The 56,331-nt window shown below is 73.6% G+C and carries 53 protein-coding genes and 1 riboswitch (2 of these 54 running past the window's edge); of the genes, 21 read left to right on the forward strand and 32 right to left on the reverse strand.

Going from position 1 to position 56,331, the window contains the following annotated elements:
- On the forward strand, positions 1-264 hold the end of the coding sequence (locus C3492_RS19495) for an aminotransferase class V-fold PLP-dependent enzyme (RefSeq protein WP_103813013.1). 798 nt of this gene lie to the left of the window's left edge; only the last 264 of its 1,062 coding nucleotides appear in the window; its start codon lies beyond the left edge, outside the window; its stop codon occupies positions 262-264.
- Positions 265-326: 62 nt separating this feature from the next.
- Here the strand turns inward: C3492_RS19495 and thpD are convergent, their stop codons facing one another.
- From thpD to C3492_RS19520, 5 genes are all read right to left on the reverse strand, one after another.
- Complete coding sequence (gene thpD, locus C3492_RS19500) at positions 327-1,220, reverse strand: ectoine hydroxylase (protein WP_103813014.1); 894 nt, start codon at positions 1,218-1,220, stop codon at positions 327-329.
- A 6-nt stretch (positions 1,221-1,226) separates the two neighbouring features.
- The gene (locus tag C3492_RS19505; protein WP_103813015.1) at positions 1,227-1,631 is read right to left on the reverse strand and encodes an ectoine synthase; all 405 of its coding nucleotides are present in this window, start codon (positions 1,629-1,631) and stop codon (positions 1,227-1,229) included.
- Between the two features lie 29 nt (positions 1,632-1,660).
- Positions 1,661-2,932: a diaminobutyrate--2-oxoglutarate transaminase gene (ectB, locus tag C3492_RS19510; protein WP_103813016.1), complete on the reverse strand. Its 1,272-nt coding sequence runs from the start codon at positions 2,930-2,932 to the stop codon at positions 1,661-1,663.
- 13 nt (positions 2,933-2,945) lie between these two features.
- The gene (gene ectA / locus C3492_RS19515) at positions 2,946-3,464 is read right to left on the reverse strand and encodes a diaminobutyrate acetyltransferase (protein ID WP_103813017.1); all 519 of its coding nucleotides are present in this window, start codon (positions 3,462-3,464) and stop codon (positions 2,946-2,948) included.
- A gap of 327 nt (positions 3,465-3,791) precedes the next feature.
- On the reverse strand, positions 3,792-4,895 hold the full coding sequence (locus tag C3492_RS19520) for an alanine--glyoxylate aminotransferase family protein (RefSeq protein WP_103813018.1): 1,104 nt from the start codon (positions 4,893-4,895) through the stop codon (positions 3,792-3,794).
- Between the two features lie 139 nt (positions 4,896-5,034).
- Between C3492_RS19520 and C3492_RS19525 the strand changes: the two genes are divergently transcribed.
- The 5 genes from C3492_RS19525 (at position 5,035) to C3492_RS19545 (ending at position 9,680) form a co-directional block, all read left to right on the forward strand.
- Entirely contained in the window at positions 5,035-5,883 is an 849-nt protein-coding gene (locus C3492_RS19525; protein ID WP_103813019.1) for a transporter substrate-binding domain-containing protein, read from the forward strand.
- On the forward strand, positions 5,880-6,713 hold the full coding sequence (locus C3492_RS19530; RefSeq protein WP_103813020.1) for an amino acid ABC transporter permease: 834 nt from the start codon (positions 5,880-5,882) through the stop codon (positions 6,711-6,713). Before C3492_RS19525 ends, C3492_RS19530 begins: the two co-directional genes overlap by 4 nt.
- On the forward strand, positions 6,710-7,504 hold the full coding sequence (locus C3492_RS19535) for an amino acid ABC transporter ATP-binding protein (RefSeq protein WP_103813021.1): 795 nt from the start codon (positions 6,710-6,712) through the stop codon (positions 7,502-7,504). The genes C3492_RS19530 and C3492_RS19535 overlap by 4 nt, the downstream gene beginning before the upstream one ends.
- A 17-nt stretch (positions 7,505-7,521) precedes the next feature.
- On the forward strand, positions 7,522-8,613 hold the full coding sequence (locus tag C3492_RS19540) for an amidohydrolase family protein (RefSeq protein ID WP_103813022.1): 1,092 nt from the start codon (positions 7,522-7,524) through the stop codon (positions 8,611-8,613).
- 155 nt (positions 8,614-8,768) lie between these two features.
- Positions 8,769-9,680: an SCO1860 family LAETG-anchored protein gene (locus tag C3492_RS19545; RefSeq protein ID WP_103813023.1), complete on the forward strand. Its 912-nt coding sequence runs from the start codon at positions 8,769-8,771 to the stop codon at positions 9,678-9,680.
- 250 nt (positions 9,681-9,930) lie between these two features.
- Here the strand turns inward: C3492_RS19545 and cobC are convergent, their stop codons facing one another.
- From cobC to cobM, 6 genes are read right to left on the reverse strand one after another with little or no spacing between them, the layout of a single operon-like run.
- On the reverse strand, positions 9,931-11,025 hold the full coding sequence (cobC, locus tag C3492_RS19550; RefSeq protein ID WP_103813024.1) for an Rv2231c family pyridoxal phosphate-dependent protein CobC: 1,095 nt from the start codon (positions 11,023-11,025) through the stop codon (positions 9,931-9,933).
- Entirely contained in the window at positions 11,015-11,926 is a 912-nt protein-coding gene (locus tag C3492_RS19555; RefSeq protein ID WP_103813025.1) for a sirohydrochlorin chelatase, read from the reverse strand. Before C3492_RS19555 ends, cobC begins: the two co-directional genes overlap by 11 nt.
- On the reverse strand, positions 11,923-12,513 hold the full coding sequence (locus C3492_RS19560; RefSeq protein WP_103813026.1) for a precorrin-8X methylmutase: 591 nt from the start codon (positions 12,511-12,513) through the stop codon (positions 11,923-11,925). Before C3492_RS19560 ends, C3492_RS19555 begins: the two co-directional genes overlap by 4 nt.
- A complete protein-coding gene (gene cobJ, locus C3492_RS19565) occupies positions 12,510-14,201 on the reverse strand; it encodes a precorrin-3B C(17)-methyltransferase (protein ID WP_103813027.1) in 1,692 nt (563 codons plus the stop codon). The genes C3492_RS19560 and cobJ overlap by 4 nt, the downstream gene beginning before the upstream one ends.
- Positions 14,198-15,433, reverse strand: coding sequence for a precorrin-6y C5,15-methyltransferase (decarboxylating) subunit CbiE (cbiE, locus tag C3492_RS19570; RefSeq protein WP_103813028.1), 1,236 nt, complete (start codon positions 15,431-15,433; stop codon positions 14,198-14,200). The genes cobJ and cbiE overlap by 4 nt, the downstream gene beginning before the upstream one ends.
- Positions 15,430-16,248 carry a precorrin-4 C(11)-methyltransferase gene (gene cobM / locus C3492_RS19575; RefSeq protein ID WP_103813029.1) on the reverse strand — a complete coding sequence of 273 codons (819 nt, stop codon included), beginning with the start codon at positions 16,246-16,248 and terminating at the stop codon, positions 15,430-15,432. Before cobM ends, cbiE begins: the two co-directional genes overlap by 4 nt.
- 82 nt (positions 16,249-16,330) lie before the next feature.
- On the opposite strand from cobM, the gene C3492_RS19580 reads away from it, so the two are divergent.
- Positions 16,331-17,059 carry a ZIP family metal transporter gene (locus tag C3492_RS19580; protein WP_103813030.1) on the forward strand — a complete coding sequence of 243 codons (729 nt, stop codon included), beginning with the start codon at positions 16,331-16,333 and terminating at the stop codon, positions 17,057-17,059.
- An 11-nt stretch (positions 17,060-17,070) separates the two neighbouring features.
- On the opposite strand, the gene cobI is transcribed toward C3492_RS19580, so the two are convergent.
- From cobI to C3492_RS19630, 10 genes are all read right to left on the reverse strand, one after another.
- Positions 17,071-17,820: a precorrin-2 C(20)-methyltransferase gene (cobI, locus tag C3492_RS19585; RefSeq protein WP_103813095.1), complete on the reverse strand. Its 750-nt coding sequence runs from the start codon at positions 17,818-17,820 to the stop codon at positions 17,071-17,073.
- Entirely contained in the window at positions 17,817-19,190 is a 1,374-nt protein-coding gene (locus tag C3492_RS19590) for a cobyrinate a,c-diamide synthase (RefSeq protein ID WP_181140449.1), read from the reverse strand. The genes cobI and C3492_RS19590 overlap by 4 nt, the downstream gene beginning before the upstream one ends.
- Entirely contained in the window at positions 19,190-19,789 is a 600-nt protein-coding gene (cobO, locus tag C3492_RS19595; protein ID WP_103813032.1) for a cob(I)yrinic acid a,c-diamide adenosyltransferase, read from the reverse strand. The genes C3492_RS19590 and cobO overlap by 1 nt, the downstream gene beginning before the upstream one ends.
- A complete protein-coding gene (locus tag C3492_RS19600; RefSeq protein ID WP_103813033.1) occupies positions 19,789-21,795 on the reverse strand; it encodes a putative cobaltochelatase in 2,007 nt (668 codons plus the stop codon). Before C3492_RS19600 ends, cobO begins: the two co-directional genes overlap by 1 nt.
- Positions 21,792-25,442, reverse strand: a complete 3,651-nt coding sequence (gene cobN / locus C3492_RS19605) for a cobaltochelatase subunit CobN (RefSeq protein ID WP_103813034.1) — start codon at positions 25,440-25,442, stop codon at positions 21,792-21,794. Before cobN ends, C3492_RS19600 begins: the two co-directional genes overlap by 4 nt.
- Positions 25,439-26,947, reverse strand: coding sequence for a cobyric acid synthase (locus C3492_RS19610; RefSeq protein ID WP_103813035.1), 1,509 nt, complete (start codon positions 26,945-26,947; stop codon positions 25,439-25,441). The genes cobN and C3492_RS19610 overlap by 4 nt, the downstream gene beginning before the upstream one ends.
- Positions 26,944-27,888, reverse strand: coding sequence for a cobalamin biosynthesis protein (locus C3492_RS19615; protein ID WP_103813036.1), 945 nt, complete (start codon positions 27,886-27,888; stop codon positions 26,944-26,946). The genes C3492_RS19610 and C3492_RS19615 overlap by 4 nt, the downstream gene beginning before the upstream one ends.
- A 103-nt stretch (positions 27,889-27,991) precedes the next feature.
- A riboswitch (cobalamin riboswitch) is annotated at positions 27,992-28,132 on the reverse strand.
- Between the two features lie 157 nt (positions 28,133-28,289).
- Positions 28,290-28,517 carry a hypothetical protein gene (locus C3492_RS19620; protein WP_014671911.1) on the reverse strand — a complete coding sequence of 76 codons (228 nt, stop codon included), beginning with the start codon at positions 28,515-28,517 and terminating at the stop codon, positions 28,290-28,292.
- Positions 28,518-28,551: 34 nt separating this feature from the next.
- The gene (locus C3492_RS19625; protein WP_103813037.1) at positions 28,552-29,805 is read right to left on the reverse strand and encodes an inorganic phosphate transporter; all 1,254 of its coding nucleotides are present in this window, start codon (positions 29,803-29,805) and stop codon (positions 28,552-28,554) included.
- A 143-nt stretch (positions 29,806-29,948) separates the two neighbouring features.
- Positions 29,949-30,785 carry a lysozyme gene (locus C3492_RS19630; protein WP_103813038.1) on the reverse strand — a complete coding sequence of 279 codons (837 nt, stop codon included), beginning with the start codon at positions 30,783-30,785 and terminating at the stop codon, positions 29,949-29,951.
- Between the two features lie 179 nt (positions 30,786-30,964).
- Between C3492_RS19630 and C3492_RS19635 the strand changes: the two genes are divergently transcribed.
- The 3 genes from C3492_RS19635 to C3492_RS19645 all read left to right on the forward strand — a co-directional run bounded on the left by C3492_RS19635 (position 30,965) and on the right by C3492_RS19645 (position 34,589).
- Positions 30,965-31,693, forward strand: a complete 729-nt coding sequence (locus tag C3492_RS19635; protein ID WP_103813039.1) for a class II aldolase/adducin family protein — start codon at positions 30,965-30,967, stop codon at positions 31,691-31,693.
- A gap of 133 nt (positions 31,694-31,826) precedes the next feature.
- Complete coding sequence (locus C3492_RS19640; protein ID WP_103813040.1) at positions 31,827-32,954, forward strand: alpha/beta hydrolase; 1,128 nt, start codon at positions 31,827-31,829, stop codon at positions 32,952-32,954.
- Between the two features lie 366 nt (positions 32,955-33,320).
- Complete coding sequence (locus C3492_RS19645) at positions 33,321-34,589, forward strand: hypothetical protein (RefSeq protein WP_181140461.1); 1,269 nt, start codon at positions 33,321-33,323, stop codon at positions 34,587-34,589.
- A 37-nt stretch (positions 34,590-34,626) separates the two neighbouring features.
- Here the strand turns inward: C3492_RS19645 and C3492_RS19650 are convergent, their stop codons facing one another.
- Positions 34,627-35,043 (reverse strand): VOC family protein, encoded by a 417-nt coding sequence (locus C3492_RS19650; protein WP_181140450.1) that lies wholly within the window; start codon positions 35,041-35,043, stop codon positions 34,627-34,629.
- 253 nt (positions 35,044-35,296) lie between these two features.
- Here C3492_RS19650 and C3492_RS19655 point away from each other — a divergent pair, with 253 nt between their 5' ends.
- The 4 genes from C3492_RS19655 (at position 35,297) to C3492_RS19670 (ending at position 39,159) form a co-directional block, all read left to right on the forward strand.
- Positions 35,297-35,989 carry a hypothetical protein gene (locus C3492_RS19655; RefSeq protein ID WP_258055767.1) on the forward strand — a complete coding sequence of 231 codons (693 nt, stop codon included), beginning with the start codon at positions 35,297-35,299 and terminating at the stop codon, positions 35,987-35,989.
- Positions 35,990-36,082: 93 nt separating this feature from the next.
- On the forward strand, positions 36,083-37,681 hold the full coding sequence (locus C3492_RS19660) for an ABC-F family ATP-binding cassette domain-containing protein (RefSeq protein ID WP_103813044.1): 1,599 nt from the start codon (positions 36,083-36,085) through the stop codon (positions 37,679-37,681).
- A 335-nt stretch (positions 37,682-38,016) separates the two neighbouring features.
- A complete protein-coding gene (locus tag C3492_RS19665; RefSeq protein WP_004002281.1) occupies positions 38,017-38,238 on the forward strand; it encodes a helix-turn-helix domain-containing protein in 222 nt (73 codons plus the stop codon).
- 117 nt (positions 38,239-38,355) lie between these two features.
- Positions 38,356-39,159, forward strand: a complete 804-nt coding sequence (locus C3492_RS19670) for an enoyl-CoA hydratase/isomerase family protein (RefSeq protein WP_103813045.1) — start codon at positions 38,356-38,358, stop codon at positions 39,157-39,159.
- Positions 39,160-39,189: 30 nt separating this feature from the next.
- Here C3492_RS19670 and C3492_RS19675 read toward each other — a convergent pair whose 3' ends face one another.
- A complete protein-coding gene (locus C3492_RS19675; RefSeq protein WP_181140451.1) occupies positions 39,190-39,915 on the reverse strand; it encodes a nucleopolyhedrovirus P10 family protein in 726 nt (241 codons plus the stop codon).
- Positions 39,916-40,017: 102 nt separating this feature from the next.
- Here C3492_RS19675 and C3492_RS19680 point away from each other — a divergent pair, with 102 nt between their 5' ends.
- The 5 genes from C3492_RS19680 to amaP are packed head-to-tail and all read left to right on the forward strand — an operon-like array spanning position 40,018 to position 42,349.
- Positions 40,018-40,488 (forward strand): Asp23/Gls24 family envelope stress response protein, encoded by a 471-nt coding sequence (locus tag C3492_RS19680; protein ID WP_103813046.1) that lies wholly within the window; start codon positions 40,018-40,020, stop codon positions 40,486-40,488.
- A 46-nt stretch (positions 40,489-40,534) separates the two neighbouring features.
- The gene (locus C3492_RS19685; RefSeq protein WP_103813047.1) at positions 40,535-40,723 is read left to right on the forward strand and encodes a hypothetical protein; all 189 of its coding nucleotides are present in this window, start codon (positions 40,535-40,537) and stop codon (positions 40,721-40,723) included.
- Positions 40,720-41,103 carry a hypothetical protein gene (locus tag C3492_RS19690; RefSeq protein ID WP_103813048.1) on the forward strand — a complete coding sequence of 128 codons (384 nt, stop codon included), beginning with the start codon at positions 40,720-40,722 and terminating at the stop codon, positions 41,101-41,103. The genes C3492_RS19685 and C3492_RS19690 overlap by 4 nt, the downstream gene beginning before the upstream one ends.
- Positions 41,100-41,765 (forward strand): DUF6286 domain-containing protein, encoded by a 666-nt coding sequence (locus C3492_RS19695; RefSeq protein ID WP_103813049.1) that lies wholly within the window; start codon positions 41,100-41,102, stop codon positions 41,763-41,765. The genes C3492_RS19690 and C3492_RS19695 overlap by 4 nt, the downstream gene beginning before the upstream one ends.
- A gap of 5 nt (positions 41,766-41,770) precedes the next feature.
- Complete coding sequence (gene amaP / locus C3492_RS19700; RefSeq protein ID WP_103813050.1) at positions 41,771-42,349, forward strand: alkaline shock response membrane anchor protein AmaP; 579 nt, start codon at positions 41,771-41,773, stop codon at positions 42,347-42,349.
- Positions 42,350-42,426: 77 nt separating this feature from the next.
- On the opposite strand, the gene C3492_RS19705 is transcribed toward amaP, so the two are convergent.
- The 6 genes from C3492_RS19705 to C3492_RS19730 form a co-directional block, all read right to left on the reverse strand.
- Positions 42,427-43,182, reverse strand: coding sequence for an SDR family oxidoreductase (locus C3492_RS19705; RefSeq protein ID WP_103813051.1), 756 nt, complete (start codon positions 43,180-43,182; stop codon positions 42,427-42,429).
- A gap of 5 nt (positions 43,183-43,187) precedes the next feature.
- Positions 43,188-44,972: a glycoside hydrolase family 15 protein gene (locus C3492_RS19710; protein ID WP_103813052.1), complete on the reverse strand. Its 1,785-nt coding sequence runs from the start codon at positions 44,970-44,972 to the stop codon at positions 43,188-43,190.
- Positions 44,973-45,364: 392 nt separating this feature from the next.
- The gene (locus C3492_RS19715; RefSeq protein WP_181140453.1) at positions 45,365-46,195 is read right to left on the reverse strand and encodes an SURF1 family protein; all 831 of its coding nucleotides are present in this window, start codon (positions 46,193-46,195) and stop codon (positions 45,365-45,367) included.
- A 16-nt stretch (positions 46,196-46,211) separates the two neighbouring features.
- The gene (locus C3492_RS19720; RefSeq protein WP_059248576.1) at positions 46,212-46,445 is read right to left on the reverse strand and encodes a hypothetical protein; all 234 of its coding nucleotides are present in this window, start codon (positions 46,443-46,445) and stop codon (positions 46,212-46,214) included.
- 99 nt (positions 46,446-46,544) lie between these two features.
- Complete coding sequence (locus C3492_RS19725; RefSeq protein ID WP_103813097.1) at positions 46,545-47,528, reverse strand: DEDDh family exonuclease; 984 nt, start codon at positions 47,526-47,528, stop codon at positions 46,545-46,547.
- 134 nt (positions 47,529-47,662) lie between these two features.
- Entirely contained in the window at positions 47,663-50,269 is a 2,607-nt protein-coding gene (locus C3492_RS19730; protein WP_103813054.1) for an MXAN_6230/SCO0854 family RING domain-containing protein, read from the reverse strand.
- Between the two features lie 256 nt (positions 50,270-50,525).
- On the opposite strand from C3492_RS19730, the gene C3492_RS19735 reads away from it, so the two are divergent.
- Positions 50,526-51,236, forward strand: coding sequence for a VIT family protein (locus tag C3492_RS19735; RefSeq protein WP_103813055.1), 711 nt, complete (start codon positions 50,526-50,528; stop codon positions 51,234-51,236).
- A 230-nt stretch (positions 51,237-51,466) separates the two neighbouring features.
- The gene (locus C3492_RS19740) at positions 51,467-52,513 is read left to right on the forward strand and encodes a zinc-dependent alcohol dehydrogenase family protein (protein ID WP_103813056.1); all 1,047 of its coding nucleotides are present in this window, start codon (positions 51,467-51,469) and stop codon (positions 52,511-52,513) included.
- Between the two features lie 92 nt (positions 52,514-52,605).
- Here C3492_RS19740 and C3492_RS19745 read toward each other — a convergent pair whose 3' ends face one another.
- The 3 genes from C3492_RS19745 to C3492_RS19755 all read right to left on the reverse strand — a co-directional run.
- Entirely contained in the window at positions 52,606-53,982 is a 1,377-nt protein-coding gene (locus C3492_RS19745; protein ID WP_103813057.1) for a CoA transferase, read from the reverse strand.
- 68 nt (positions 53,983-54,050) lie between these two features.
- Positions 54,051-55,568, reverse strand: a complete 1,518-nt coding sequence (locus tag C3492_RS19750) for a S8 family serine peptidase (RefSeq protein WP_103813058.1) — start codon at positions 55,566-55,568, stop codon at positions 54,051-54,053.
- 96 nt (positions 55,569-55,664) lie between these two features.
- Positions 55,665-56,331: the end of a S8 family serine peptidase gene (locus C3492_RS19755; protein WP_103813059.1), read on the reverse strand. It continues 860 nt past the right edge of the window; the window shows 667 of its 1,527 coding nt (coding positions 861-1,527); its start codon lies beyond the right edge, outside the window; the stop codon is at positions 55,665-55,667.

The following is a 56,331-nucleotide window of genomic DNA, read 5'->3' on the forward strand; positions in this document are numbered from 1 at the left end:
GAGGAACTCGGTGTGGACGCCGTGCACGCCCATGACACCGCCCTCGCCGACCGGTTCCGCGCGGGTCTCGCCGGCCTCGGCCACGAGCCGGTGCCCGCCCCGGGCTCGGCGATCGTCTCGGTTCCCGGACTCGGCGCCCGCCAGCCCGGGTTGAGCGAGGCGGGCATCGAAGTCTCCGACCGCGCGGGCAACCTGCGCGCGGCCTTCCACCTCTACAACACGGCCGCCGACGTGGACCGGCTGCTGGAGGCGCTGTCCGGCTGACACGACCGGGCCGGGGCCTCCCGTCCCACACGAGGAGGCCCCGGCCCGGTGATCGAGGGCGGCTACCGCACCGGAGTGAAATCCCTCGCTCCGATGAACTCCGGCCGCCGCACCGGCGCCGCGAAGGGCTCCACCGCCGTGTTCTCCACGCTGTTGAACACGATGAAGACGTTGCTGCGCGGGAACGGCGTGATGTTGTCGCCGGAGCCGTGCATGCAGTTGCAGTCGAACCAGGTCGCCGAGCCGGCCTTGCCGGTGAACAGCCGGATGCCGTACTCGCTCGCCAGCGCGGTCAGCGCCTCGTCCGACGGCGTGCCCGCGTCCTGCATCTGCAGGGACTTCTTGTAGTTGTCCTTCGGCGTGGCGCCGGCGCAGCCGAGGAACGTCCGGTGCGAGCCCGGCATGATCATCAGGCCGCCGTTGGTGTCGTGGTTCTCGGTCAGGGCGATCGAGACGGACACCGTGCGCATGTTCGGCAGGCCGTCCTCGGCGTGCCAGGTCTCGAAGTCCGAGTGCCAGTAGAAGCCGCTCGCGCCGAAGCCCGGCTTGACGTTGATCCGGGACTGGTGGACGTACACGTCCGAGCCGAGGATCTGCCGGGCGCGGCCGACCACGCGCGGATCGCGCACGAGGTTCGCGAACACCTCGCTGATCCGGTGCACCTCGAAGACCGAGCGGATCTCCTTGGACTTCGGCTCCACGATCGAGCGCTCGTCGGCGCGGACCGCCGGGTCGGTGACCAGCCGGTCCAGCTCACGCTTGTAGACCTCGACCTCGTCCGGGCCGATGAGCTGGTCGACGGCGAGGAAGCCGTCCCGCTCGTACGCCTGGAGGTCGGCCGTCGCGATCGGGCCCGGGGTGTCCGGGGCGCCCCACACGACGGGGTCCTGGCGGGGGACGGTCACCTCGGTGGTGCCGCGGGTCGGGTAGAGGTCCTTCACGGTGGCGGTGGTCATGGGCTCTCACACCTCCTCGGGCTCGGTGAGCAGCGGGTAGACGCCGTTCTCGTCGTGGTCCTCCCGGCCGGTGACCGGCGGGTTGAACACGCAGATGCAGTGGAAGTCCTCCTTGACGCGCAGCGTGTGCCGCTCGTGCCCGTCGAGGAGGTACATGGTGCCGGGGGTGATGGTGTACGTCTTCCCGGTCTCCTGGTCGGTGAGTTCGGCCTCGCCCTTGGTGCAGACGACGGCCTCGATGTGGTTGGCGTACCACATCGACGTCTCGGTCCCGGCGTACAGGATGGTCTCGTGCAGGGAGAAGCCGACGCGCTCCTTGGCGAGGACGATCCGCTTGCTCTCCCAGGTGCCGGACTTCGCCCTGATGTGCCGGTCGGTGCCTTCGATCTCCTTGAACGAACGGACGATCATGGGGTGCACTTCCTCCTTGCTGGGTATGGCTAGGCGGTTTCGCGGACGGCGCGGGCCAGGACGCTGAGCCCTTCGTCCAGTTCCTCGCGCGTGATGGTCAGGGCGGGCAGCAGCTTGACGACCTCGCCCTGCGGGCCGGACGTCTCGATCAGCAGCCCGAGTTCGAAGGCGCGGCGGGCGACCCGCGAGGCCCGGGACGTGTCGTGGAACTCCAGGCCCCACACGAGTCCGCGGCCGCGGTACTCCTTCACATCGGCCAGGTTCTCCTCGGTGACGGAGATGAGGGCCCGCTCGACCTGCTCGCCACGGGCACGGGTCTGCTTCTCCATGGCCGAGCCGTCGGTCCAGTACGTCTCCAGCGCGGCGGTGGCGGTCACGAAGGCGGGGTTGTTGCCGCGGAAGGTGCCGTTGTGCTCGCCCGGCTCCCACACGTCCAGCTCGGGCTTGAACAGGCACAGCGACATGGGCAGTCCGTAGCCGCTGATGGACTTCGACACGGTGACGATGTCCGGCGTGATCCCGGCCTCCTCGAAGGAGAAGAACGCGCCGGTACGGCCGCAGCCCATCTGGATGTCGTCGACGATCAGCAGCATGTCCTGCCGCTCGCACAGCTCCTTCAGCGCGCGCAGCCATTCGGGCCGGGCCACGTTGATGCCGCCCTCGCCCTGCACGGTCTCCACGATCACGGCGGCGGGCTTGTTCAGCCCGGAGCCCTGGTCCTCCAGCAGCCGCTCGAACCACAGGAAGTCCGGGACCGTGCCGTCGAAGTAGTTGTCGAACGGCATCGGCGTGCCGTGCACCAGCGGGATGCCCGCGCCGGCCCGCTTGAAGGCGTTGCCGGTCACGGCGAGGGAGCCCAGCGACATGCCGTGGAAGGCGTTGGTGAACGACACGATCGCCTCGCGGCCCTTCACCTTCCGCGCCAGCTTCAGCGCCGACTCCACCGCGTTGGTGCCCGTCGGCCCCGGGAACATGACCTTGTACGGCAGGTCGCGCGGGCGCAGGACGAGGTCCTGGAAGGCCTGGAGGAAGGTGCGTTTGGCCGTGGTCGACATGTCCAGGCCGTGGGTGACGCCGTCCCGTTCCAGATAGTCGATCAACGCGCGTTTGAGGACGGGGTTGTTGTGGCCGTAGTTGAGCGAGCCGGCGCCGGCGAAGAAGTCGAGGTACGCATGACCGTCCTCGTCGTACATCCGGCTGCCCTGCGCGCGGTCGAAGACGGTGGGCCAGCCGCGGCAGTAGCTGCGCACCTCGGACTCCAGGGTCTCGAAGACGCTGAGATCGGGCTGGGTGATGGTCACGGTGGATCGCTCCTCAGTGGGCGGTGGAGTCGGTCAACGGGCCGATGCGGTAGAGGACTTCGGGGTCGTGCGGGCCGTCGGTGAACAGTTCGGCGGGGAACAGCACCTCGCGGGTCACCTGTGCGCCGTGCCGCTCGGCGAAGGAGGTGAACAGCCGCTCGGAGGCGGTGTTGCCGGGCGTGATGGTGGTCTCCAGTCCGGTGATCCCGCGCTCGGCGACGAGCCGGGCGGTCAGCCCGTCCAGCAGCCTGGCGGCGATGCCGTGGCCCCGGTGGGCGGGGTCGACGGCCACCTGCCAGACGAGCAGCGTGCGGGGGTGGTCCGGCCGCAGGTATCCGGTGACGAAGCCGACCGGCTCCCCACCCGCGCCGCGCGCCACCGCAGAGGTGCCGGCGAAGTCCCGGCACCACAGCAGATAGCTGTAGGAGGAGTTCAGGTCGAGGGTTTTCGATTCCTTGGCGAGACGCCAGAGCGCGGCTCCGTCGGTCGTCGCCGGCCGTTCGATGAGCAGGTCTGCGGGTGCGGCAGTCATGCGGCACGAATTTAGCGAGGCGAATTCGAAAATGCACGGGAGTGCACGCGAAGGCTTCTTGCCGGATTGGTGAAATGTCCGAGATGTCCCGCATCAAATCGGGACAAATCTCAATCGTTGTGGAGTGTGTCACAGCCCGGAAACGTCGGGAAACCTGTCAGCAAACTCTCCTGTTTAGCCCTGCAAAAAGCGGGCAGAAGAAGACGGGAAGCTACCGTCAGGAGAATTGGCGGAGTTTGTGAAAGTAATTGGAATTCAAGATGAGAAAACGGCCCGCGCGGTGTGCGCGAGCCGTTTTCGTTGCGTTCCGGGGTGATGACCGATTGCTTATCGCCGCCAGGCGTTCTCCACGGCCCGGCGGGCCGCGGCCGGGTCCACCGGCAGTCCCTGCTCGGCGAGCGCCGCGCCCAGTGCCGCCAGGGAGTTCTGGACCGCGTCCCGCGTCGCGTCGGGGCCGTAGTGGTTGACGCGGATCATCTCCCGGGCCAGGGCGCCGCCGCCGGCCGCCAGCGGCAGCGCGGGGTCGGTCGCCAGAGCGCGGGCCACCAGGTCGGAGGCCACCGCACCGGACGGCACCCGGAGGGTCGTGGCGACCGGTGCCGCGTCCCTCTCCTCGTACACATACGGTTCCAGGCCCCCGCCGAGTGCCACCGCGCCGGCCCGTGCGGCCAGCGCCGCGCGCCGGTGCCGGGCCATCACCGACTCCAGGCCCGCCGACTCGATCCGCTCCAGGCACGCCTCCAGCGCCAGCATCTCCAGCTGCGCCGGAGCGTGCGGCAGCGCCTTGCGGCCGGCGTCGATCCAGCGCTCCTTCCAGTCCAGCAGGGACAGGTAGGAGCGGCGCGGGGCGTTCGGGTTGGCGGCCATCCGGTCCCACGCCCGCTCGCTCACCGAGATCGCCGACACGCCCGCCGGGCCGCCCATCGCCTTCTGCGCCCCGATCACGCACAGGTCCACGCCCCACGCGTCCGGCAGCACCGGCTCCGCGCCCACGGAGGCCACCGCGTCCAGGTAGAAGAGGGCGCCCCGCTCGCGCACCACCTCGCCGATCTCCGCGACCGGGTTGGTGTTGCCGGTCGCCGCCTCGGCGTGCACCAGCGACACGAAGTCGATCTCCGGGTGTTCGGCGAACGCCTCCCGGATCTGCCCGGCGGTCACCGCCGTGTGGAAGGGGACCGAGAGGTCGTGCACGGTGGCGCCGGCGTCACGCAGCCAGTTGCCGAAGGTCTGCCCGTAGGGGCCCGTGATCACGTTCAGGGCCACCGTGCCCGGACCGGCGGCCGCGCGGATCGCGCCCTCCAGCGGCAGCAGTGCCTCGCCCTGGGTGATCAGGACGTCCTGGCGGGTGTCCAGCAGCCGGGCCACCCCGTCCTCGATGGCGGCGAAGCGCTCGGCAGTCAGCGGGGGCAGGTCGAGGAAGGGGTGGGTCACGGCGGTGCTCTCTTCGTCTCTCGGGGGCCGACTCCCTCGATCTTAGGTCGGGGGGCCGCTTGGCCATGGGTTTGATTTGAGAGACTCAAACACTTCCTTATAATCGGAACCCTTAGTTCCCCGACAGGAGATCTCCCCCATGAAAACGCTCGTCGGGCGCCGGACCCGCCTTCTGGCCGCCACCACCGCGACCGCCGCACTCGTGCTCGTCGCGGCCGGCTGCTCCTCCAGCGACTCGGGGAGCGGCAAGACCACGGTCAAGGGCGTCCACCTGGTCAAGGGCGGTCAGCTGACCACCTGCACCCACCTGCCGTACCCGCCGTTCCAGTCGGAGGTGAACGGCAAGGTGCAGGGCTTCGACGTCTCCCTCATCGACCTCGTCGCCAAGGATCTCGGCGTCAAGCAGCAGATCCTCGACACGCCCTTCGAGAACTTCAAGACGGGCGCCTTCCTGAACTCGGGCGAGTGCGACCTGGCCGCCGCCGGCATGACCATCACCGCCGAGCGCAAGAAGAACGTCGACTTCTCCGACCCGTACTTCGAGGCCACCCAGGCCGTCCTCGTCGACAAGAACAGCGGGATCAACTCGCTCGCCGACGTCAAGGCCAAGGGCAAGAAGCTCGGCGCCCAGGCGCAGACCACCGGCGAGGACTACGTCAAGAGCAAGGGCTACGACCCGATCTCCTTCGAGTCCTCCGACGCCGTCCTCAACGGCCTGCGCACCGGCCAGGTCCAGGCCGTCGTCATCGACTACCCGGTCGTCCAGGGCTGGCTGAAGGACAAGGCCAACGCGGACAAGTTCAAGGTCGTGGACAACCTCAAGACCGGTGAGCAGTACGGCTTCACCGTCAAGAAGGGCAACAAGGCGCTGCTCGACGCCATCAACAAGGCGATCAGGACCGCCAAGGCCGACGGCACCTACAAGAAGATCTACGAGCAGTGGATCGGCCCGTACGAGGCCTCCGTCGCCTCTCCCGCCGCCTCATGACCGACACGGACACAGCCCTCCAGCCGAAGAAGAAGGGACTGACCCGGCGTCAGAAGCGCGGCCTGTCGCGCGGCGTCCAGTACGCCGTCTTCGCCGCCGCCGTGATCGCCTTCGCGGTCACGGCCGACTGGGGCCGGCTCCAGAACCAGTTCGCCCAGGCGGACATCGCGAAGCAGATGTTCCCGGACGTCATCACGCTGGCGCTGAAGAACACCGTGCTCTACACGCTGTCCGGCTTCGTCGTCGGACTCGTCCTGGGCATGGTCATCGCGCTGATGCGGCTGTCCTCCGTGGGCCCCTACCGCTGGCTGGCGAGCGTCTACATCGAGATCTTCCGCGGGCTGCCCGCCCTGCTGATCTTCATCTTCGTCGGTGTCGCCGTGCCCCTCGCCTTCCCCGGCACGGAGATCCCGGGCGGCACCTACGGCAAGGTCGCCCTCGCGCTCGGCCTGGTCTCGGCCGCGTACATGGCGGAGACCATCCGGGCCGGCATCCAGGCCGTGCCCAAGGGGCAGATGGAGGCGGCCCGTTCGCTCGGCTTCTCGCCCGCGAAGGCCATGGTGTCCATCATCATCCCGCAGGCCTTCCGGATCATCCTGCCGCCGCTCACCAACGAACTCGTCCTGCTGTTCAAGGACTCCTCGCTGGTGCTGTTCCTCGGTGTCACCCTGGAGGAGCGGGAACTGTCCAAGTTCGGCCGCGACCTCGCCAGCACGACCGCCAACTCCACGCCGATCCTGGTCGCGGGCCTGTGCTACCTGCTGGTCACCATCCCGCTCAGCTTCGTCGTCCGCCGTATGGAATCCAAGGCCCAGGAGGCGATCCGGTGAGCCGCCCGGAGATCGAGGTCCGCGGACTGCACAAGTCCTTCGGCGACAACGAGGTGCTGCGCGGCATCGACCTGGAGATCGGCCAGGGCGAGGTCGTCTGCGTCATCGGCCCCTCAGGATCCGGCAAGTCCACGCTGCTGCGCTGCGTGAACCTGCTGGAGGAGCCCACCAAGGGGCAGGTCTTCGTCGGCGGCACCGAGGTGACCGACCCCGACGTCGACATCGACGCCGTACGCCGCCGCATCGGCATGGTCTTCCAGCAGTTCAACCTCTTCCCGCACCTGAACGTCACCGAGAACCTCACGCTGCCGCAGCGCCGCGTCCTCGGGCGGGACAAGGAGACCGCCGCGCGCGTCGCCGCCGAGAACCTCGCCCGCGTCGGCCTCTCGGAGAAGGCGGACGCCTACCCGTCCTCCCTCTCCGGCGGCCAGCAGCAGCGCGTCGCCATCGCCCGCGCGCTCGCCATGGGCCCCGAGGTGATGCTCTTCGACGAGCCGACCTCCGCGCTCGACCCCGAGCTGGTCGGGGACGTCCTGGCCGTCATGCGCCGGCTCGCGCGGGAGGGCATGACGATGATGGTCGTCACCCACGAGATGACCTTCGCCCGCGAGGTCGCCGACCGGGTCGTCTTCATGGACGGCGGTGTGATCGTCGAGGACGGCAGCCCGGACCGGGTCATCGGCGACCCGCAGCACGAGCGCACCCGGCACTTCCTCTCCCGGCTGCTCGACCCGGCGATGGCCGAGGTCGAGGAGGAGACCTCCGACCAGGTGGGGAAGTCCGAGCCGTAGGTCGTTAAGGTGCGAGCATGAGCGATGGTGCGGTGCTGCACGTGAAGGGCCGGGTCCTGGTGGGGCCGGACGACGTCCGTGACGAGCTGTGGGTGGTCGGGGGCCGCGTCTCCTACGACCGCCCCGCCGGGGCCCGCGACATCACCACCGTCGAGGGCTGGGCGCTGCCCGGCCTGGTCGACGCCCACTGCCATGTGGGCCTGGGCGCCGAGGGTCCGGTAGACGCGGACACCGCCGAGAAGCAGGCGCTCACCGACCGCGAGACGGGCACCCTGCTGCTCCGCGACGCGGGCTCGCCCTCCGACACCCGCTGGATCGACGACCGCGAGGACCTCCCGAAGATCATCCGGGCGGGCCGGCACATCGCCCGCACCCGCCGCTACATCCGCAACTACGCCTGGGAGATCGAGCCGGACGACCTCGTCGCCCACGTCGCCCGGGAGGCCCGGCGCGGCGACGGCTGGGTCAAGCTGGTCGGCGACTGGATCGACCGCGACCTCGGCGACCTGGCCCCCTGCTGGCCCCGCGAGGCGGTGGAGGCGGCCATCGCCGAGGCGCACCGGCTCGGCGCCCGGGTCACCGCCCACTGCTTCGCCGAGAACTCCCTGCGCGACCTGGTCGAGGCGGGCATCGACTGCATCGAGCACGCCACCGGCCTCACCGAGGACCTGATCCCGCTGTTCGCCGAGCGGGGCGTCGCGATCGTCCCGACCCTCGTCAACATCGCCACCTTCCCCCGGCTCGCGGACGGCGGTGAGAAGAAGTTCCCGCGCTGGTCCGCCCATATGCGCCGGCTGCACGAGCGGCGTTACGACACCGTGCGCGGCGCCTACGACGCCGGCATCCCGGTCTTCGTCGGCACGGACGCCGGCGGCACCCTGCCGCACGGGCTGGTCGCGGAGGAGGTCGCCGAACTGGTCGCCGCCGGCATCCCGCCGGTCGACGCGCTCGCCGCCACGAGCTGGGCCGCCCGCGCCTGGCTCGGCCGGCCCGGACTGGAGGAGGGCGCCCCGGCCGACCTCGTGGTGTACGAGGCCGATCCCCGGGCGGACGTGCGGGTGCTGGCGGCACCCCGGCGGGTGCTGCTGAACGGACGGGTGGTCGAGTAGACGTTCCCGTGATCCCGCCGATTTCGCCCTGGAATCGAATCGGCGTGCGGAAAATCCACGTTTGAGTGAAGTCACCCCGGAACGCTGACCGTTCACCCACACCGGGGACAAGGTTGACGGGTCCCAAGCATGTTCCGTCTGGGGGTCCCACCGCCTTGAACAGCAACAACTTCCGCATGCCCGCACGCCGTCTCACCGTCCTCGCGACGGCCACGGCCCTCGCCTCGGCGCCCGTGGTCCTGGGGGGCGCGGGCGCCGCGCACGCGACCGGTGACCACGGCCGCGCCTCCGCCGTCGTCCTGCGCACCGGGCTCGACGTGTCCCTGCTCAACAAGACCGTGAACGTCCCGCTCGCGGTCTCCCTCAACGAGGTCCAGGCACCGCAGAGCGCCGACCGGACCGCGCTGTCCGCCCGGCTCGACGGCGTGAACGGCGGCAAGCCGTTCACCGTCCTCGGCGCGGACGTCGCCCAGGCCAGGGCCACGGTGACCGCACGGCGCGCCGAGGGCTCGGTCCGGGTCGCCCACGCCAAGCTGCACGTGCCCGGCCTGCCCCTGCTGTCCCTGATCGAGGCCGACACGATCACCGCCAAGGCGACCTGCGAGGTCGGCAAGGCACCGGTCGCCTCGGCGAACGTCCTCGGCGCCGTCACCGTCCTCGGCAAGCGCGTCACCCTCACCGCCGGCGGCCCGTCCGAGGTGAAGGTGCCCGGCGTCGGAGAGGTCCGCCTCGACCTCTCCCAGCGGAGCACCACGACCCGTACGGCCGCCGCGACCGCCCTGGAACTCAAGGTCTCGGTCAACCCCCTGAAGCTCAACGTGGCCGACGTCGAGGGCACGGTCACCCTGGCCAAGGCCACCTGCGAGTCCCCGATGGCCCCGCCCACCAAGACCCCGGTACCGAGCCACGACCCGGCCGGCGGACCCCGCCCCCAGGGCGCCCCCGCCCAAGCGGACCTCGCGGAGACCGGCGGCAGCTCGGCGACCCCGTACATCGCGGGCGGCGCACTGGCCCTGCTGCTGGCGGGCGGGGGAGCGGTGGCCCTGACCCGACGCCGCAAGAGCTGACGGGGGCGGCGGCTCGACCGGTGCCGGGAGGGGGGGGCTGCCGGGCGGCTGGTCGTGGCTGGGGGAGCACGCCGGCGGTGGCCCGGCTGGTGCCGGGGGGCGCGGTCGGTCGGTGACTGGTCGCGGGTGGCGCCGGTCACCGCCCGGCTTCGTGGCCCGGGCCGGGTGCCCCGGCCGCCCGGCGTGGCCCGGCGCACCTCCCTCGCCGCTCAACGAGGCGAGCCGGGGCGCCGGTCGGTGCCTCGGCCTGTCAGCCGGGCGGGTCGGACGGATGGGTGGGCGAATCCAGTGCCGCCGACAGCGCCCGCAGGAACCCGTTCACCGTCGCCCGGTCCCGCACGGCGACCCGCACCCACTCCTCCCCGAGCCCGGGAAACGTGTCCCCCCTCCGGACCGCATGACCGAGCTCCCGCAACCGCCGCCGTACCCCGGCGGCCCCCGGCATACGCACCAGCACGAAAGGCCCCTCCGCCGGCTCCACCACCCGCACTCCGCGAGCGGCGAACGCGGCCAGCCCGGCCACCAGGTGCGCCCGGTCCCCGGCGATGCGATGCGCCGCGTGCCCGGCCTCCGCCAGCGCCCTCGGCGCCACACACGCCTCCGCGGCCGCCAGCGCCGGGGTCGACACCGGCCACAAGGGCTGGGCCCGCTCCAGCTCGGCGATCACCTCGGGCGCGGCCAGGACGTACCCGATGCGCAGCCCGGCCAGCCCCCAGGTCTTGGTGAGGCTGCGCAGCACGACGAGCCCCGGCACACCGGTCCGCCCGGCCAGCGCCTCCCGCTCACCCGGCACCGCGTCCATGAACGCCTCGTCCACCACCAACGTCCGCCCCGGACGGGCCAGTCGGACGATCGTCTGCGCCGGATGCAGCACCGACGTCGGATTCGTGGGGTTGCCGATCACCACCAGGTCGGCGTCCTCCGGCACGGCCGCCGGGTCCAGCCGGAACCCGTCCTCCTCCCGCAGCAGCACCCGGTCCACGGTGTGCCCGGCGTCCCGCAGCGCGGCCTCCGGCTCGGTGAACTGCGGGTGCACGACGACAGGCCGGCGGACCTTCAGCGCGCGGGCGAGCAGCACGAACGCCTCCGCAGCCCCCGCCGTCAGCAGCACCCGCTCCACCGGCAGCCCGTGCCGCGCCGCCACCGCCGCCCGCGCGGCCCGCCCGTCCGGGTAGGCCGCGAGGGACGACAGCGAACCGGCGATCTCCTCCCGCAGCCACGCCGGAGGCGTGTCCGCGCGGACGTTGACGGCGAGGTCGACCAGCGCGGCCCCGTCGTCCCGCACTTCGGCGTCCCCGTGGTGCCGCAGATCGTGCCCGGACCCGCCGGTCGCCTCAGTGCGCATGGCTGTGCGAGTGCCCCCCGTGATGGTGGTGCCCGTGGTGGTGGTCGTCGTCGTCCGGGTGGAAGTGCGGCTGCTGCGGCAGCCCGACCTTGTCCTCGAAGCCCGGCAGCGCGATCCGGTACACGCACGAGTCGCAGTTCATCCGCAGATCGCCCTTGACGGCCTCCTCGTACCGCTCCATCACCAGGTCCAGCAGCTCCGGCTCGGGTCCGATGACGTCGGCCGAGCGCACCTCGGCCTCCGGGTGCGCGGCGGCCCACTCCTCGGTCTGCTGCCGCACCCGGTCCGGCAGGATGCCGGTGAAGAGGAAGTAGGGGAGTACGACGATCCGCCGCGCCCCCAGCGCCGCGCACCGGTCCAGCCCGCCCGGCACGTCCGGCGCCGCGAGCGACACGAACGCCGTCTCCACCCCGGCGTATCCCCGGCCCTCCCACAGCAGCCGCGCCGCCTTGAACACCTCGGCGTTGGCGTCGGGGTCGGTGGAGCCGCGCCCGACCAGCAGCACGGTCGTCTCCGAGCGGTCCGTGCCGTCCAGCGCCTCGTCCAGCCGCCGCTCCAGCACGTTCAGCAGCGCCGGGTGGGGGCCCAGCGGACGGCCGTAGGTGTACGAGATGCCCGGGTGGCGCTCCTTCTCACGGGCCAGCGCCGCCGGGATGTCCCCCTTGGCGTGCCCGGCGGACACCAGCATCAGCGGCACGGCGGCGAACCGGCGTACGCCCTGTTCGACCAGCTCGGTGACGGCCTCGCCCAGCGGCGGCGGGGACAGTTCGATGAAGCCGCCGGCGACGGGCAGTCCGGGGTGGCGGCGCCCCAGCTCCCGGACGAAGTCGCGGAACGCCTCGGCTCCGGCGTCGTCACGGGTGCCGTGGCCGGCGATGAGCAGGGCGGGCGGGGTGGTCACGAGGTCTCCTCGGAGTGTGGAACGGGGTGGTACAGCAGGGCGTTGAGCGCGGCGGACGCGACCGCCGACCCGCCCTTCTCGGACACGTTGCTCACGGCGGGCAGCCCGCTCATCCGCAACGCGGCCTTGGACTCGACCGCGCCGACGAAGCCGACGGGCAGTCCGATGACGAGCGCAGGGGCGGCGTCGAGGGTCAGCAGTTCCTCCAGCGCGGTCGGCGCGTTGCCGATCACCCAGAGGGCACCGGGACCGACCTGCTCGTACGCGAGCCGGATCGCGTGCGCCGACCGGGTCAGCCCCGGCCCGGCCACCGCGTCCCTCAGCCGGCAGACGGTCTCGCGCCGGGTGATCCCGGCGGCCACCATCTCGACGTCCACGACCACCGGCGCCCCGGCGTGCAGCGCCGCGTGCGCCGTCACCAACTCGCCCTCGTCCATGACGAGGTCGTTCGCGTACTCCAGGTCGGCGGCCGAGTGGATGACCCGCTCCACCACCGCCCGGGTCAGCGGCGGGAAGTGCGAGGTGTCCAGACGGGCGCGCAGCCGCCGGTAGGACTCCTGCTCGATCGGGTGGACGACGCGGTTCACTTCGGGTCCTCCTGCCAGCGGTAGCCGCGCGGCGTCACCATGCGCCCCGCGATCTCACGGGTCGCCGTGTTGCCCACGGTGACGACCGTCATCATGTCCACCGTCGTCGGGTCCAGTGCGGCGAGTGTGGTCACCCGGCCTGCCTCGTCCGGCCGGGAGGCGTTGCGTACGACGCCCACCGGCGTCGTCGGCTCCCGGTGTTCGGCGAGGATCGCGAGCGCCTTGGGAAGCTGCCAGTCACGGCCCCGGGAGCGCGGGTTGTAGAAGGTGACGACGAGGTCCGACTCGGCCGCCGCGCGCACCCGGCGCTCGATGACCTCCCACGGCGTGTGCAGGTCGGACAGGCTGATGGACACGTGATCGTGGCCCAGCGGCGCGCCCAGGACCGCCCCGGCGGCCAGCGCGGCCGTCACCCCGGGCACCCCGACCACGTCGATGTCGTCGGAGGCCTCGGCGAGCGCCGGGGAGGCCATGGCGTACACGCCCGCGTCCCCGCTGCCGATCAGCGCCACCGCGTGCCCCTCACGGGCTTCGGCGACCGCCGTCCGGGCCCGCTCCTCCTCCGCGCCGAGCCCCGACTCCAGCACCCGGGTGCCGGGCCGCAGCAGATCGCGGATCTGGTCCACGTACTGGTCGAGCCCGACCAGCACCGACGCCCGCCGCAGCTCGGCCGCCGCGCGCGGGGTGAGCAGGTCCCGGGCGCCCGGCCCGAGGCCGACGACCGCGAGCCGTCCGCGCCCCGGACGCCGTACCACCGCACAGGTCGCCATCGCCGGCTGCCCGTCGGCGCGCTCCGACTTCCGCTTGGGCACGAGGAGTTCACCGCCCCGGACCAGCGCTGCGGCCTCCGCGACCGACGGGGTGCCGACGGCCGCGAGCGGCGCGTCCGACGGGTTGGGCACCCCGACCGCCGCCAGCTCCTCGGCGGAGTACGTCACCAGGGGCACCCCGAGCCGTTCGGCGGCGGCCACGATGCCCGGCTCCTCCGCCTTGGCGTCCACGGTGGCCAGCTCGGCGACCGACCGCGGCGAGAGCCCCGCCTCCCGCAGCGCCTCCTCGACCAGACCGAGGACCTCCTCGGCCGGCGCGCCCTTCGACGCGCCGACCCCGACCACCAGCGACGGCGGCCGCAGCAGCACCTCCCGTTCGCCCGCCGCGACGGCCCGGTCGGTCACCCGGATCGTGTACGCCCCCTGGGGCGCGACCGGCAGCGGCGGCAGCGGCCACGCCACCTCCGCCTCCAGCGCGACCGGTTCGCCGTCCAGCAAGGCCCGGGAGACGGCCGCGACCGCCCCCTCGTACGGCAGGCCGAGCGTGTCCAGGCCCGGCAGTCCGGCGGCGTCCGTCGCGGTCGTCACCACCGGCTCGGCGCCCAGCACCTCGCCCACCTCGCGGGCGAGCGCGTTGGCGCCGCCGCCGTGCCCGCCGAGCAGCGACACCGCGAACCGGCCGCCCTCGTCCACGCACACCACACCCGGGTCGGCCGCCTTCCCGGCGAGCAGCGGCGCGAGCAGCCGTACCACCGCCCCGGTCGCGAGGAAGCACACCAGCTGCTCGCACTCCGCGAACGCGGCCCGTACGGCCTCCCCGACGGGACCCTCGTACACGCGCGTACGCCCCGGCCAGGCCGCGGCCAGCCGGTCCCGCGCCACCGCCCCCGCCGCGGTGGCGGAAATGAGGCCGATCACTGGACCACTCCTTCACTAGACGCCGGGGTTCTCACGCCCCACAGCAGGAACACAGGATTGGTGGCCGCCAGCCGGGTCACGTCACCCGGCAGCGGCGCGAGACGCGAGGACTGCAACAGCACCCCGTCGCAGCCGAACCCGGCCTCCGTCAGCGCCTGCCGGGCCGCCGGCACCCGGTCCAGGGCGGCCATGGCGACGACGACCGTCCGCCGGGCCCGCCGCGCGCACGCGCTCACCACGGCGGGCAGCTCCCGGCCCCCGCCGCCGACGAACACCGCGTCGGGATCGCCGGCCAGCCCCGCCAGGGCGTCCGGAGCCGAGCCGTGCACCACGTCCACGTCGACGCCGTGGGCGTCCGCGTTGGCCCGGACGCGCGCCACCCCGTCCGGGGTCTTCTCGACGGCGACGACCGCGGCACCCAGCCGCGCGCACTCCACCGCGACCGAGCCCGACCCGGCGCCCACGTCCCACACCAGGTCACCCAGGCGCGGCCCCAGCCGGGCCAGGGCCAGTGCCCGCACCTCGAACTTGGTGATCATCGAGTCCCGGTGCGCGAACGCGTCCTCCTCCAGGGCCCACCGGTCCGGCGCCCCGGGCACCCCGGCCACCGTCCGCACCGCACCGAGCGCCCGCGCCTCGTCCAGGCACAGCACCACGCTCACCGCCGTGCCCCAGTCCCGGGCCGCCGCCTCGGCGGCCGTCACCCGCTCCACGCGCTCACGCCGAGGATCGCCGAGCGCGGTCGCGACCACCAGGGTCCGGTCACCGGGGAGCGCGGCCCCCAGCTCGGCCGGACCGGCGCCCGGCCCGGTCAGCACGGCCACCTTCGGCCGCGCCCGGCACACGTTCACCGCCGTCCGCAGCTCCCGGCCGTGCGCGCTGACCACGACCGCGTCGTCCCAGGGCAGCCCGATCCGGGCGAACGCGGTGGCCACCGAGGACACCCCCGGCCGCACGTCCAGCAGCCCGGACCCGAACCGCTCGGCCAGCGCCCGCACGATCCCGAAGAACCCCGGGTCACCGGACGCCAGCACGACCACCGGCAGCTCCTTGCCGACGTACCCGGCGATGGTGTCCAGGGCGGGCGCCAGCGGACCGAGGACCACCCGCTCCGCCCCCTCGGGCAGCCGTACGGCGTCCAGGTGCCGCCGACCGCCGACGACCAGCGCGGCCCCGGCCAGCACGTCCTCGGGCACCGGCGCACCGGTCCCCGCACCGACGACCGTGATCAACTCTTCGCCCTCTGCTCGCGCAGCGCCCGCCGCGCCTCGGGGTCGGCCTTCCGGTAGCCGTGGAAGTGACCCGGGTGGTACAGGTGCGAACGCGTCCCGCGCGCGTCGAGCGCCGGGCCGACCAGGAACAGCGTGTGCTTCCAGAGCCGGTGCTCCTTGACCGTCTCCTCCAGCGTGCCGATCGTGCACTTCACGATCAGCTCCTCCGGCCAGGTCGCCTGGTGGGCGATCACCACCGGGGTGCTCGTCGGGTAGCCGCCCTCCAGCAGCTCCCGCACGAGCTGCCCGCTGCGCGCCGCCGACAGGAAGATCGCCATGGTGGTGCCGTGGCGGGCGAACTCGCGCACCTCCTCACCGGGCGGCATCGGCGTCTTGCCCCCGCCCAGCCGGGTCAGCACCACGGACTGCGCGACCTCGGGAATCGTCAGCTCGCGCTGCGCGAGCGCGGCCACGGCGGAGAAGGAGGACACGCCCGGGACGACCTCGGTCGCGATGCCGATCTCCTGACAGCGGTCCAGCTGCTCCTGGGTGCCGCCCCACAGGGCGGGGTCGCCGGAGTGGATACGGGCCACCCTGAGCCCCTCCTCGGACGCGCGTCGGTACACCGCGACGACGTCCTCCAGCGACATGGTCGCCGAGTCCAGGACCTCGGCGTCCTCGCGGGCGTGTTCCAGGACCTCCGCCTGGACCAGGCTCGCCGCCCAGATCACGACGTCGGCCTCGGCGATGGCCCGCGCGGCACGGAACGTCAGCAGGTCGGCGGCGCCGGGGCCGGCACCGACGAAGGTCACCTTGCCGGTGGGGGCATCGGCCATGGGAATCGGTCCTCTCCTACGAGTACTGCGGTTGTGGCTGTCGGACGTGCGGGAACGCGGGTCGATCCGATAGCAAGGGCGTATGGCGGTCTTCGTCGCGCTCGGCGCGTTCCTGATGACGCTGGCCGGCGGCTGGACGGCACAGCGCGTGACCGACCGCCGCCATCTGGTGCTGGGCCTGGCCGGCGGGCTGATGCTGGGCGTGGTCGGCCTGGACCTGCTGCCGGAGGCGCTCCGGGCGGCGGGCACCGAGGTCCACGGCGTCCCGGCCGCACTCCTGCTGTTCCTGGCCGGCTTCCTCCTCGCCCATCTGGTGGAACGCCTGCTGGCGGCCCGCCGCGCCGCGCACGGCGCCGCCGAACACAACCACCGGGCCCCCGAGGTGGGCCTGACGGCGGCCGCGGCGATGGTGGGCCACAGCCTGATGGACGGCGTGGCGATCGGCGCGTCGTTCCAGGTGGGCAGCGGCATGGGCACCGCGGTCGCGCTCGCCGTCATCGCCCACGACTTCGCGGACGGCTTCAACACCTTCACCCTCACCAGCCTGTACGGCAACGCCCGCCGCAAGGCCCTGGCCATGCTCTTCGCGGACGCGGTCGCACCCGTCGCCGGAGCCGCCGCGTCCGCGTTCCTCACCATCCCGGAGGGCGTCCTCGGCGGCTATCTCGGCCTGTTCGCCGGCGCACTGCTGTACCTCGCCGCGGCGGAGATCCTCCCCGAGGCCCACCATGAGCACCCCGCCCGTTCGACCCTGCTGTGCACGGTCGCGGGCGCGGCCTTCATCTGGCTGGTGGTGGGCGTCACGGGGTGACCCGGACCGGGTCACAGCTTTCCGCCCCGGCCGCCGTCCCTGCGCGGCGGCGCGATCAGCGTCGACAGGTACGGCAGCGGTGCCCCGTCCAGCTCGGCGGCCGGCCGCACCGACTCCTCCGGCAGCCCCAGGGCCGAGCCCCACACCGCGCCCCCGAGCCGCCCGGTCTCCCGCAGCGCCTCCGCGACCTCGGCGGCCTGCCGCCCGAACTTGTACGCCACGACCGTCCCCGGCCCGGCCAGCGCCTCCTTCAGCACCGCCGACCCGGCCGTCACCGGCACGAGGGTCAGCGGCTCGGTGCCCTCGGTCAGCACGGCCCCGGACCGCGCCGCGAGATCCTGCATGGCGGTGATACCGGGCACGGTCTCCACGACGACACCCGGCACCAGCTCCGCGATGGTCTGCGCGAGATAGGTGAACGTCGAGTACACGTTCGGATCGCCGATGGTGGCGAACGCGACCGACCCGTGCGCTTCGAGCAGCTCGGCGACCCGCTGCCCGGCCGCGTCCCAGGCCGCCTCGCGCCGGGCCCGGTCGGTCCGCTCGTTCAGCGCGAACACCACCCGGACGACCTTCTCCCCGGGCACGTAGTGCAACACGGTCGCCTCGGCCCGCCCGGGTTCCCCGCCGTCCTTTCCGTCAGCGGCGGCCATGACGGGTACGACGACGACATCGGCGGCCCGCAGGGCGTTGACCCCCTTCACGGTCACCAGCTCCGGATCACCGGGACCGACCCCGACCCCGACCAGCCTGCTGCTCATGACGTCCGGCACCTCTCCACGAACCGACGGGCGACACCGGGCTCGGACGCCCAGTGCGTGTGCAGATAACTCGCGTGCACGCCCTGCTGCACGAAACCTTCGACCCGCCGGACCGGGGCCCGTACGCCCCAGGCGGGAGCGGCACCGGCGCCCGGCTCGACGACGGTGCGGTGGAACTCGTGGCCCCGCATCCGCGTCCCGGCCGGCGCCAGCGCACTGTCACCGACGGCCACGGCGTCCCGGTAACCGAGGGTCAGCCGCTCGGTCATCCGCGCGCTGGCGTCGAGCACGCCGCACATGGGCTGCCCGTCCAGCTCGCGGCTCAGGTAGAGCAGCCCGGCGCATTCGGCGGCCACGGGGGCACCGGAGAGGGCCAGTTCGGCAACCGCCCTGCGCAGGGGCTCGTTGGCGGACAGCTCGGCGGCGTACACCTCGGGGAACCCGCCTCCGATGACCAGCCCGGCGGTTCCCTCGGGCAGCCGCTCGTCCCGCAGCGGGTCGAAGGCGACGACCTCGGCACCGGCGGCGGTGAGCAGTTCGGTGTGCTCGGCGTAGGAGAAGGTGAAGGCCTCCCCACCGGCAACGGCAACCACGGGCCGGCGCCTGTCGGCCGACCGAGACGGGTGGTCGCGGGCGGGCAACCCGGGGGCCCAGGGGGCGGAGCCCTCTGGGAGGGCACCGGCACTCCGGGCAAGCCCCTCCAGAGCGGCCAGGTCACACCCCCGTAGCACCTGGTCAGCCATCGAAGCCACCGCTTCGACCGCCGCGGAACGCCGTTCGGCGACCGGTACCAGCCCCAGGTGCCGCGACGGCGTCTCCACCTGGGCCACCCGCCGCAGCACCCCGAGAACGGGGACCCCCGCCGAGTCCAGCGCCTCCCGCAGGAGCGACTCGTGCCGGTCAGAGGCGACCTTGTTCAGGATCACGCCCCCGACCCGCACCTCCGGGTCCCACGAGGCGAACCCGTGCACCAGCGCCGCCACCGACCGCGACTGCGACGAGGCGTCCACGACGAGCACGACCGGCGCCCGCAACAGCTTGGCGACGTGCGCGGTGGACGCCAGCTCACCCTCGCCGGCGGCCCCGTCGTACAGCCCCATCACGCCTTCGACCACGGCGAGGTCACACCCCCGCGCCCCGTGCAGGAACAGCGGAGCGACCAGCTCCGGCCCGCACAGGTACGCGTCCAGGTTGCGCCCCACCCGCCCGGTCGCGAGAGCGTGGTACCCGGGGTCGATGTAGTCCGGCCCGACCTTGTGCGGGGACACGGCGAGCCCCCGCGCGGCGAACGCGGCCATCAGCCCCGTGGCGACGGTGGTCTTGCCGCTGCCCGAGCAGGGCGCGGCGATGACCAGCCGGGGGACGGACATCACCACTCGATGCCCTTCTGGCCCTTCTGCCCCACGTCCATGGGGTGCTTGACCTTGGACATGTCGGTGACGAGGTCGGCGAAGTCCACCAGCTTCTCCGGGGCGTTCCGTCCGGTGATCACCACGTGCTGGGTGCCGGGACGGCCGCGCAGCACGTCGATGACCTCGTCGGTGTCGACCCAGCCCCAGTGCATCGGGTACGCGAACTCGTCGAGCACGTACAGCCGGTACGTCTCGGCGGCCAGGTCCCGCTTGACCTGCTCCCAGCCCTCGCGGGCCTTCTCCTCGTTGTCCATCTGCGCGTCGCGCTGGACCCACGACCAGCCCTCGCCCATCTTGTGCCAGTCGACGCTCCCGCCCTCGCCGGAGGCGCCGAGCACCCGGAGCGCGTTCTCCTCGCCGACCTTCCACTTCGCGGACTTGACGAACTGGAACACCCCGATGGGCCACCCCTGGTTCCAGGCGCGCAGCGCGAGCCCGAACGCGGCGGTGGACTTGCCCTTGCCGACGCCCGTGTGCACGACGACCAGCGGACGGTTGCGGCGCTGACGGGTCGTCAGTCCGTCGTCCGGTACGACACTCGGCTGTCCCTGCGGCATTACGCGGCCCTCCTCGACGTCCCCTGCACATCCCTGACCAGCCCGGCGATCGAGTCGGCCCGCAGCTCGTCCAGCGTGACGGCCGTACCGCCCAGCTCACCGGCCAGCTGACCGGCGAGCCCGAGCCGCACCGGCCCCGACTCGCAGTCCACGACCACCGAGGCGACCTGCTCGGCCGCGAACAGCCGCGCGGCCCGCCCGGCCAGCGCGACCGGCTCGGGGCCGCCGGTGGCCCGGCCGTCGGTCACCACGACCACCAGCGCCCGGCGCGCCGGATCCCGCAGCCGCTCCACCCGCAGCACCTCGTGCGCCTTCAGCAGCCCGGCGGCGAGCGGCGTACGCCCCCCGGTCGGCAGCGACTCCAGCCGCGCGGCGGCGGCGTCGACGGACGACGTCGGCGGCAGCGCGACCTCGGCCGCCGACCCCCGGAAGGTCACGAGCCCCACCTTGTCCCGCCGCTGGTAGGCGTCCAGCAGCAGCGACAGCACGGCCCCCTTCACGGCGCTCATCCGCTGCCGCGCCGCCATCGACCCCGAGGCGTCCACCACGAACAGCACGAGGTTCCCCTCGCGCCCCTCACGGACCGCCTGCCGCAGATCGTCCCGCCGCACGACCAGCCCCGGCCCGGACCTGCCCCGCGCCCGCTGGTGCGGCGCGGCGGCCTGGACGGTCGCCGCCACGTGCAGCTTGGTCAGCGCCCCCTGGGGCCGCCGGGCCCCGGTGGTCCGCCCGTGCTCGGTCCGCGCCCGTGACCGCCGCCCGGCGGTACCCTCGCCGACGCCGGGGACGGTCAGCGCCTTGGCACGGAAGGGTTCGGCGGCCCGTGCGGCCGACTGCTCCTGCCCGCCGGACGCCTGCGGCTGCCCGCCCTCACCGGCCTCGGGCCGCGCGGCGCCGCCGCCGTCGTCCTGCGGACCGCTGTCGGGCGCCGGCTGTCCGCCGCCCCCGCCCGGACCGCCGGGGCCGTCGGGGTCGTCGTCGCCGTCCCCGTCGTCCCCGGAGAACTGCTCCAGCGTCTCGTCCAGCTTGTCCTCGTCCAGACCCGGCGCGTCGAACGGGTTCCGCCGCCTGCGGTGGGGCAGCGCCAGCAGCGCGGCCTGCCGCACGTCCTCCGCGAGCACATCGGTCCGCCCGGCCCACGCGGCCAGCGCGGTCGCCGTACGGGCCATCACGATGTCGGCGCGCATGCCGTCCACCTCGAAGGCCGCGCAGGTCGCCGCGATCTGCCGCAGCGCCCCGTCGCCGAGGCGCACCTGCGGCAGCAACTCCCGTGCCGCCACGATCCGCTGCCGTACGGCGGCCTCCTCACCGGCCCAGCGCGCGGCGAAGGCGGCCGGATCGTCGTCGTACGCCAGCCGGCGCCGGACGACCTCCACCCGCTGCTCCGGTTCCCGGGAGGCGGCCACCTCCACGGTCAGCCCGAACCGGTCCAGCAACTGCGGACGCAGCTCGCCCTCCTCGGGGTTCATGGTGCCGACGAGCAGGAACCGGGCCGCGTGGCGCACGGACACGCCCTCGCGCTCCACGTACGAGGCACCCATCGCCGCCGCGTCCAGCAGCAGGTCGACCAGGTGGTCGTGGAGCAGATTCACCTCGTCGACGTAGAGGATGCCCCGGTGCGCGTCGGCCAGCAGGCCCGGCTCGAAGGCCTTCACGCCCTCGGCCAGCGCCCGCTCGATGTCGAGGGCGCCGACGAGCCGGTCCTCGGAGGCGCCGACGGGCAGCTCGACCATCCGCGCGGGGCGCTGCGCGCCCTTGCCGGACTCGTGCGGCCCGTCCGGGCAGCCGGGGTCGGGCGAGGCCGGATCACACGAGAACCGGCACCCGGGGACGACGGCCACCTCCGGCAGCAGCGCCGACAGCGCCCGGACCGCCGTGGACTTCGCGGTGCCCTTCTCGCCGCGCACCAGCACACCGCCGACCGCCGGTGACACGGCGTTCAGCAGCAGCGCGAGCCGCAGATCGTCCTGGCCGACGACGGCCGTAAAGGGGAACGGGGTGGTCACTGGTCGCCCTCCAAGTCGCCTTCCAGCTCCAGATAGGTGGCGCGCAGCCGCTCCAGCGTGTCCGCGTCCGGCTCCGCCCACAGGCCCCGGTCCGCCGCCTCCAGCAGCCGCTCGGTGATTCCGCGCAGCGCCCACGGGTTGGACTTCTTCATGAAGTCCCGGTTCTCCGGGTCGAAGACGTACTCGGCGCTGAGCTTCTCGTACATCCAGTCGTCGACCACGCCCGCCGTGGCGTCGTAGCCGAAGAGGTAGTCCACGGTCGCCGCCATCTCGAAGGCGCCCTTGTAGCCGTGCCGGCGCATCGCCGCCATCCAGCGCGGGTTGACCACGCGCGCCCGGAACACGCGGTGCGTCTCCTCGCCCAGCGTCCGGGTCCGCACCTGGTCCGGCACCGCCGAATCGCCCACGTACGCCTCGGGGTTGGCGCCCGTCAGATGCCGGACCATGGCGACCATGCCGCCGTGGTACTGGAAGTAGTCGTCCGCGTCGACCAGGTCGTGCTCACGGGTGTCGACGTTCTTCGCCGCCACCGCGATCCGCCGGAACGCCGTCTCCATGTCCCCGCGCGCCGCCCGCCCGTCGAGCCCGCGCCCGTAGGCGTAGCCGCCCCAGACGGCGTACACCTCGGCCAGGTCGGCGTCGCTGCGCCAGTTCCGCGCGTCGATCAGCGGCAGCAGACCGGCGCCGTAGGCCCCCGGCTTCGAGCCGAAGATCCGTGCCGTGGCCCGGCGCCGGTCGCCGTGCTCGGCCGCGTCCTCCTCCACGTGCGCCCGCACGTAGTTGGACTCGGCCGGCTCCGGCAGCTCCGCCACCGCCCGCACCGCGTCGTCGATCAGCCCGACCACGTGCGGGAACGCGTCCCGGAAGAATCCGGAGATGCGGACGGTGACGTCGATGCGCGGGCGCCCCAGCTCCGCGAGCGGGACCACCTCGAAGCCGGTCACCCGGCGCGAGGCGTCGTCCCACACCGGGCGGCAGCCCAGCAGGGCCAGGATCTCGGCGATGTCGTCGCCCTGGGTGCGCATCGCGGACGTGCCCCACACCGTGAGACCCACCGACTTCGGGTACGCGCCGGTGTCCTGGAGATACCGCTGCACCAGCGAGTCCGCCAGCGACTGGCCCACCTCCCAGCTCAGCCGGGACGGGATCGCCTTGGGGTCGACCGAGTAGAAGTTGCGGCCCGTCGGCAGCACGTTGACCAGGCCACGGGTCGGGGAGCCCGACGGGCCCGCCGGGACGTAGCCGCCGTCCAGCGCCCGCAGGATGTGCCCGATCTCGTCGGTGGTCCGCGCCAGCCGGGGAACGACCTCGTCGCACGCGAACTCCAGCACGGCGACCGCGTCGGGGAGTTCGGCGCCGAGCACGCCCCGCAGGACGGCGGGGACGACCGTACGGTCCCAGGCCCGCGCCTCCATGCCCTCCGCGATCCGCCGGCACAACTGCTCCAGCAGGTCGATGGTGTCGGCGGCGGTCCGGGACGGCCCGTCGACCAGGTCCGTCAGCTCCACCGGCACCTTCACCGGGGCGCCCGGCTCGGCCAGCAGCTCCTTCTCCACCAGGCCGAAGTGCGCCGCCAGCGCGGCCCGCAGACCGGGCAGCGCGTTCGCCCGGCCGCCCCACACCTGGGAGGCGCGCAGCACGGCCAGCACGAGGTTCACGCGCGGTTCGCCGACCGGGCCGCCGCCGAGGATGTGCAGGCCGTCGCGGATCTGCACGTCCTTGATCTCGCACAGGTAGCCGTCGATGTGCATGACGAACTCGTCGAACGCGTCGTCGTCCGGCTGCTCGTCCACGTGCAGGTCGTGGTGCAGCTCCGCCGCCTTGACCAGCGTCCAGATCTGGGCGCGGACGGCCGGGGCCTTCGCCGGGTCGAGGTCGGAGACGAGCGCGTACTCGTCGAGGAGCTGCTCCAGCTTGGCCAGGTCGCCGTAGGTGTCCGCGCGGGCCATCGGCGGCACCAGGTGGTCGACCACCGTGGCGTGCCCGCGCCGCTTGGCCTGGGTGCCCTCGCCGGGGTCGTTGACGATGAACGGGTAGACGAGCGGCAGGTCGCCGAGGACGGCGTCCGGCGCGCACCCGGCGCTCAGGCCCAGGCCCTTGCCCGGCAGCCACTCCATCGTGCCGTGCTTGCCCATGTGCACGATCGCGTCGGCGCCGAACGAGTTGTCGAGCCACCGGTACGCCGCCATGTAGTGGTGCGACGGCGGCATGTCCGGGTCGTGGTAGATCGCGATCGGGTTCTCCCCGAAGCCACGCGGCGGCTGGATCATCACCACGACGTTCCCGAACCGCAGCGAGGCGAGCACGATGTCGTCGCCGTCCACGTACAGGCTGCCCGGCGGCTCGCCCCACGCCTCGGTCATCGCGTCCCGCAGCCCGGGGTCCAGCCTCTCGAACCACGCCCGGTAGTCCGCGAGCGGCACCCGCGCGGGCGCTGCCGCCAACTGCTCCTCGGTCAGCCACTCCACGTCGTGCCCGCCGGCCTCGATCAGCCGGTGGATCAGCTCGTCGCCGCCCGAGGGGTAGCCGGTGACCCCGTACCCGGCGTCCCGCAGCGCGTCCAGCACCCGGACCGCCGACGCCGGCGTGTCCAGCCCGACCGCGTTGCCGACCCGGGAGTGCTTGGTCGGGTACGCCGTGAAGACCAGCGCGATCCTCTTCTCCGCGTTCGGCTTGTGCTTCAGCCGGGCGTGCCTGAGGGCGATCCCGGCCACGCGGGCGGCCCGCTCGGGGTCGGCGACGTACACCGGCACCTCGTCGGGGCCCTGCTCCTTGAAGGAGAACGGCACGGTGATCAGCCGGCCGTCGAACTCCGGGATCGCGACCTGCATCGCCGCGTCCATGGGGGACAGGGCCGCGTCGGACTCCTCCCACGCGGCCCGCGAGGAGGTGAGGCAGAGCCCTTGCAGCACGGGGATGTCCAGCTCGGCGAGCGCGCCGACGTCCCAGGACTCCTCGTCACCGCCCGCCGACGCCTGGGAGGCGTGCGTCCCGCCGGCCGCGAGCACGGTGGCCACGAGCGCGTCGGCCCGCCCCAGCAGTTCGTACAGGGCGGGGTCCGCGCCGCGCAGCGAACCGCAGTACACCGGGAGGGCGTTGGCGCCACGCGCCTCGATCGCCTCGCACAGGGTGTCCACGAAGGCGGTGTTGCCGCTCAGTTCGTGCGCCCGGTAGAAGAGCACGCCCACGGTCGGCCGGCCCTCCCGGACCTCGTACGCGCCGTGCACGCCGAACTCCGGCATCCGGCGCGGCTCCTCGAAGCCCTCGCCGGTGAGCAGCACGGTGTCCGACAGGAACCGGGACAGCTCCAGCAGGTTCGCGGGACCGCCCTCGACCAGGTACTTCAGCGCCTCCGCGACCACACCGGCCGGCACCGACGACTCCGCCATCAGCTCGGCGTCCGGCACGGCCTCGCCGCCCAGCAGTACGGTCGGGACGCCGGACGCCTTCAGCGCGGCCAACCCGTCCTCCCAGGCCCGCTTGCCGCCCAGCAGCCGTACGACGGCGAGGTCCGCGCCCTCGATCAGGCCCGGCAGCTCCCCGGCGACGTCGACGCGGGTCGGATTGCCGATGCGGTAGCCGGCGCCGGACGCCCGGGCGGCCAGCAGGTCCGTGTCGGCGGTCGACAACAACAACACTGTGCTCATGCGGGCGCTCCCGGTGGAATGAAAGGCAGTCCTTGCGGCGCGCCCGACTCGATGAGCCGCCACAGCGCGTCCGTGTCCGCGTGCTGTTCGATCAGGTCGCCGAGCCGGTCGAGCTGCTCCTCGCGCAGCGCGGCGAAGGAGGTGTCCGGGGCGGGCACGAAGCGGCGGCCCGCGGCGGCGGCCACCTCGCGCAGGAAGGCCCGCCGGAAGCCGTCCGACTCCAGTGAGCCGTGCCAGTGGGTGCCCCAGGTCTGGCCCACCCGGCAGCCGTCCAGGAAGGGTTCGCCGCCCTCGACCGTGGCCACCCCGTGGTGGATCTCGTAGCCGTCGACCCGCTCGCCGAGGGCTTCGCCGCTGGGCCGGGTGAGGGTCTTCTCGCGGGCGAAGCGCACCCGGACGGGCAGGACGCCGAGCCCGTCGACATGACCGCGCCGGCTCTCGACGTCGTCCTCGATGTGCTCGCCGAGGATCTGGAAGCCGCCGCAGACACCGAGGACGGGGCGTCCCTCGGCGGCCCGGCGGACGAGCGCGTCCGCCAGCCCCCGCTCCCGCAGCCACTCCAACGCCCGTACGGTCCCGCGCGTGCCCGGGACGACGACGAGATCGGCGTCCGCCAGCTCCTCCGGGCGGTCCACGAACCGTACGACCACGCCCGGTTCGGCGGCCAGCGCGTCCACGTCGGTGAAGTTGGACATCAGCGGGACCGCGCACACGGCGACCCGCAGCACGTCCTCGCCGACCGGCGGCGTCACGGCGGACTCCCGGACCGTGCCCCGCAGGGACACCCTCAGTCCGTCCTCCTCGTCGATGCCGAGCCCGTGCCGGAAGGGCAGCACGCCGTACGTCCGCCGCCCGGTGAGGTCCTGGAGCATGTCCAACCCCGGCTCCAGCAGGCCGACATCGCCCCGGAACTTGTTCACCAGGAACCCGGCCACCAGCTCCTGGTCCTCCGGGGAGAGCAGGGCGACGGTGCCGAAGAAGGAGGCGAACACGCCCCCGCGGTCGATGTCGCCGACGACGAGCACGGGCAGCCGCGCGTTCCGCGCGATCCCCATGTTGACGATGTCGGTCCGCCGCAGGTTGATCTCGGCCGGACTCCCCGCCCCCTCACAGATCACCGCGTCATACGTGCCCCGCAACTCCGCGAGGCAGTCCAGCACCGTGCCCAGCAGCCGCTGCTGGCGCCCGCCGTGGTACCCGCGCGCGCTGAGCTCGCCCACCGGCCTGCCCAGCAGCACCACCTGGCTGCTCTGCTCGCCGCCCGGCTTGAGCAGCACCGGGTTCATCAGCGCGGTCGGCTCGACCCTGCAGGCCTGGGCCTGCATGGCCTGCGCCCGGCCGATCTCCGCGCCCTCGCGCGTCACGAACGAGTTCAGGGACATGTTCTGCGCCTTGAACGGCGCGACCTTCACGCCCTGGCGGACCAGCCAGCGGCAGATGCCGGCCGTCACGACGCTCTTGCCCGCGTCGGAGGTGGTGCCGGCGACGAGGAGACCACCGTTCACTTCCCACGTCCTTTCATCATTGCGCGCGCGGCCAGCGTGGTGCCGAGCGCGAGCAGGCCGACGCGGCGCGAGAGCCGTACGGCCCGGTCGATGTCGGTGACGCGGACCGGCCGTCCGGTGGCGCCGTTCAGCACCGGGCGGTGTTCGACCCGGCCGCCGTAGGAGAGCGTGCCGCCCAGGCGCACGCCGAGGGCGCCCGCGAAGCTGGCTTCCACGGGCCCGGCGTTGGGGCTCGGATGCCTGCGCGCGTCCGCCCGCCAGGCGCGCAGGGCGCCGCGCGGATCGGGTCCGGCCACGGCGGCGAGTACCGCGGTCAGCCGGGCCCCCGGCCAGCCGGCGACGTCGTCCAGGCGGGCGGAGGCCCAGCCGTAGCGCCGGTGGCGGGGCGACTTGTGACCCACCATCGCGTCCAGGGTGTTGACCGCCCGGAACCCGAGCAGCCCCGGCACCCCGGCCACGGCGCCCCAGACGAGCGCGCCGACCACGGCGTCGGAGGTGTTCTCGGCGACCGACTCGACCACGGCCCGGGCGATGCCGTCGGCGTCCAGCGCCTGCGGGTCCCGGCCGCACAGGTGCGGCAGCCGGGCCCGGGCGGCCTCGACGTCCCCGGCCTCAAGGGCACGCCCGATGGCGCGGGCCTCCCGGGCGAGCGAGGTGCCGCCGACGACGGTCCAGGTGGCGGCGGCGGTCAGCGCGGCGGAAGCGGTGCGGGAGGGGCGTACGGCGCGTGCGGTCAGCGCGCCGAGGGCGACGGCGCCACCGGCGCACACGGCGGTGTGCAGGGCGCCCCAGCCACGGTGGTCGTGCCACAGGGCGCGTTCCACGGCCCCGGCCGCCCGGCCGAACACGGCGACCGGATGCCCGCGGCGCGGATCGCCGAGGAGCAGGTCACCGAGGACGCCGGCGGCGGCGCCGTACGCGTATGCGCGATCGGCACCCATCGGCTCAGCCGGCCGTGGGGACAGGAACGGTCCTGGTGCGGGTCCTCGATCGGCAGCCGAGCATGGCGATATGTGTCCTCACTCAGGGTGTCCGCGCCCTGGTTCGACGTGAAATCGGCGGTGAGAGTTCCTGGCTCCCGGGGTTCTTCCCCGGTGACAGTGGCGGGACCGCGCCGGATTCGCACCGGCTTCCTCTCTTGCCGCCGTACATGGCCTGGGCAGTCCACCACGCGCCCGGAACGGCCGTCAACTTGCCTTTGACCTGGGACGCCGGACTGTGCTGAGGCCCACATCGCCGGTCTGCCGTACGCCGGCCGGAGGGCCGGTCGGAGGGCATGCGTCGGCCCCGCCGGTTCCGCTGGAGCGGTGGCCCGGCGGGGCCGATGTCGGGTTTCGGGCCGTCAGGGCTTGACAACGATCAGGTAGATCCCGTACGCCACCGCCGCCGCACAGGCCGCGAAGCACACGTACGCGCCGGTGACCGCCAGCGCCGCGGACCCGCCCTGGGCCGCCGCCTTCTCGCGGCGCGACAGGCCGTTGATGCCGAGGGTGAACAGGACCACCAGGCCCACCGTGAACGCGAGGCTGACGCCGAAGACGGAGCCGAGGGCCGCCCAGTCGATCTTCATGGGGATGCTTCCTTCAGTAACCGTGTGCGCGGGGTCAGACCGCGGCGGCCGGCGGGGCGGCCGGGGCGGCGGGGGTGGGCTCGGTGGCCGGGGCCGGGATGGTGGCCGTCAGGTCCTCGGTGACCAGGCCCGCCGGGGGCGGGGTCACGGCGGCGATGGCGGCGGTGACCACACCGGCCGGTTCGCCGGTCTCCTCGACCACGTTCGTGTGGTCGACGACCTCGCGGCGGGAGATCTTCCAGATGGCGGCGCTCGCGGCGACCAGGAAGACGGCGACGACGGCGGTGCCCCAGTCACCGAGGTCGGTGACGGACTCGGCGCCCGCGCCGACCAGCGCGGCGGCCGGGAGGGTCAGTGCCCAGGCGACGAACATGCGGGTCGCGGTGGACCAGCGGACGACGCCGCCCTTGCGGCCGAGGCCCGCGCCCATCACCGAGCCGGAGACGACGTGCGTGGTGGAGAGGGAGAAGCCGAGGTGGGAGGAGGCCAGGATGGCGGTCGCGGCGCTGGTCTGGGCGGCGAAGCCCTGGCGCGGCTCCAGGTCCGTCAGGCCCTTGCCCATGGTGCGGATGATGCGCCAGCCGCCGATGTAGGTGCCGAGCGCGATGGCCATGCCCGCGGAGAGGATCACCCAGGTGGGAGGGTTGGAGCCGGGGGCGATGGAGCCGCCCGCGACGAGCGCGAGGGTGATGATGCCCATCGTCTTCTGGGCGTCGTTGGTGCCGTGCGCGAGGGAGACGAGGCCGGCGGAGGCGATCTGGCCGACGCGGTAGCCCTTGCGGGTGGCCTCGCCGTCGGAGGTGCCGCCGACGCCGTAGGAGAACCGGGTGGCCAGCAGGGAGGCGAGGCCCGCGACGACCGGCGCGGCGACGGCCGGGAGCAGCACCTTGGTGACCAGGACGTCACCGTGGACGGCGCCGAAGCCGGCGGAGGCGACGGTGGCGCCGACCAGACCGCCCATCAGGGCGTGCGAGGAGCTGGAGGGCAGGCCCACCAGCCAGGTCAGCAGGTTCCAGAGGATCGCGCCGACCAGGGCGGCGAAGATGACCTCGGGACGGATGCCGGTCTCGTCGACGAGACCCTTGGAGATCGTGTTCGCGACCTCCACGGAGAGGAAGGCGCCCACGAGGTTGAGGACGGCGGACATGGCAACCGCGATCTTCGGCTTCAGGGCGCCTGTGGAGATGGTGGTGGCCATCGCGTTCGCGGTGTCGTGGAAACCGTTCGTGAAATCGAACGCGAGAGCGGTTACCACCACAATCGCGAGGATCAGCGAGAAGCTTTCCATTTACCCAGGCAATCGTTCGAGGTCATTGGCTGGATGAACGTAGGCAACCTGGGTGAACGGAAGATGAACTGAGGCGGGCGTGAGGGTGTCCGTAACGCGCGTGCGAGGTTCCGCTTCGTGTCGTCGGCCCAAGCGCGCCTTGGCTACCGGCCGCGCGCGAAGATCCGCAGCCGGCTCAGGGAGCCGTTGAAGAGATTCTGGTCACCCGGCAGCCTGCCTTTGACGGCGTGCTGCCAGAACGTCCAGTACCGCCAGCCGCCCGGCAGCGCGCCCGGCCGTGAGGTGCCGTGGCGGGCGATCCACAGGGCGTGCGAGGAGGAGAAGGCGCGGCTGTTCCCGGTGCACAGCTTCCACCACTGGGTGGTGGTGTAGATCACGGGACGGCGGCCGGTCCTCTTCTTGATCTCGTCGCTGAACGACCGGATCCAGCGGACCATCCGGGCCTTGCCGACCCCGTAGCACTTGTGCTTCGCGTCGTACGGGTTGTATTCGATGTCCAGCGCGGGCGGCAGCGTCCAGCCGTCCGCCCGCCAGCCGCCGCCGTGCCGCACGAAGTACGCGGCCTGCGCGGCGCCGGAGGACCGGTCCGGCCGGGCGAAGTGGTACGCGCCCCGGATCAGCCCCGCCTCGCGGGCGCCGGAGTACTGCCCGGAGAAGTAGGGGTTGCGGTAGCCCGTCGACTCGGTCGCCTTCACGTAGACGAACCGCGCGCCCTTCGCCCGGGCGGCGGCCCAGTCGACCCGACGCTGGTGGGACGACACGTCGTGGCCCCTGGGCGGGGTGCCGGTCAGGAGCGGCAGCACGGTCAGCCCCGGCAGCAGCGGCAGCGCGCCCGGGGCCGGGGGTGCGGCCGTCTCCGGCCCGCCGGCCGGCCCCAGCGGTCCGGCGGACGCGGTCGTGGCGGTCGCGAGGGCGAGGGCCGCCGTGGCCGCCGTGAGGACACCGGCGCGGCGGCGGACAAGGGTGCGTTCACGGGCCATGCGGCTCCCCCGGGGTGGACGTCCAGTCGGCAAGAGGGATCATTGAAGGCCCGCCGATCACCCCGTCTGTGACGTTTTATGGCGTTTCTGCGTGAGATCCGCCCGTTCGGCCGTATCGTTTCGGCGCAGCACCGACCGGCCCGACCGCTCCGCGCCGGTCCGGCTGGCAGGATCACGGCATGGCTGAAGCGCTGCGGAACACGGACGACGGGCACCAGGGGGGACGGCGGGACGTGCGACGGGACAGCGGGCAACGGGACGTGCGTCCGGACGAGGCGCGGCTCTGGGCGGAACTGGTCGCGACGGCACGCCGGACCGTCGCCGACGGACTGGTGGTCGGCACCTCCGGCAACGTCTCCGCCCGCGTCGGGGACCTCGTCCTGGTCACCCCCTCGGGAGTCCCCTACGACCGGCTCACCCCGGACGACATCACCGGCGTCGACCTCACCGGACGCCAGGTGCTCGGCACGCTCGTGCCGACCAGCGAGCTGCCCATGCACCTCGCCGTCTACCGCGCCACCGACGCCCGCGCGGTCGTCCACACCCACGCCGTGCACGCGACCGCGGTCTCCACGCTCGTGCCGGAGCTGCCGCCGGTCCACTACATGACCATGGCCCTGGGCGGCCCCGTCCGCGTCGCCCCCTACGCCACCTACGGCACCGGCGAACTGGCCGAGAACATGCTCCGGGCCCTCGCCGGCCGCTCCGGCTGCCTCCTGCAGAACCACGGCACGATCACCTACGGCGCCACCCTCGACCAGGCCTACGACCGCACCGCCCAGCTGGAGTGGATGTGCCGCCTGTGGCTCACGGCGTCCTGCGTGCCGGGTCTGACCCCGTCCCTGCTGACGGAGGCACAACTGACCGAGGTCGGGGAACGCTTGAAGGGATACGGCCAACGGAGGTGACCCCTTGCTGTCCTCGACGCGCCGCAACGGCGCCCAGCCACGACCTACGCGCCCGGTGGTACCGCACCCGCCCGCACCCCGACGGTCCTCCCCTCCGCTGGCCGGTGGCCGCGGCCCCGCCGACACTGGTGCCGTGCGCACCGTCAAAGCCACCGTCGCCGGGCTCGGCGCGGTCCTGGCCGCCGGGATGGCGTCCGTCGCCGCCGGCCGGCTCGCCAGCGACGTCGCGCTGAAGGCCCCGGCGGGCCGCCCGCTGCCCACCGAGCCCCGCCTCACCGTGCACGGCACCGCCGCCGGCCAGATCACGCTCACCCGGGACCTGGCGGCCCTGCGCCCCGGTACCTACGGCCTCGCGGGCGACGGCACCCACGCGGTCGTCGGCCCCGTCCTTGAGGCGGCCCAGCACACCGCCGACACGGTCGTACGACGTCTGGAACGCGTCACTCACGGCACCTTCGCCCCCGGCGACGCGGTATGGCTCACCCCGAACCTGTACGTCGGCAACCCCGGCACCGCCCTCGGCCTGGACCACGCCGACGTGGACGTGCCCGGCGAGCTGGGCGCCCTGCCCGCCTGGTTCGTGCCCGGCGGGCGGGACACCTGGGTGATCGCCGTGCACGGCCTCGGCGCCACCCGGGAACACGCCATGAACGTGATGGGCTTCCTGCACGGCCGCCGGCTGCCCGTCCTCGCCCTCGCCTACCGCGGCGACCTCGGCGCCCCGCGCCCGCCGGACGGCCTGAACCACCTCGGCGAGACCGAGTGGCGGGACGTCGACGCGGCGATCCGCCACGCCGTCCACCACGGCGCCCGCCGGGTCGTCCTGTTCGGCTGGTCCACCGGCGCCACCATGGCCCTGCGCGCCGCCGAGCACTCCGCGGTCCGCGACCGCATCGCCGGACTCGTCCTGGACTCGCCGGTGCTGAGCTGGGAGGCCACCCTGCGGGCCCTGGCCAGGGCCCGCCACACCCCGCCACCGCTGCTGCCGCTCGCCGTGCGGGCCGCGCAGGGCCGGGCCGGACTGCGTGCCGACCGGGTGGCCGAGACCGCCGACCCCGACCGGCTCCGGGTCCCCACCCTGATCATCCACGGCCCGGACGACCGGGTCGCCCCCTGGGAATCCTCCCGCGGGCTCGCCCGGCGCCGCGCCGACCTGGTCGCCCTGCACACCGTCGCGCACGCCCCGCACGCGGCGATGTGGAACGCGGACCCGGAGGAGTACGAGGAGCGGCTGCGACGGTTCCTGACCCCGCTGATGTGACGCAAGGGGCCCATGGGACTGCGCGGGCTTCCGGGCCGACATGACCCCCGGGCGCCCGGCCCCGGCGTCACCGGCGCGAAACATTCCGTTTAGGGGCGTACGACTGGCCTGATCCTGCCTCCCCGGCCCTTTCCGCACGCGGTGCGTTGGCCAGCCCCGTCGCCCGCCGTGACATTCCGTTTGGGTTTTCGGACCGTCAACCGGAAGACTGCACCCGTGACGTCCCGTATCCCGCGCGACTCCAGGCTCCGACTCGTCCGACCGCGACCCCTGGCCGCCGCCCCCAGAGCTGTGAACCAGCGGCGCCCACGCCGCCCCGCACCCCGGCCGCCGGAGGGCACCCCCGCCCCGGCCGAACTGGCCGGAATGGCCCGCGCCGGTCTGGCCGGCGCGGTCCGCGTCGCCCGCTGGGCCGACGCCGCACTCGGCCCCGGCCGCACCGGTGCCACCGCCGACGGCAAGGCCACCCTCTCCGACGCCACCGCCGAACGCGCCGCCGCCGACCTCGGCCTGAGCGTCGCTCAGGTCCGCGCCGACTGGGACACCGCCCGCCTCGCCGGACTCGTCGAGGTGCACGGCGACAGCGCGCGCCCCGGCTGGCGACTGCGCGCCTGGGACCGCGACGACAGCGCCGTGCTGCGCGGCTGGGTCGCCCTCTTCGACGCCTGGTCGCTCGCCTGCCCCGAACCCGACGGGCACGAGCCGGCCGCCGTCGCCGAGGTCGTCTCGGCCATGCCCCAGGTGCTCTCCTTCCTCCAGCTGTCCGCCGGACCGGTCCCCGTCGAGCAGCTGCTCGACCTGCTCCAGCAGCGGGTCACGGAACTGCGCACCGAACGCTGCGAGGTCGCCTACGAGCCCGGCACCGGACGGCCCGCCGGAGCCCCGGACCCGGCGGACCCCGCCCCCACCGCGGACGCCCCGCTCGCCCCCCTGCTCGACTGGGCGCTGCGGGCCCTGGCCTCCGTCGGCGCCCTCACCTACGGCGACGGCCAGGCCACGCTCACCCCGCTCGGCAACTGGGCGGTCTGGGTCAAGCTGGAGCAGATCTGCGTGGCCGCGCAGAGCCCCGCCGGCAACATCGAGCAGTCCGCCGAGGACATGCTGCGCGGCTGCGCCCAGCTCCGGCCCAACGCGGCCCGCGCCGAGTACCGCGCCTGGCTCGCCGCCCGCCCCGTCGGCAGCGCCGTCACCGAGCTGATCGCCGCCGCCCGCGGCGACGACGCCCTGCTGCGCGGCCTGGCCTTCGAGGCGCTGCGGGTCGTCGGCGCCCCCGCCGAGCCCGACGTGCGGTCCGTCGTGGACGAGCCGGCCCTGCGGCCGTACGCCCTGCTGTGGCTGGCCGAGCACGACGGGGTCGACCCGGAGGACGCCCACGAGGTGCTCACCCGGGACGAGGCCACCTGGCTGTGGGTGGACACCGCCGCCGCCGTCGCCGACCACGGCGAGGCGCCGATGCTGGTCCGGCACCTGGAGTCCGCGGTGCAGCCCACCGTCCCCCAGCTGCTCGACGAGGTCCGCGCCGTCGGCCACCCGCGCACCGTGCAGGTCCTGGTCGCGCTCGCCGCCGCCCACCCCGACCCGGCCCTGGCCAAGGCCGTCCGCCGGGCGGCGTTCCAGGTGCACACCGGGGGCTGAGGGGCAGGCCGAGCAGGGGGTGCGGCGGGGGAGTGGCTCAGACGCCGATCTCGGGGGCGTACGTCCCGAAACTCCAGACGTTGCCCTCGGCGTCTCTGGCCATGTAGTCCCGCGAGCCGTAGTCCTGGTCCGTCGGGGGCATCAGGATCTCCACCCCGTGCTCCACGGCCCGCTGGTGGTGGGCGTCCACGTCGTCCACCACGACGTACACCCCGGCGGGTCCCGCGTCCCGCATCGCCGCGTCGAAGAGGCCGCCGCGCCCCTTGGAGCCGATCATCACCGCGCCGTTGCCCTGGACCAGCTCGGCGTGCATCACCTTGCCGTCCTCCGTCTCGTACACCGACAGCTCGGTGAAGCCGAGGGCCTCCGTGAGCTGCCGGATCGCCGCCCTGGCGTCCGCGTACAGCAGTGTGGGACAGATGCCCGGCCGTGCGCCGCCACCCGTGCCTGCCATGCCGATCACTCCTTCGCGCACCGGTTCCGCCGTGCTCGGTGCGAGTCTCGCAGCCGCCACTGACAACGCCCCGGCGCGACGGGCCGCAGCGCGCCGCGGCGCCGGCCGGGTACGGCGGCGGGCGCTCGCGCGATCCCGCCCCGCCGAACGGGGGGACTTCCCGCCCCGGCCCGCCCGGTCACCCCGCCGACCCGGCCGGCGGTGACTACGCTCGGCCGCTGATCCGGGACGGTGGTACCCAAAGGGGGGCGAGGTGGCACTTCCACCCGTGGGCCGCCTCACCGTCGCCGTCCTGCTGGCCGCCGTCACCCTCGGCATCCTCGGCACGGCCCGGCAGCTCCGCCCGGTTCCCTACGGCGACCGGCTCCTGTCCGCCGGGCCGGACGCCGGGGCCTGGGCGGCGCGGGTGCGGGACGGTGCCGTGGCCGGCCACGACAGCCGTACCGGTGCGCTCCGGTGGCGGTACGCGCGCGCGGGGCACCGTCCCGTCGACGTGGTCCACGCGCGCGGGGAGGTGATCGCACTCTGGGACGACGGTCTGCTCACCGACACCGACGGCCGGTCCGTGCGCTGGCACCGGGCCCTGCCCGACGCGGCCGAGTGGCTCCCGGACCAGGGCGGCACCGGTGTGCTGCGCCCCCTCGGCCGCGGCATCCTCGCCGTCGTCACCCCCCGCCGCGTCACCGCGTACCGCACCGCCGACGGCGACCTGCGCTGGGTGCTGCCCGCCCGGGCCGGCTGCGCCTTCCGCCCCGAGGGCGCCGTACGCCGGGGCGCGGCCCTGCTCCTCGCCCAGCCCTGCGCGGACGCCGCCTGGACCGGCCAGCTCGTGGCCCTGGACGACCTGGGCCGGATCGCGCCCGACCGCACCCCGCTGGGCAACGACCTCCCGAGCCCCGCACCCCGGACGCCCGGATGCGGAAAACCGCTTGCACGGCCCCGTTAGACTTTCCCCCATGGCCATTCTCCTCGCGCATTAGACGGCGGGAACGTCCTCAGCCGCCCACCCGCCAACCCCTGTACGCCCTGGAGTCTGTCCGTGATCTCCGCCTCCGGTATCGAGCTGCGCGCCGGTGCGCGCGTCCTCATCGAGAACGCCACCTTCCGTGTCGCCAAGGGCGACCGCATCGGCCTCGTCGGCCGCAACGGCGCAGGCAAGACCACACTCACCAAGTGCCTGGCCGGCGAAGGCATCCCCGCCGGCGGCACGATCACCCGCTCCGGCGAGGTCGGCTACCTCCCGCAGGACCCCCGCACCGGCGACCTGGACGTCCTCGCCCGCGACCGCATCCTCTCCGCGCGCGGACTCGACGTACTGATCCGCAAGATGCGCGAGAACGAGGAGCGCATCGCCAACGGCAAGGGGTCCACCCGCGAGAAGGCCCTGAAGCAGTACGAGCGCCAGGAGACGGAGTTCCTCACCAAGGGCGGGTACGCCGCCGAGGCCGAGGCCGCCACGATCGCCGCCGCCCTGAACCTGCCCGACCGGGTGCTCGGCCAGCCGCTGCACACGCTCTCCGGTGGCCAGCGCCGCCGTATCGAGCTGGCCCGCATCCTGTTCTCCGACGCGGACACGCTGCTCCTGGACGAGCCGACCAACCACCTCGACGCGGACTCGATCATCTGGCTGCGGGACTACCTGAAGACCTACCGCGGCGGCTTCATCGTGATCTCCCACGACGTCGACCTGGTCGAGACGGTCGTCAACAAGGTGTTCTACCTGGACGCGAACCGGTCCGTGATCGACATCTACAACATGGGCTGGAAGCTGTACCAGCAGCAGCGCGAGGCCGACGAGAAGCGCCGCAGGCGCGAGCGCGCCAATGCCGAGAAGAAGGCCGCGGCGCTCAACGCCCAGGCCGACAAGATGCGCGCCAAGGCCACCAAGACGGTCGCCGCGCAGAACATGGCCCGCCGTGCCGAGAAGCTGCTCTCCGGCCTGGAAGACGTCCGGATGTCCGACAAGGTCGCCAAGCTCCGCTTCCCGGAGCCCGCACCCTGCGGCAAGACCCCGCTGATGGCCGAGGGCCTGTCGAAGTCGTACGGCTCGCTGGAGATCTTCACCGACGTCGACCTGGCCATCGACAAGGGGTCCCGGGTGGTCATCCTGGGCCTCAACGGCGCCGGCAAGACCACCCTGCTGCGGCTGCTCGCGGGCGTGGAGACACCGGACACCGGCCGGGTCGTCCCCGGTCACGGGCTCAAGCTCGGCTACTACGCGCAGGAGCACGAGACCCTGGACGCCGACCGCACGGTCCTGGAGAACATGCGCTCGGCCGCCCCCGACATGGACCTGGTCGAGGTCCGCAAGGTGCTCGGCTCGTTCCTGTTCTCGGGCGACGACGTCGACAAGCCGGCCGGTGTCCTCTCCGGCGGTGAGAAGACCCGGCTCGCCCTCGCCACGCTCGTCGTCTCCTCGGCCAACGTGCTGCTGCTGGACGAGCCGACGAACAACCTGGACCCGGCCAGCCGCGAGGAGATCCTCGGCGCCCTGCGCACCTACAAGGGCGCCGTCGTCCTCGTCACCCACGACGAGGGCGCCGTCGAGGCGCTCCAGCCGGAGCGGATCATCCTGCTCCCGGACGGCGTCGAGGACCTGTGGGGTTCCGACTACGCGGATCTCGTCGCCCTGGCCTGACCGAAAGCCTGATCCACTGCCTATGGATCATTCGGCCCATCGGTGATCCATCATCTGTGTGAGATCTCCTCGTACCGGGGTGTGTCGTACACGCATTTTCCGGCCGATCCCCCAGCTGTCGGGGGATCGGCCGCCGTGCGTTCCTGACCTGGCACTTCACTAATCCACCCGGACGGCCCTATGGTCCGCACCTCACGGAATCCCTTGTTCCCCTTGTGGGGATCGACTCCTGTCGTCACAACGATGTCTCACGGACCTTGCCGAATGGGTGGCCATCAGGCCCAAGAGGGGTGATCATGAGGAGACCAGAGCGCACTTCCCATGAGGAGGCACGGGTGGCCGAGACTCTGAAGAAGGGCAGCCGGGTGACCGGCGCCGCGCGCGACAAGCTCGCGGCAGACCTGAAGAAGAAGTACGACTCCGGTGCGAGCATCCGGGCGCTGGCCGAGGAGACCGGCCGCTCGTATGGCTTCGTGCACCGGATGCTCAGCGAGTCGGGCGTCACGCTCCGTGGGCGTGGCGGAGCGACCCGGGGCAAGAAGGCCGCTTCGTCCTGACTCCGGGCGGCCCATCGGCTTCGATGGTGGCCACCCGGTCGGCAGACCGACCGGCCGGGTGGTTACTGTGCAGTCACTTAGCTTCGCTCTGCTGACCGCACCCATCGGAGGCGCCCCATGGCTTCGCCCGAGCAGGACCTCGCTCCCGCACTCGACAAGGACGGCGTACGGCTCACCGTCGACGACACGCTCGCCACGGTGACGCTGACCAACCCGGCCAAGCGCAACGCGCAGAGCCCCGCCCTGTGGCGGGCGCTCGCCGAGGCCGGGCGGCTGCTGCCGGGCTCCGTCCGGGTCGTCGTGCTGCGTGGCGAGGGCAAGTCCTTCTCCGCCGGGCTGGACCGTCAGATGTTCACCCCGGAGGGGATCCCGGGCGAGCCGACCTTCATCGACCTCGCGCGTCGTGACGACGCCGGGATCGACGCGACCATCGCCGAATACCAGGAGGCGTTCACCTGGTGGCGGCGGACCGACATCGTGTCCATCGCCGCCGTCCAGGGACATGCCATCGGGGCCGGCTTCCAGCTCGCGCTCGGCTGCGACCTCCGTGTCGTCGCCGACGACGTGCAGTTCGCCATGCGCGAGACCAGCCTCGGCCTCGTCCCCGATCTGACCGGCACCCACCCGCTGGTCGGCCTCGTCGGGTACGCCCGCGCGCTGGAGATCTGCGTGACCGGGCGGTTCGTCGGCGCCGAGGAAGCGGTGTCGAGCGGGCTGGCGAGTCTCGCCGTGCCCGCCGGGGAACTGGACGGGGCCGTGCGGGACCTGGCGGCGGCGATCATGGCCGCGCCTCGGGACGCGGTGGTGGAGACCAAGGCGCTGCTTCGCGGCGCCCTCGACCGGACGTACGAGGAGCAGCGCGCGGCCGAGCGGGCTGCCCAGGCCCGACGGCTGCGGGACCTGGCCGGCCTCGGCGAATGAGCCGGCAGCCGCTCGGGCACCCTGAGCCGGTCAGTCCACTGCCGTGACCAGCACCGCCACCGTCGGGTGGTCCGGCAGGGCGTCCCGTACGGCCGCGCGGACCTGCCGCGCCACGTCCACCGCTCGGTGGGACGCGGCGGTCGCCACTTCCACGCGGAGGTGACGGCGCGGCAGGGCGGCCGCCTCGGCGTACTCCTCGATGTGGACCGCCCGGCCCCGGCCACCCAGGGACCCCGTCAGCCGGAGCACCCCGGGCACGGCCAGGGCCGCCTCCGCCACGGTGATCCCGTCCGTGCCCACCGGCTCGTGAGCGGGTGGCGGTTGCGGTGCGCCGGCCGCCGGGGCGGCCGGGGCGTCCGGCTCCAGCAGGTCCGTCGCCCGCAGATCGATCTCCGTGACCGCGAGGCCCAGCCGTTCCGTCGCGGCCCCCGCCAGGACGAGCCGCAGGCGGGACGCCGCCGTCGGCAACGGTTCGGCGGCCGTCGCGGCGAAGTCCGCCGCCACCCGCAGCGGGCCCGGCGGCAGCGCACTCGGCGGCGCCGGCACGACGGGCTCCGGCACGTCCCGGGGATCGGCGAGCCCGATCCGCAGCGCGCCCAGGCGCACCCCCGGCGCCCCGTCCGCCGCCGCGCGCCGCAACACCTCCCCGGCCGCCTCCTCCGTGATCCACGCGCCGTCGCGCGGGCCGCCGAGCGGCAACAGCCTGCCCAGCCTCACCTGATGCCGCACCAACTCTGCCCACCGGTCCACCGTCATTCCACCAGCCTGCCGTATCCACGGCGCGCGACCGCGCAACCTTGCATACCGTGGGTGGTGAAGGACAACCGAGCGGGTGAGGACCGAAAGGGACGTACGGCGATGAGCGACACGACGATCACCCCTGAAGGCGGCCACGAACCGCAGGTGCCGGCCCGCAAGGCCACCCGGCGCGGCGGCGGCGACCCGGCGACACGGGGCCGCACCACCATCGCCGACGGGGTCGTGGAGAAGATCGCCGGGCTCGCCGCCCGGGACGTGGTCGGGGTCCATGCCATGGGCAGCGGCCTCGCCCGCACCTTCGGCGCCGTACGGGACCGGGTGCCCGGCGGCGGCAAGTCGGTGACCCGGGGCGTCAAGGCCGAGGTCGGCGAGGTGCAGACCGCGCTCGACCTGGAGATCGTCGTGGACTACGGCGTCGCGATCGCCGATGTCGCCCGCGCCGTGCGGGAGAACGTGATCGCCGCCGTGGAACGCATGACCAGCCTGGAAGTGGTCGAGGTCAACATCGCGGTCAGCGACGTCAAGCTGCCCGAGGAGGAGGAAGAGGAAGAGGAGCTCCGGATCCAGTGACACCCGGCACCCGAGACCGTACGCCCCACGAGCTGAGGAGCGCCGCATGAGCATGGCCGTGGCCGGCATGATCGCCGGAATGGCACTGGGGTTCGCCGGCTACTTCGGCGGCTTCGGGGCCTTCCTCCTGGTCGCGGCGCTGGGCGCCGTCGGCTTCCTCGCCGGCCGGTTCGCCGACGGCGACCTGGAACTCGGTGACGTCTTCCGTACCCGCGACGAGCACCGGCGGCGGTGACCCCGGTGAGCGCCGGGACCGGCACACCCGCCACCGCCACACCGCCCCCCTCGACGCCCCTCGTGCCCCCGGCCGAGCGCGGCGCCACCCGGATCGCCGACCGGGTCGTGGCCAAGATCGCCGCGCAGGCCGCCCGCGAGGCCCTCGCGCCCCTGCCCGGTGCCGCCGCGCCGCACGCCACGGTCGTCGTGGCCCAGCAGACGGCCCGGGTCCGGGTCCACGTGGAACTCGGCTACCCCGGTGACATCGGCGCCCGCTGCGCCGCCGTACGCCGTCACGTCACCGCCCGCGTGGGCGCGTTGACGGACATGCACGTGCCGGAGGTGGCCGTCGAGGTGGAACGACTGCACCCGACGCAGCGTCAGGGGGCCGGCCGATGAGTACGACAGGTCAGGGACCGGCCGGTGAGCACGACGGGGCAGGGGACGGACCGGTGAGCGAGACGCGGAGCACCCCGGCCGTCGCCGAGCCGCCCGGCGCCGTACCGCCCGCCGGGAAGGGCAGCGGCCGGTTCTGGTCGCCGCGCCGCGCTCCCGCCGCCCTCGTCGCCGCCCTGCTGGCGGCCGGTGCCGGACTCCTGCTGTACGACGTCGCCGCCGTGCGCGCCCACCGCCCCGCGATGCGCTGGCGCCGCGCCCTCGCCCGGCAGCTCGCCGAACGGCCCCTGGACGACATCTGGGTACGGGTCGGCGCGGGCGTCGCCGCCGCGCTCGGCCTGTGGCTGATCGTCCTCGCGGTCACTCCCGGCCTGCGCGACCTGCTGCCGATGCGGCGCCCGCACCCCGACGTCCGGGCCGCACTCCGGCGCGGTGCGGCGGCGCTGTTCCTGCGCGACCGGGTCATGGAGGTGTCCGGCGTACGCGCGGCACGGGTGTGGATGGGCCGCCGGAAGGCCGACGTCCGGGTGGTCGCGCACTTCCGGGACCTGGACGACGTACGCGCCGACCTGGACACCGTGCTCGCCGAGGCGATCCGGGACCTCGATCTGGCGCACCCGCCCAGGCCGGCCGTGCGCGTGGCCCGGCCCGGACGGAAGGGGTGAGCGCGATGCGCGGCGGTCTCCACCGCGTCCTGCTGGCCCTCACCGGTCTGCTGCTGCTCGCGCTCGGCGGCGCGGTCCTGGCCGTCGGCCTGGGTGTGCGGCCTCCCTCCTGGTGGCCCCACACCGGTCCGCACGACGTCCTGCTCAGCAGGGCCGAACGCACCCGCTGGCGGGACGCCCCCTGGTGGTGGCCGGCGGTCATCACCGCCCTGACCGTCCTCGTCCTGCTCGCCCTGGCGTGGCTGGCCGCGGCACTGCGCCGCCGCCGGCTGACCGAGCTGCTGATCGACACCGGCGACGGCGGGTACGCGCACCTGCGGGGCACCGCCCTGCAGAACGCCCTGGCAGCCGAGGCGGCGGCCCAGACGGGCGTGGCCCGGGCGCGCGTCCTGCTGCGGGGCCGCCGTACGGCTCCGGTGGTGCGGGCCTGGCTCCGGCTGGAAGCGGACGCGGCCCCGGCCGGGGCCCTGACCACGTTCACCACCGAATCGCTGACCCACGCGCGCGAGTCGGCGGGTCTGGCGTCACTTCCGGCGGAGGTCCGGCTGGGCGAGGTCGGACACCGCGCGGAGAGGGTGACCTGACGGCTGCGCCTGGAACGTGACGGGTGCGGTTCCTGGAACGTGACCGCTGCGGTTCCTGGAACGTGACGGGTGCGTTCCTAGAACCCGTGCCGCGTCCCCCCGTCCACCGGCACCATGACCCCCGTCACGTAGGAGGCCGCCGGGGACAGCAGGAACGCCGCCGTCCGTCCGAACTCCTCGGGCGTCCCGTACCTGCGCAACGGGATCCGGGCCTCGTTCGCGGCCCGGGTGGCCTCCGGGTCCGCGGACAGCCCGTCCAGCTCCCGCATGCGATCGGTGGCGATCCGTCCCGGCAGCAGGCCCACCACGCGGATCCCACGCGGCCCCAGTTCGTCGGCGATCGACTTGGCGAACCCGGCCAGTCCGGGCCGCAGCCCGTTGGACACGGTCAGCCCCGGGATCGGCTCGTACACCGAGCCCGACAGCACGAACCCGATGACGCCGCCCTCCTGCAACTCGGCCGCCGCCGCGCGGGCGACCCGTACCGCGCCGAGGAACACCGACTCGAACGCGGCGCGCCACTGCTCGTCGGTGTTGTCGGCGACGAACCCCGGCGGCGGCCCGCCCACGCTCACCAGCACGCCGTGGAAGCCGCCGAAGTTCTCCCGGGCGGCGGCGATCAGCCGCTCGGGAGCCTCCGCGTCGGCGTTGTCGACGGCCACGCCCACCGCGTTCGGGCCCAGTTCGGCGGCCGCTTCGGCGACCCGCTGCTCGTCCCGGCCGGTGACGACCACCTTCGCTCCGTCGGCGACGAGTTCCCGCGCGGTGGCGTTGCCCAGCCCGCGCGTCGCTCCGGTGACGACGTACACCCGGTCCTTCAGTCCAAGATCCATGGTTCCTATCCTGCCCGGTCGTCCCCGTAGAGGATCAACGCGGTGTTCACGAGGCCGACGTGGCTGAACGCCTGCGGGAAGTTGCCGAGCTGGCAGCCGTCCACGGGGTCGTACTCCTCGGCCAGCAGGCCCACGTCGTTGCACAGCCCCACCAGCCGGTCGAACAACTCCCGGGCGTCCTTCGTCCGGCCGGTCAGGTGCAGCGCGTCGGCCAGCCAGAACGAACAGGCCAGGAAGGCGCCCTCGCCGCTCGGCAGTCCGTCGATCACCGAGTCCTCGGTGTCGTAGCGGCGCAGGAAGCCGTCGTGGCCGAGGTCGTCGCGGATCGCGTCGACCGTGCCGACCACCCGCGGGTCGTCCGGCGGCAGGAACCCGACGCGCGGGATGAGCAGCAGGGAGGCGTCGAGTTCCCGGGAGCCGTAGTACTGGGTGAACGTGTTGCGCTCCCGGTCGAAGCCCTTCTCGCAGACCTCCCGGTGCACCTCGTCGCGCAGTCTGCGCCAGCCCTCCAGGTCGCCCCGCAACTTCGGGTGCCGCTCCAGGGTCTTGACGGCCCGGTCGGCGGCCACCCACACCATCACCTTGGAGTGCACGAACTGGCGCCGGCCGCCGCGCACCTCCCACAGGCCCTCGTCCGGCTGCCGCCACGCCGACTCCAGGAACGTCATCAGCGAGCGTTGCATGGCCCACATGTGCGGTTTCGTGGGCAGGCCCGAGGAACGGGCCAGCGACAGCGAGTCCATCACCTCGCCGTACACGTCGAGCTGGAGCTGGTCGACGGCGCCGTTGCCGACGCGTACGGGGGAGGAGCCGGCGAAGCCGGGCAGCCAGGGAAGCTCGATCTCCCGCAGCCGCCGCTCGCCCGCGACGCCGTACATGATCTGGAGGTCGGCAGGGTTGCCGGCGACCGCGCGCAGCAGCCAGTCGCGCCACGCCTCGGCCTCCTCCTGGAACCCGGCCGAGAGCAGCGCGCCGAGCGTGAGGGTGGAGTCGCGCAGCCAGCAGTAGCGGTAGTCCCAGTTGCGCACGCCGCCCGGCTGTTCGGGCAGCGAGGTGGTCGCCGCCGCGACGATCCCGCCGGTCGGGGCGTAGGTGAGGGCCTTGAGGGTGATGAGGGAGCGGACGACCGCGTCCCGGTACGGGCCGTCGTACCGGCACCGGCGGGCCCAGCGCCGCCAGTCGGTGACGCTGCTCTCCAGCGCCTCGTACGGGTCGGTGAGCGGCGGACGTCTCTCGTGCGAGGGGTGCCAGGTGAGCACGAACGCGACCCGCTCGCCCTCCGCGACGGTGAACTCCGCGTGGGTGCCGTAGTCCTCGCCCCAGGTGCGCACGGCCGGCTCGGCGCGCAGCCAGACGGAGTCCGGTCCGGCGATGGCCACCCGGTGGCCGTCCGAGCGACGCACCCACGGCATGACCGAGCCGTAGTCGAAGCGCAGGCGCAGGGTGCTGCGGACGGTGACCCGGCCGCTGACACCCTCCACGATCCGTACGACGTCGGGGGCGCGGTCCCGCTGCGGCATCAGGTCGGTGACGCGCACCACGCCGTCGGCGGTCTCCCACTCGGTGTCGAGCACCAGGGTGTCGGTCCGGTAGGCGCGGCGAGTGCAGACGTCCGCCCCCTTCGGCGCGATCCGCCAGTGGCCGTTGTCCTCGTCGCCCAGCAGCCGGGCGAAGCAGGAACCGGAGTCGAAGCGCGGCAGGCACAGCCAGTCGATCGAGCCGTCCCTGCCGACCAGGGCCGCGGTCTGCTCGTCGCCGATGAGGGCGTAGTCCTCGATGCGCGCGTTCACGGGATGCGGTTTCCCGGCGGACCAGGGGGCCAATCAGGTGGTGTGCGCCGGGGGAGTGACGATTCCGCGCCGAGGCCGGTGGACGGCAGGGGGACCGTGACCGGTCGGCCGGGGCTGCTTGCTCGTCTCGTGGTGGTGTGGCGTGGGGGTGGTGCTTGCTCGCGTCGCGGCGGTTCGCCGGGAGCGCTGCCCGCTCGCTCCTTGGCGGTTTGCCGGGGGTGCTGCCCGCTCGCTCCGTGGCAGTTTGCCAGGGGGCCCGCTCGCATCGCAGCGGTTGCCGGGGCACTGCTCGCTCACTCGGTGGCGGAGCCGGCATCGGCTGCCCGCTCACTCCATGGCGGAGCCGGCCACGCTGCCCGGTCGCTCGGTGGCGGAGCCGGCACGCTGCCCGCTCACACCGTGGCCGGTTCGCTCTCCTCCGGCTGCTGTTGCGCCGCGGCCTCCTCCCGGTCGCGGATCTCCCGCCGGACCAGGAACCACCAGCCGACCGGAACGCCCGCCGCGAACAGCCACCACTGGATCATGTACGCGTAGTTCAGTGGAGCGTCCTCGCTGCCCGGGTTGGAGATCTGCTCCGGAGAGCCGCCCTTGGGCTCGGGCGCGGTCTGCTGGATGTAGCCGCCGAGCACGGGCGCGCCGAGCCGCCGGGCCTCCTCCGCGCTGTTGATCAGCATGATCTGCCGGTCGGGAAGACCTTCGACGTTCTTGATGCCGCTCGCCGAGGTCGTCTCGTCGGCCATCAGCCGCCCGGTGACGGTGGTGCGGCCGGCCGGCGGGGCGGGGATCTCGGGGAAGGCGGTCTGCGCGCCGTTCGCGGGGATCCAGCCGCGGTTGACGAGCAGCACCTTGCCGTCGTCGAGGACGAACGGGGTGAGGACGTGGAAGCCGACCTCGCCGTCGGAGTTCGTCCGGCGCCGGACCACGACCTCCTTCGCGGTCTCGAAGGTGCCGGTCGCGGTGACCGTGCGGTACTTGTCGGCGCGGGTCACGGCGTGTCCGGGGGAGGTCAGCCGCTCGACCGGGACCGGCTCGGCGTGCAGCGCGGCGGAGACCAGGTCGTTGCGGGCGGTGCGCTCCTCGTAGCGGTGCTGCTGCCAGAAGCCCAGCCTTATCATCGTCGGGATCAGCGCGATCGCGACGAGGGTGAGGATCACCCACTGGCGGGACAACAGGAAGCGGTAGCGGTGCACCCCACGACGGTACCTCCGGGCCGTGGGGCGCATTCAGGCGGGTACCGGGTCAGACCCGGTCGACGATGCCGGTCCTCCCCTCCTGGCGGGCGCAGTGCGCGCCGCAGTACCAGTGGCCCTCCACCTCCACGCCCTGGCCGATGATCTGCACCCGGCAGTGCTCGCAGATCGGGGCCATGCGGTGGATCGCACAGGAGAAGCAGTCGAAGACGTGCACCGCGCCCTGCGCGTGCACCTCGAAGGTCATTCCGTAGTCATTGCCGCACACTTCGCATGTCGCCATGCGCCACAGGGTGAGCCGTCGCCGATCCCCCCGCGAGCGGGCGCCGGGTGAGTCGTTGGGCAATCACCCGATCGTACGACGACAGGACACGCGGTGCGTTCACTCGTCGGCGGGCTCGACATCCCCCAGCAGCTGCCCGAACGCGGCCTCGTCCACGATCGGCGTGCCGTACTGCCGGGCCTTCACCGTCTTGGACGTGCCCGAGTCGGGATCGTTGGTCACCAGCAGGCTGGTCAGCCGGGAGATGCTGGTGGCGACGTGCAGCCCGGCCTCCACGGCCCGGTCCTCCAGCAGCTCGCGCTCGGTCGAGGTGTCGCCGGAGAAGGCCACCCGCATGCCCTGTTTGAGGCGTTTGCCGTCTTCGTAGCGCCCTGGGTTGGGATAGGGGCATGCGGGTCTTTTGCGGGACGGGCGCCAACCGCCGGCTCGGTAGCCGCCGTAGCCCCCCGACGCCTGCCGGGGCACGGGCCGGTCCGACCACTCCGTCAGCGGCCGGCACTCCAGCAGCGGCAGCCGTACGCCGCCCGCCGCCGCGGCCCGCAGGCTGGGCCGGAACGCCTCCGCCAGCACGCGCGCGTCGTCCAGCGCGTGGTGCGCCCGCTGCTGCACGACCCCGAAGTGCGCCGCCAGCGACTCCAGCTTGTGGTTGGGCAGCGGCAGCCCCAGCTCCTTCGACAGCGCGATGGTGCACAGCCGCTGCCGCACCGGGGCCTCGCGCCGCACGCGCGCGTACTCCCGCGCGATCATCTGCCAGTCGAAGACGGCGTTGTGCGCGACGAGCACCCGGCCCTCCAGCCGGGCGGCGAACTCCTCGGCGATGTCCGCGAACAGCGGCGCGCCGGCCAGCGTCTCGCTCGTCAGACCGTGTATCCAGACGGGGCCCGGGTCCCGCTCCGGATTGACCAGCGTGTACCAGTGGTCCTCGACCTCACCGCGCGCGTCCAGCCGGTAGACGGCCGCGGAGATGATCCGGTCGTCCCGGGCCAGGCCGGTGGTCTCCACGTCAACGACCGCGTATCCCTGGGGATACGCGGCCGGCCACTGGGTGGGGGAGGACACTGCGGTCGCACGGTCTTCGAGCATGGTCACTGAGGATACGGGCCACGACTGACAGCGCGGTCCGTCAGGTCCCGTTCGCAGGACCCCGGCTCGCCCTCCTGCTCGGCCACCGCACACCCATGCGCCGGGCGTCGGCGAGTTCGGCGCTGTTCCGGCGCTCAGCCCAGCGCCGCCACCAGGTCCCCGGCGGTCAGCGGCGCGAGCCCGCAGCCGTCGGCCGGGCCGGGCAGCAGCCGGTACACCTCCCCGGTCGCACCCTCGGGCGCCACCCCGCCGTGCACCAGGGCCAGCAACACGCGCTTCGTCGCCGCCGCTTCGGCCGCACGGGCGTCGGCGTCCGCGGGGTCCCCCACGGGCTCCCGCCGCTCCGGCGGCTCAAGAGCCCGTATCCGCGCGGCGAACGCGCTGTCCCCCTCCCCGTCCCGGCGCCGGTGGTGCCACAACTCGTCGACGGTGCCGGCGGCGGGCGCGCGGCGGACGACCAGCACCTCGTCGCTCCGCGCCGCCGCGTGCCACACCGCGAGGTCCCACAACGTCGTACGGCCGTGCGCGAAGTACCGGAACAGGTCCCGGGCGACCCGGCCCAGGTCCTCCCGGTGCCGGGCCACGTCGTGACAACCCTCGGCCGACGGCAGATGCAGGTCCGTCCACAGGAACGTGCGCCTGCGCAGGTCCACCAGCATCGGCACATGGATGCGCGAGTCGCCCTCCAGGTCGTAGCGTTGTCGTACCGCGCGCGGGTGGTATCCGGCGCCGCGCGCCTCCTCCTCCGCCGACGGCAGTGCCATGAAACCGGCGAAGGCGTCGAGCAGTTCCTCGAACGGGATGTCGTTGAAGCTGAAGACGACCGGCACCGCGTACCGCACGCCCCGCCCGTCGAGCGCGCGGAGGTCCAGGTCGACGTACTCGGTGGCGCCGTCCGGAGCCGGAGCCGACGTCAGATCGCCGGAGTGGACGGCCCACCGGTGGCCGTACACGAGGTTCGTGTAGTCGCACAGACCGGCGAACTCCCAGTCCTCGTCGTACAGCGCCACCGACAGGTCCAGGTCCACCCGGATCTTCTCGGGCTCCGTCCAGTGCAGGAACAGGCGCAGCACCTCACCGGCGGGCAGCGGCTGGGTGCTGCCGCGCGGTACCGACACCAGGGCCTTGGCGGCGACCCGCTCGGCGGACGGCACCGCGAGCCCCGCGAGCCCCGAGTCCAGCACCGCGAGGTCGAACCGGGACCCGCCGGCCAGGCGGCGCAGCGCCTCCGCCTCCAGCAGCGCGCACACGCGTGTGGTGACCGCCTCGGCGAGCGGCGCGCGCCTGTCGTCGGCCGTGTACGCGTGCGTGACCTGCCCGCGCGGGAAGAACACCCGCCGCTCGCCCGGCAGATGACGGACGCGCACCCGGCCGAGCGCGGCCAGCAGCGGGCCGGGACCGGCCCCGGGCAGTGCCCGCCGCAGCACCTCGGCGAACTCCTCGGGAAGTACGTCGAGTTCGCGCAGCCGCAGCAGATGGTCCAGTCGGCGCAGCAGTTCGCCCGGCCGCTGTGCCAGGAGGGCGAGCGCGGCGCCGCTGTCCCGCTCGGCCAGCGCCTGTTCCACACGCGCGCGCCAGGTGGCCGCCCGGATCCGGCCGTCCACGGCCAGGACGGCCTCCGGGTGGGCGGCGGCCGTGCGCAGCAGGGCCTCGCCCAGGGCGCTGCCGGGCTCGACCGACGTGCCGCGCAGCACGGCGAAGGCGAGGGCGGCCCTGGGATGGCGGGCGTGGTGCTCGAAGGGGTGCAGGGTCTCCGCGGCCCGCTTCCACGCGCCCGGGTGGCGCAGGACGTCCTCCACCAGTGAGGGCACGGCGAAGGAGTCGAGCAGGCCGAGCAGGCGGCGGCGCAGCGCGCGCGGCAGCGAGCGCAGCCGGGGCGGCGCCATGAGGTCCGCCGCGCCGCCGGACCACACGCACAGCAGGCGCAGCACGTCCGTCGCCGTCGTCAGGTGCGCGCCGAGCAGGGCGGTGGCCGCCACGCGCGTGTGCCGGTCGCGCAGCAGGGTGCCGAGAACCAGCGCCTTCGTCTCCCGGACCGGGACGTCCGCCGGGAACCAGCCGAGGTCCGCCGGCGCGTGGGCCAGCAGCACCGTGAGGTCGGCGCGGTCCTGCGCGGGCAGGGGAGTGCGCCGGGCCAGCAGTGTGCGCAGCGCGTGGACCGTGTCCGCGCGGACGTCCGTGCCGAGCGCGAGCAGCTTCAGCGGGCCGGGCGGCACGTCCCGGGGGCGGCGCGGCTCGCCCGGCACCAGGAACGGGTCGGCGGGGTCGATCCGGCGGTGGCACAGCGGGCAGCCGGTGTGGTCCGCGCCGTCCCAGCACGCGCGGCACACCAGGTGCGCGCACGGCGCCACCGGGTGCACGCTGCCCACCGTGCCGCACAGCACGCACGGTTGGGCGGGCCACTGGAGCAGCAGGGCGAAGACGCGGTCGACGTACAACCCGAACGTGTCGTCGGGCACGGAGACGGGGAAGGAGCGGAACAGCGGCATATGGGTGCGGTCCGCGCCCAGTTCGGCGTCCAGGTGCCGGATCAGCTGCCGGCCGGCGTCCGCGAGTCCGGCGGGGCCGAGCCAGGCGAGGGCCGCGCGCAGCTGTGCCGTCGGCGCGAAGCCCCGGTCGAGCAGTTCGCCCTCCAGGGCGATGAGACCCTCCGCCGTCGACGGGTCGCCCGGGCGTGGTCCGGCCTGGTCGACGTGGACGGTACGGAGACGGCGGAGCAGCACGGACGCCAGTTCGGACAAGCGGAATCCCCCGGTGCGGAAAAGAAGACGGGGCGGGGGCGGAGAGTGGGCGCGCTGTGGATTCCGAGGTGGGAAGAGAAGGAAGCACGCCGGCGGAGCCGCCCCCGCGATCAGGGACAGTAGGCGTACGGCAGTTCGGGCGCCAGCGAATTTCCGGGTGGCACCGGCGGGTACCGGCGGCAGGCGCGAGCGGCCCGTCACCCGCGCGCGGGGCGTCGGTGCGCGGGCGTGACCCCGGGATGCGATCCTCCCTGCTGTGACGGAACCCACCCATGACGAGCCCCACGTCGGCACGCTCGGTGCCCGGCTGAACTGGCTCCGGGCGGCCGTGCTCGGCGCGAACGACGGCATCGTGTCCACCGCGGGGCTGGTCGTCGGCGTGGCCGGCGCGACCGAGAGCCGCAGCGCCCTGCTCACCGCCGGACTGGCCGGCCTGCTCGCCGGCTCGATGTCCATGGCCGCCGGCGAGTACGTCTCCGTCTCCACCCAGCGCGACTCCGAGATGGCCGCACTGGCCGTGGAGAAACGGGAACTGCGCGAGCAGCCGGAGGCCGAACTGCGGGAGCTGACCGAGCTGCTGGAGCAGCGCGGCCTGTCCCGCGAGGTGGCCCGGGAGGCCGCCGAACAGCTCACCGCGCGGGACGCGCTGAGGGCCCACGCGCGCGTGGAGCTGGGCATCGACCCGGACGAGCTCACCAACCCCTGGCACGCGGCCTGGGCGAGCTTCCTGTCGTTCACCGTGGGCGCGCTGCTGCCCCTGCTGGCCATCGTCCTGCCCCCGGCCGGCCGGCGGCTCGCCGTCACCGTCGTCTCGGTCCTGGCCGCCCTGACCCTGACCGGATGGAGCAGCGCCCGCCTCGGAGCGGCGGCCCCGAAACGCGCGGTCCTGCGCAACGTGGCGGGCGGCGCCCTGGCGATGGCGGTGACGTACGTGGCGGGGAGCCTGCTGGGGGCGGCGGGGGTGTGACCGGGCGGGGGACTCCTGGCCGCGCGGACGGCGGCGGCCCCGGCGTACGGTGAAGTGGGCCCGGCACCCCGGGCCCCGATGACCGCACGACCCCGCACGACCCTTACGACTCCGCACGACCCTTACGATCCCGCACGACCCCGTGCCACTTCACGCACCCTGTGCGAGTGCGCGCGGACTGTGCGAGTCCGCAGGCCCCGGTACGACCCCGCACGAGAAGGATCCCCGCCATGCGCGCCACCACCATCCACGCCCCGTTCGAGCTGCGCGTGGAGGACGTGCCCGAGCCCGTGGTGCAGTTGCCCACCGACGCCGTGGTGCGGGTGCTGCGGGCCTGCATCTGCGGCAGCGACCTGTGGGCCTACCGGGGCGAGGCGGCCCGGCAGCCGGGGCAGCGGATCGGGCACGAGTTCCTCGGCGTCGTGGAGGAGACCGGCTCCGAGGTGAGCACCGTCCGGCGCGGTGACCTGGTGGTCGCGCCCTTCATGTGGTCCGACGGCGTCTGCGACTACTGCCGCGAGGGCCTGACGACGTCCTGCGAGCACGGCGGCTTCTGGGGTTCGGTCGGCTACGACGGCGGCCAGGGCGAGGCCGTCCGCGTGCCGTTCGCCGACGGCACCCTCGTCCAGCTCCCCAAGGACGCGGCCTCCGACGACCACCTGCTGTCGGGGCTGCTGACCCTCTCCGACGTCCTCGGCACCGGCCACCACGCGGCCCTCGGCGCGGGTGCCCGGCCCGGCGCCACGGTCGCCGTCGTCGGGGACGGCGCGGTCGGCCTGTGCGCCGTCCTGGCCGCCAAGCGGCTCGGCGCCGAGCGGATCATCGCGCTCGGCCGGCACGAGGTGCGCACCGACATCGCGCGCCGGTTCGGCGCCACCGACGTCGTCGCCGAACGCGGGGACGCGGCCGTCGAGGCCGTCCGCGAGCTGACCCGCGGGCAGGGCGCGCACGCCGTCGTGGAGGCGGTCGGCACCGAGCAGTCCATGCGGACGGCCGTCAACATCACCCGCGACGGCGGCGCCATCGGCTTCGTCGGCGTGCCCCACGGCAGCGGCACCGGCCTGGACCTCGGCGTGATGTTCGACCGGAACCTCGCCCTGCGCGGCGGTGTCGCGCCGGTCCGCGCCTACATCCCCGACCTGCTGCCGGACGTGCTCGACGGCACGATCGACCCCTCGCCGGTGTTCGACATGACCGTCGGTATCGAGGACGTGCCCGCCGGCTACAAGGCCATGGACGAACGCACCGCGCTCAAGGTGCTGGTGACCAACGGCTGAACCGGCGCCGGATCAGGGCTGACCGGATTCGGCGCCCGATCAACGCTGGACCGACTCCGTCAACCATCGACACCGTCAACTGGATCAACCCGTCACCGCCACTCCGCCCGGTCCGAACCCCACGGCACCGGAGGCCGCGCCCAGCCGGCCGGGCCGCCGGTGAAGGACACGGCCGGGCGGGCGTGCCGGAGGCGGCCCAGGGGACTGTCCGCCTCGGCCAGCCAGGCGTCCGGGCCCGCGTACGACGCCCCCTCGGCCGCTGTGGACAGGGTGCCGTCGGTCAGCCAGTGGGCGGTCCGGGCCAGCGCCAGCCGGACCAGCCGGCTCCCGCCGTCGTGGGCCTGCTCGGTCAGCGCCCGCAGCACGGCCCCCGCCAGCAGATACCCGGTGCCGTGGTCCAGCGCCTGCGCGGGCAGCGCGCCGGGCCGCTGCGCCGAGCCCTCGGTGACCGCGATGCCGGTCGCGACCTGCACCAGGCTGTCGAAGCCCCGCCGCCCGCCCCACGGGCCGTACGCGCCCCACGCCGACACCTGGGCCACGACCAGTCCGGGGCGCCGCTCGGCCAGCGCGCGCGGTGCGAGCCCGAACCGGTCGAGCGCGCCGGGCCGGTACCCGGTCACCACGACGTCGGCGCTGCGCAGCAGTTCCTCGAAGGTGTCCCGGCCGGCGGTCAGGTCGAGCGTGGCGGACCGCTTGCCGATGCCCGTGTCGGCGTGCTGGTCCGGCAGTTCCGGTAGCCAGGGGGCGTCCACGCGCAGCACGTCCGCGCCCAGCAGGGCCAGGGTGCGGGTGGCGACCGGGCCCGCCAGCACCCGCGTCAGGTCCAGGACGCGCAGCCCGGCGGCGGGCAGCAGGACGGCGGCGGCCGGGTCCAGTGGCGGCAGCACGCGCGCGGGTGCCGCGTCCAGCCGGGCCCGCTCGACCAGGGGCCGTGCGGCCACCTCGGCGGCCTGCGGGTGCGCCCGCCACTCCTGCGGGGTGCGCAGGGCCACGGCGAGGCCACCGGCGCCGTGGACGGCTTCCTCGGCCTCCCGGGCGGAGCGCTCGGCGAGGCGGCCGGCGACCTCCTGCACCGGGGCGTCCGCCGGCAGGCCCAGCGCGCCGAGCAGCCGGTCCCGGTGGTGCGGGTAGTTGGCGTGGGTGCGCACCCAGCCGTCGGCCGTGCGCCAGAACCGCGACAGCGGTGCGAAGACGACCGGCGCACGGCCGTCCACCTGGAGGAGCCGCTCGCTGTGGAAGGCGGTGGCGACCGCGCCGTCGTCGACCCGGACGCCGGGCACCTCGGCGCGTCCGGCCCGGTGGGCCGCCAGTTCCGCCGCGGCCAGGGCGCACGCGCCGACGCACGCACGGGCGAGCTGCCGTACGGGGAGGCGCGCCGGGAGCGCGCCTCCCCGCGCGACGGTGGTGAGCCGTGCGAGACGGGCGGGATCTCCGCCCAGAGCGGACCACGCGTACGTGATTGCAGTCATGACTGCACTATGCAGTATTGACTCAATCAATATGTGAAGGGTGCCGACGTGTGGTCCTCAAGGACGGCCTACCGGGTCACCGCGGCCAGCGCGTCCGCCATGCCCCGCCCGTAGAAGCCGTTGTGGTTCTTCGACCCCTCGCACACCGCGTCCACCTTGCCGTCACCGTTGATGTCGTACGGGTCCGTGCACGGTGTGGCGTTGGCCTCGGCGTACAGCAACGCCTTCACGAGGGCCGCGGAGGCGTGCGGATGGGTTGACTTGATCAATGCGGCAACACCGGCGACATGCGGGGTCGCCATGGACGTACCCGCCATGTAGCCCCACTTGCCGCCCGGCAGCGGACCCAGGATGAGACCGCTGGTCGCCGGCGGCTCGGGCTTCTGGTAGGCGGTCGAGTCGCCGCCGGGCGCGGTGATGTCGATGACACCGAGGCCGTAGTTGGAGAAGGACGACTTCAGGCCCTTGGCGCCCGTCGCCGCCACCGTCACGACGCCCGGCAGCTGGGTCGGTATGTCGTAGCACTCGTGCGGGTCGATCACCCGGTCCGAGGGCGTGCCGTCGTTCGGGGAGACCGGGTCGGTGATCGAGTCGGACGCGAGGTCGTAACTCTCGTTGCCCGCCGCCGCGACGTTGACCGCGCCCTTGCGCTCCGCGTACTGCGAGGCCCGGGTGATGGCGTCCACGAGCGCCTTCTGGTCCGGGTCGGTGGTGCAGTTGAAGTACCACGGGTCGGTGTAATAGCTGTTGTTGGTCACGTCGACGTGGTGCTCGGCCGCCCACACGAAGCCGCAGACCACGGCCTCCGTGTAGAAGTAGCCGTCCGGGTTGGCGACCTTGATGCCGGCGACCTTGACGCCCGGAGCCACGCCGGTGACGCCCACGCCGTTCTTCGCGGCGGCGATCTCGCCCGCCACGTGCGTGCCGTGCGGGCTCTCCGACGCGCTCGGCCGCCAGGCGCCGTCCGTCGTGTCCGGCTTGCCCGACACACAGTTGGCGGACGCGGCACGGTCGAAGTTCGGCGCGATGTCCGGGTGGGTGTCGTCGACGCCCGTGTCGATGACGGCGACCGTGACGTCCCGGCTGCCCAGCGTCTTCTCGTGCGCCTTGTCGGCCTTGATGGCGGGCAGGTCCCACTGGAGCGGTTCCAGCGGGTCCTGGCCGTCGGCCGCCGTCACCTGGGCGGCCTCCCCGGCGCTCAGTGTCTTCGGGGTGCCCATGTCGGTGGTGGACTGGGCGGGCAGCGGCGCGTTGCGCGTGGCCCCGGCCGAGTCGACTCCGCGTACGGAGCGGATCCGCTGGGCGAAGCCGGGGTTCGCCGAGTGGGCGACGATCACGCCGATCCGGTCGTACGCGACCACCACCGAGCCCCCGGCCTCGGCGATCGCCTGCTGGACGCGCGCCGACACGGCGTGCCCCGGGCGGACGTTGACGACATAGCTGAGCGTGGGCCCGTCGGCGGAGGCCGCCGGGGTGCCGGTGGCGGCGGACGCGTTGGCGTTTGGCAGGAACGCGAGGGCCGTGGCCAGGGCCATCCCGGCGGGGAGGGCGAGGGCGCGGCGGTAGCGCGGCTTGGGCGCTGTCATGGGTGTTCTCTCCAGTTCGGTCGCGGTACGAGCGCGTCGTGCGGGAAGTGTGGTGGAGCGCCGTCGGACGACGGCGGCGTGCGGGGTGCCGGCCGGCTACTGGACCGCGCGCAGCGCGTTGACGACACCGAAGCCGTAGAAGCCGTTGACCCGCTTGCCGCCGGTGCAGGTCGCGTCCACGACCCCGTCGCCGTCACCGTCGTACGGTCCGGCCGGGCAGCCCGGGTTGTCCGCCTGGGCCTTCAACAGCGCCTGCAACTGGGCCGGAGTGGCGTGCGGGTGGGCCGACTTGAGCAGCGCGGCCACCGCGGCCACGTGCGGGGAGGCCATCGAGGTGCCCTGGAGGAAGCCGTACTGGTTGTTCGGCATGGTGGACAGGATGCGGCCGTTCTTCGACGGCGTGTCCGGGATCTGGTACTTGTCGCCGCCCGGCCCCGCCACGTCGACCACGCCCTGGCCGTAGCTGGAGTAGTACGACTTGGTGCCCTTCACGCCCACCGCGCTCACGGTCACCACACCGGGCAGCTGGGTCGGCACGTCGAAGCACTCGTGCGGGTCGATCGTGCGGGTCTGGGCCGTGGAGTCGTCGGGGCTGGAGTCGTCCACGAGGGCGTCGGCGTCCAGGTCGTCGTTGGAGTTGCCCGCCGAGGCGACGTTGAGCGTGCCCTTGCGCTGGGCGTAGAGCTGGGCCCTGTTGACCGCGTCAACGATGGCGCGTTGATCGGGGTCGTCCATGCAGTTGTAAAGCCACGGATCAACGTAG

This window comes from Streptomyces sp. Ru62, assembly GCF_002920615.1.
In the GTDB taxonomy this organism is placed as follows: Bacteria; Actinomycetota; Actinomycetes; order Streptomycetales; family Streptomycetaceae; genus Streptomyces.

Excerpts from the sequence above, each read along its gene's own strand:
- cobM (WP_103813029.1), bottom strand. The coding sequence starts at position 16,248 with ATGGCCGATGCCCCCACCGGCAAGGTGACCTTCGTCGGTGCCGGCCCC.
- C3492_RS19720 (WP_059248576.1), bottom strand. The coding sequence starts at position 46,445 with ATGGCGACATGCGAAGTGTGCGGCAATGACTACGGAATGACCTTCGAG.
- C3492_RS19630 (WP_103813038.1), bottom strand. The coding sequence starts at position 30,785 with ATGGCCCGTGAACGCACCCTTGTCCGCCGCCGCGCCGGTGTCCTCACG.
- cobN (WP_103813034.1), bottom strand. The coding sequence starts at position 25,442 with ATGAGCACAGTGTTGTTGTTGTCGACCGCCGACACGGACCTGCTGGCC.
- C3492_RS19705 (WP_103813051.1), bottom strand. The coding sequence starts at position 43,182 with ATGGATCTTGGACTGAAGGACCGGGTGTACGTCGTCACCGGAGCGACG.
- C3492_RS19635 (WP_103813039.1), top strand. The coding sequence starts at position 30,965 with ATGGCTGAAGCGCTGCGGAACACGGACGACGGGCACCAGGGGGGACGG.
- C3492_RS19615 (WP_103813036.1), bottom strand. The coding sequence starts at position 27,888 with ATGGGTGCCGATCGCGCATACGCGTACGGCGCCGCCGCCGGCGTCCTC.
- C3492_RS19525 (WP_103813019.1), top strand. The coding sequence starts at position 5,035 with ATGAAAACGCTCGTCGGGCGCCGGACCCGCCTTCTGGCCGCCACCACC.
- C3492_RS19750 (WP_103813058.1), bottom strand. The coding sequence starts at position 55,568 with ATGACAGCGCCCAAGCCGCGCTACCGCCGCGCCCTCGCCCTCCCCGCC.
- C3492_RS19505 (WP_103813015.1), bottom strand. The coding sequence starts at position 1,631 with ATGATCGTCCGTTCGTTCAAGGAGATCGAAGGCACCGACCGGCACATC.
- C3492_RS19650 (WP_181140450.1), bottom strand. The coding sequence starts at position 35,043 with ATGGCAGGCACGGGTGGCGGCGCACGGCCGGGCATCTGTCCCACACTG.
- C3492_RS19740 (WP_103813056.1), top strand. The coding sequence starts at position 51,467 with ATGCGCGCCACCACCATCCACGCCCCGTTCGAGCTGCGCGTGGAGGAC.
- C3492_RS19580 (WP_103813030.1), top strand. The coding sequence starts at position 16,331 with ATGGCGGTCTTCGTCGCGCTCGGCGCGTTCCTGATGACGCTGGCCGGC.
- C3492_RS19685 (WP_103813047.1), top strand. The coding sequence starts at position 40,535 with ATGAGCATGGCCGTGGCCGGCATGATCGCCGGAATGGCACTGGGGTTC.
- C3492_RS19680 (WP_103813046.1), top strand. The coding sequence starts at position 40,018 with ATGAGCGACACGACGATCACCCCTGAAGGCGGCCACGAACCGCAGGTG.
- C3492_RS19695 (WP_103813049.1), top strand. The coding sequence starts at position 41,100 with ATGAGTACGACAGGTCAGGGACCGGCCGGTGAGCACGACGGGGCAGGG.
- C3492_RS19745 (WP_103813057.1), bottom strand. The coding sequence starts at position 53,982 with ATGACTGCAATCACGTACGCGTGGTCCGCTCTGGGCGGAGATCCCGCC.
- C3492_RS19530 (WP_103813020.1), top strand. The coding sequence starts at position 5,880 with ATGACCGACACGGACACAGCCCTCCAGCCGAAGAAGAAGGGACTGACC.
- C3492_RS19670 (WP_103813045.1), top strand. The coding sequence starts at position 38,356 with ATGGCTTCGCCCGAGCAGGACCTCGCTCCCGCACTCGACAAGGACGGC.
- C3492_RS19725 (WP_103813097.1), bottom strand. The coding sequence starts at position 47,528 with ATGCTCGAAGACCGTGCGACCGCAGTGTCCTCCCCCACCCAGTGGCCG.
- C3492_RS19625 (WP_103813037.1), bottom strand. The coding sequence starts at position 29,805 with ATGGAAAGCTTCTCGCTGATCCTCGCGATTGTGGTGGTAACCGCTCTC.
- C3492_RS19675 (WP_181140451.1), bottom strand. The coding sequence starts at position 39,915 with ATGACGGTGGACCGGTGGGCAGAGTTGGTGCGGCATCAGGTGAGGCTG.
- C3492_RS19590 (WP_181140449.1), bottom strand. The coding sequence starts at position 19,190 with ATGTCCGTCCCCCGGCTGGTCATCGCCGCGCCCTGCTCGGGCAGCGGC.
- cobC (WP_103813024.1), bottom strand. The coding sequence starts at position 11,025 with ATGCGCACTGAGGCGACCGGCGGGTCCGGGCACGATCTGCGGCACCAC.
- C3492_RS19620 (WP_014671911.1), bottom strand. The coding sequence starts at position 28,517 with ATGAAGATCGACTGGGCGGCCCTCGGCTCCGTCTTCGGCGTCAGCCTC.
- amaP (WP_103813050.1), top strand. The coding sequence starts at position 41,771 with ATGCGCGGCGGTCTCCACCGCGTCCTGCTGGCCCTCACCGGTCTGCTG.
- C3492_RS19715 (WP_181140453.1), bottom strand. The coding sequence starts at position 46,195 with ATGCGCCCCACGGCCCGGAGGTACCGTCGTGGGGTGCACCGCTACCGC.
- ectA (WP_103813017.1), bottom strand. The coding sequence starts at position 3,464 with ATGACTGCCGCACCCGCAGACCTGCTCATCGAACGGCCGGCGACGACC.
- C3492_RS19645 (WP_181140461.1), top strand. The coding sequence starts at position 33,321 with ATGGCCCGCGCCGGTCTGGCCGGCGCGGTCCGCGTCGCCCGCTGGGCC.
- cobI (WP_103813095.1), bottom strand. The coding sequence starts at position 17,820 with ATGAGCAGCAGGCTGGTCGGGGTCGGGGTCGGTCCCGGTGATCCGGAG.
- cobO (WP_103813032.1), bottom strand. The coding sequence starts at position 19,789 with ATGCCGCAGGGACAGCCGAGTGTCGTACCGGACGACGGACTGACGACC.
- C3492_RS19540 (WP_103813022.1), top strand. The coding sequence starts at position 7,522 with ATGAGCGATGGTGCGGTGCTGCACGTGAAGGGCCGGGTCCTGGTGGGG.
- thpD (WP_103813014.1), bottom strand. The coding sequence starts at position 1,220 with ATGACCACCGCCACCGTGAAGGACCTCTACCCGACCCGCGGCACCACC.